The sequence below is a fragment of the Wenxinia marina DSM 24838 genome, from assembly GCF_000379485.1.
Classification (GTDB): domain Bacteria; phylum Pseudomonadota; class Alphaproteobacteria; order Rhodobacterales; family Rhodobacteraceae; genus Wenxinia; species Wenxinia marina.
Genome location: NZ_KB902310.1, coordinates 166,260 through 221,738, shown reverse-complemented (window position 1 = coordinate 221,738; position 55,479 = coordinate 166,260). Strand labels below are relative to the sequence as shown.

Genomic DNA, 55,479 nt, shown 5'->3' with positions numbered 1-55,479 from the left:
TTTCGAACAATTGCGCCCGCAGGTCGTCCCCCGCCTCCACGAGGTCGAGCGCCGTAAGCCCCGCCGCCACCACCGGCGGGGGCAGCGCGTTGGAGAACAGGTACGGCCGCGCCCTCTGGCGGAGCAGGTCCACCACCGCCTGCGGCCCGGCGATGTAGCCGCCGAGCGCGCCGCCGAGGGCCTTGCCGAGCGTCCCGGTCAGCAGGTCCGCCCTGACGCCGCAATGGGCGGGCGTGCCCGCGCCCTTCGGCCCCATGAAGCCCGTCGCATGGCAATCGTCCACCATGAGGAGCGCGTCGTAACGGTCCGCCAGCGCCCGGATTTCCGCCAGCTTGGCGAGGTAGCCGTCCATCGAGAACACGCCGTCGGTCGCGATCATCACGTGCCGGGCGCCGGCCTCCCGCGCTTCCTTCAGCCGCGCCTCCAGCTCGTCCATGTCCGAGTTGGCGTAGCGGTACCGCTGCGCCTTGCACAGGCGGATGCCGTCGATGATCGAGGCGTGGTTCAGCGCGTCCGAGACCACCGCATCCTCCGGTCCCAGCAGCGGCTCGAACAGAGCGCCGTTGGCGTCGAAGCAGGCGGCGAAGAGGATCGAATCCTCGTGGCCGAGGAAGGCCGCCAGCCGCCGCTCCAGCTGCCGGTGCAGACCTTGCGTGCCGCAGATGAACCGCACCGAGGCCATGCCGTAGCCGGCCTCGTCCATCGCCCGCTTGGCCGCCTCCACCAGCCGCGGATCGTCCGCGAGGCCGAGGTAGTTGTTGGCGCAGAGGTTGATCACCTCGCGTCCGTCCACCTGCACCCGCGGCCCCTGGGCGCCGCTGATCTCGCGCTCGGTCTTCCACAGGCCTTCGGCCCGGATCTCGTCCAGCCGGCCGGCGATGTCGTCGAGGAATCGGCTCATGGTGCCCCCTTTTCCGTCCCGTCCTAGCGCAACGCGGGCCCGGGGCCGAGGGGTCCTGACGGGACGTTTCCCTTCCCGCCCGCGCCGAGGCGCGTAGAGTCACTCCGCAAACGGGAGGCCTTCATGACCGACATCGTCATCCTCGGCGGCGCGCGCACCGCCATCGGCACCTTCGGCGGCAGCCTCGCCGGCACGCCGCCCTATGACCTCGGCACCGTCGCGGCCAAGGCGGCGATGGAGCGCGCGGGGGTGGAGCCGGGGCGGATCGGCACCGTCGTCTTCGGCCACGTCATCAACACCGAGCCGAAGGACATGTATGTCGGCCGCATCGCCGCGATGCAGGCGGGCATCCCGGACAGCGTGCCGGCGATGACCGTCAACCGTCTCTGCGGCTCGGGCGCGCAGGCCATCGTGTCGGCGGCGCAGGCGCTGATGCTCGGCGACGCCGACTTCGCGCTGGCGGGCGGGGCGGAGTGCATGTCGCGCTCGCCCTTCGTGGTCGACGGGCAGCGCTGGGGCGCCAAGATGGGCGACGTGCGCGTGCGCGACATGATGCTGGGCGCGCTGAACTGCCCGTTCGGCACCGGGCACATGGGCGTCACCGCCGAGAACGTGGCGGCCGAGCATGGCATTTCCCGCGAGGACCAGGACGCCTTCGCGCTGGCGAGCCAGCAGCGGGCGGCGCGCGCGATCGCCGAGGGGCGGTTCGACGACCAGATCGTCCCGGTGACGGTGCGGGTGAAGCGGGACGAGGTGCAGTTCGCGCGGGACGAGCATCCCAAGGAGACGTCGGCGGAGAAGCTGGCCGCGCTGAAGCCGGTCTTCCAGAAGGACGGCACAGTGACGGCGGGCAACGCCAGCGGGATCAACGACGGCGCGGCCGCCGTGGTGCTGGCGCGGGCCGATGTAGCCGAGGCAGCGGGGCTAACGCCCCGGGCGCGGATCGCCGGCTACGCGGTGGCGGGAGTCCGGCCGGAGGTGATGGGGATCGGGCCGATCCCGGCGGTCGAGAAGCTGCTGGAGAAGACGGGCTGGTCCGCCGGCGACTTCGACGTGATCGAATCGAACGAGGCCTTCGCGGCGCAGGCGCTGGCGGTCAGCCGGGCTCTGGGCCTCGACGGCGACAAGGTGAACCCCAACGGCGGCGCCATCGCCCTCGGCCATCCGGTCGGCGCGACGGGGGCGATCCTGACGGTGAAGGCGCTGTACGAGCTGGAGCGGATCGGCGGGCGGCGCGCGCTGGTGACGATGTGCATCGGCGGCGGCCAGGGGATCGCGCTGGCGCTGGAGCGGTAGGGCGAGGGGCAAGGTCCCAAGTGGGGCGGCCGGGCGCCTGATCCCGCGAGGCCCCGGCTCAGGGCCGGGGCGGGGTCTTCACACCGGCTGTGTCACGCACCGGGCATGAGCCGTCGCGCCCCGGGCTTGACCCGGGGCCCCGATCCGCCGGGCGCCCCGCGTGACCACGGGCGGCCGCCGGGCCAGTGACGTGGCTCCGGCGGTGGGTTTCACCCACCCTACTCGGCCGCCGTCGCCGTCTCCACGCCCCGCGCCTCGATCTCGGCGGCCTTCTTCTCGACCTGCTCGACGATGTGATCGACCATCGCCTCGTTGCTCATCCGGTGCGACTGCCGCCCCGCGAGATAGACCATGCCGTTGCCGGCCCCGCCGCCGGTGAAGCCGACGTCGGTCATCAGCGCCTCGCCGGGGCCGTTCACCACGCAGCCGATGATCGACAGCGACATCGGCGTCTTGATATGTTCCAGCCGCTTTTCAAGGACTTCCACCGTCTTGATGACGTCGAAGCCCTGCCGCGCGCAGGACGGGCACGAGATGATGTTCACGCCCCGGTGCCGCAGGCCGAGCCCCTTGAGGATCTCGTAGCCGACGCGCACCTCCTCCACCGGGTCGGCGGACAGGGACACCCGGATCGTGTCGCCGATCCCCATCCAGAGGAGGTTGCCGAGGCCGATCGCGCTCTTGATCGTGCCGGTCATCAGCCCGCCCGCCTCCGTGATGCCGAGGTGCAGCGGCGCGTCCGTCGCCTCGGCCAGCGCCTGATAGGCGGCGGCGGCGAGGAAGACGTCGGAGGCCTTGCAGCTGATCTTGTACTCGCGGAAGTCGTTGTCCTCGAGTAGCCGGATGTGGTCGAGCGCGCTCTCCACCATCGCGTCCGGGCACGGCTCGCCGTACTTCTCCAGCAGGTGCCGCTCCAGCGAGCCGGCGTTCACGCCGATGCGGATCGAGCAGCCGTGGTCCTTGGCCGCCTGCGTCACCTCGCGCACGCGCTTGGCGTCGCCGATGTTGCCGGGATTGATCCGCAGGCACGCGGCGCCGGCCTCGGCGGCCTCGATGCCGCGGCGGTAGTGGAAGTGGATGTCGGCGACGATGGGCACCGGGCTCTCGCGCACGATCTCGCGCAGCGCCTTCGAGGACGCCTCGTCGGGAACCGAGACGCGGACGATGTCGGCCCCCGCCTCGGCGGCGGCCTGAACCTGCGCCACGGTCGCGGCGACGTCGGTCGTCAGCGTGTTGGTCATCGTCTGGACCGAGATCGGGGCATCGCCGCCGACCGGGACCGAGCCGACCATGATGCGGCGGGACTTGCGCCGGTCGATGTTCCGCCAGGGGCGGACGGGATTGTGACTCATCGGGGCCTCCACGCGCCGCTACCTATGGCGGGCGCCGCCGCCCTTCAACGCGCCGGCGTCATTCCGACGCGGCGCCCTCCGCGTCCGGCACGGCCGGGGCGGCGATCTGCGCCTCGGCATAGCGGACGAACTCGGCCAAGTCGGTGTCGGCGGTGAGATCCGCGACCTGGTAGGCGCTCGTCAGCGTGTCGGCCGACAGGGCGAGGTCGGACGTGATCTGACCGCGCGGACCGGCGGGGCCGTAATGCTGGCCGTTCACCGCGAAGTAGAGCGCGCCGGACTCGCCCACGCGCAGGGTCGCCGGCTCTTCCGTGACGGGAATCTGCCAGGTCTCGCCGGCGTCCATGATCTTCTCGAACAGCGTCGTGCCCTCGGCCGACCGGACGCGGACCCAGGCCGGGCGGACGGCGACGATCTGCATCTCGGGCACCGGCGACGTCACCTGCGGCACCGGACCGATCCCCGGCGGCATCAGCCCCGCGCCCAACGCCGCCACCTGCTGCGGCGGCACCGCGCCGGAGCCGGTGGGAATCTCGACCTCCGCTTCCACGGGGCCGGCAGCCTCGTCGGCCGCGGCGAAGCGCTCGCCCTCGGCCGGGACAGCGCCGGGCAGGCGCGCGCCGTTGTCGACCTGCGGCAGCAGCGCGCCGACCGAGCGGGGCGACAGGCTGGCGATGGGCCCGTCCCGGGCGACCAGCACCGGCACATCCAGGGCCTGCGGCCGGTACAGCCGATCCAGCGCCTCGGGCGAGGGCAGGACGGTGTCCGGCACCTCGGCCACCACCGCCTCGGGGCGGGTCGCACCGGCGAGGGGATCGAGCTCGGCCACCACCGTCGGCGCCTGCTCCACGGGCGCGAAGCGGACCTTCTGCACCTCCTGCAGCACCGACCAGGCCCCCCAGCCGAGACCGCCGATCAGCGCAATCAGCACGGCGACCGACCCGAGGGCGCGCGGCTCCAGCCCTGCGAACAGGCTGTCGCCTGCGGGGATGAACGGGGTCGCGGACGAGGCGAAGATGTCGCGACCGGGCCCTTCGTCCGGGACCCGCTGCTCGGGGCGCGGCGTCCGGGCGGCCGACGCCGACGGCGACATGCCGTGGGCGGGGCGGAACCCGCTCTCGTTGCAGAAGGTGCCGAAGGCCTCGTCCGGATCCATGCCGAGGTAACGAGCATAGGAGCGAACGTATCCCGCGATGAAGCCGGGCGTGTCGAAGGCGGTGGGATCGCAGTTCTCGATCGCGGCGATGTAGGCGGCCTTGATCTTCAGCTCGCGCTGGACGTCGAGCAGGGACTTGCCGAGCGTCGCCCGCTCGCCCCGCATCACGTCGCCCAGCCGCAACTCGAACGCATCGAAGCCCTTGGCTTCGGCGTCGTTCTCCGCCGGCTGCTCGCGCTTGTAGACTCGCCCGATCATGCAGCTGTCCCGTTCGCCTGCCCCCGAGCAGGTTGTCCCGGATCGCTATCGCGTCCCCGACGATTCGTGAACCGGTGCCTGCCTTTTGTGGGGCTAGCATACACGAAAACCGGCTGCATTCGCAGAAAACCGGAATCGACCCGATCGGCGCGATTCAGCCCGCCAGCTCCTGCCGGTTGAGCGCGCATCTGCTCCACAATGCATCGAGAGCGTGCACCAGCGCGTCTATTTCGCGCGGACCGTGGACCGGAGACGGCGTGAAGCGCAGCCGTTCGGTGCCGCGGGGCACGGTCGGGAAGTTGATCGGCTGCACGTAGATGCCGTGCTGGTCGAGCAGCATGTCCGACAGCAGCTTGGTGTGCTTGGGGTCGCCGACGATCAGCGGCACGATGTGGCTGCCGTGGTCGATGATCGGCAGGCCGAGGCCGCGCAGGCGGGTCTTGAGTATCCTCGCCTGCGTCTGGTGCTGGTCGCGGATCTCCGGATGCGCCTTCAGCCACGCGACCGAGGTCGCGGCTCCGGCCGCCACGGCGGGCGGCAGCGACGTGGTGAAGATGAAGCCCGGCGCGTAGGAGCGGATGGCGTCGACCATCTTCGCGCTGGCCGCGATGTAGCCGCCATGCACGCCGATCGCCTTGCCGAGCGTGCCGTTGACGATGTCGATCCGGTGGGTCAGCCGGTCCCGCTCGGCCACGCCGCCGCCGCGGGGGCCGTACATGCCGACCGCGTGAACCTCGTCGAGGTAGGTCAGCGCGCCGAACTCCTCCGCCACGTCGCAGAGCGCGGCGATGGGGCCGAAGTCGCCGTCCATCGAATAGACCGACTCGAAGGCGATCAGCTTGGGCGCGGCCGGATCGTCCGCGGCCATCAGCTCGCGCAGATGCTCCACATCGTTGTGGCGGAAGATGCGCTTGGCGCCGCCGTTGCGGCGGATGCCCTCGATCATCGAGGCGTGGTTCAGCTCGTCGGAATAGATGATGAGGCCGGGGAACAGCCGCGGCAGCGTCGACAGGGTCGCATCGTTGGCGATGTAGGCGGACGTGAAGAGAAGCGCCGCCTCCTTGCCGTGAAGATCCGCCAGCTCGGACTCGAGCCGCTTGTGGTAGACCGTGGTGCCGCTGATGTTGCGCGTCCCGCCCGAGCCGGCGCCGACCGCGTCAATCGCCTCGTGCATCGCCGCCAGCACCGCCGGATGCTGGCCCATGCCGAGATAGTCGTTGCCGCACCACACCGTCACCGGCCGCTCGGTCCCGTCGGGACGGTGCCAGGTGGCGTGGGGGAACTGCCCCCTCTCGCGCGCGATGTCGATGAAGGTGCGATAGCGCCCCTCGTCGTGGAGGCGGCGGAGGGCGCCGTCGAGTGCCTTGTCGAAATCCACGGGTGACCTTTCCAACTTGCGGCAGGATCGCCGCCTTATAGCGCCGCCGAGCGGCGGATGACACTGCTACATTTTGTCTGCGCAGGTGCGGTTTTCCGTAGTGTTGAACCATTTGCCGACAAGGGTCGCCTTGATCTGGATCAGCAATCCCGCCCCGCCGCTGGACAGCGACCGCGGGCAAGGTCAGGGTCTGCCCGACACGCCAAGACAGGAGCCCGCCCATGTCCGACGATCCCCGCCTCGACCCCGTCCTCGCCCGCATCGACGCCGATCTCGGCGACGCGGTCGAGCGTCTGAAGTCGCTCCTGCGCATCCCCTCCATCTCGACCGATTCCGATTACGACGGCCATGTCGAGACCGCCGCCGACTGGCTGGTCGCCGACCTCGCCTCCATGGGATTCGAGGCTGCCAAGCGACCGACCACCGGCCACCCGATGGTCACCGGCCACGGCGGCGAGGGCGGCCGGCACCTGCTGTTCTACGGCCACTACGACGTGCAGCCGGTCGATCCGCTCAACCTCTGGCGGCGCGACCCGTTCGACCCCGAGGTGCAGGAGACCGAGGAGGGCAAGGTCATCCGCGGCCGCGGCGCGTCCGACGACAAGGGTCAGCTGATGACCTTCGTCGAGGCGTGCCGGGCGTGGAAGACCGTCCACGGGTCCCTGCCCTCGCGCCTCACGATCTTCTTCGAGGGCGAGGAGGAATCGGGCTCGCCCAGCCTGATCCCGTTCCTGCGGGAGAACGCGGACGAGCTGCGGGCCGACCTCGCCCTGATCTGCGACACCGGCCTCTTCGACCACGACACGCCGGCGATCACGACCATGCTGCGCGGCCTCCTCGGCGAGGAGATCACGATCACCGGGCCGGACAAGGACCTGCATTCCGGCATGTACGGCGGCGCGGCGATGAACCCGGTCCGGGTGCTGGCGAAGATACTCGCGAGCCTCCACGACGAGAGCGGCCGCATCACCGTCCCCGGCTTCTACGACGGCGTGCCCGAGATCTCGGACGAGATGCGCGCGCAGTGGGACGGCCTCGGCTTCAACGCCTCGGCCTTCCTCGGCGACGTCGGCCTGTCGGTGCCGGCGGGCGAGGAGGGCCGCTCGGTGCTGGAGATGATCTGGGCGCGCCCGACCTGCGAGTTCAACGGCATCACCGGCGGCTACACCGGCAAGGGCTTCAAGACCGTGCTGCCCTCGAAGGCCAGCGCCAAGGTCAGCTTCCGCCTCGTCGGCACGCAGGACCCGCTGAAGATCCGCGAGAGCTTCCGCGCGATGGTGCGCGAGATGGTCCCCGCCGACTGCTCGGTGGAGTTCCACGGCCACGGCGCCGGCCCGGCGAGCGTGATGGCGACGGACGACCCGGCCTTCGAGATCGCGCGGCAGGCGCTGTCGGACGAATGGCCGAAGGAAGCCGCCTTCATCGGCTCGGGCGGGTCGATCCCGGTCGCCGGCTACTTCAAGACCGAGCTGGGGATGGATTCGATGCTCATCGGCTTCGGCAAGGACGACGACCTGATCCATTCGCCGAACGAGAAGTACGATCTGCGCTCGTTCCACAAGGGCATCCGCAGCTGGGCCCGCATCCTCGCGGCGTTGAGCGCATGAGCGCGCGCGCCGCAGGGGCGGCCCTCATCCTCGCCAGCCTGTCGGCCTGCGCCGCGAATGCGGTGATCGAGACCGGGTTCGGGCCGGCCGTAGTGATGGAGGACCCCGAACTCGCGGTCTACACGCCCACCACCCTGCCCGACGGGTCGGACATCAGCCCCTCCCCCCTCATCGGCGCGCTGGTCGTGACCGAACCGGACGGCGCGTCCCTGCCCTACGAGGCGCAGGCGCGGGCCGAGGCGGCGCTCACCGCCTATTGCGGCGGCGTCATGCCGGACGGGCTGACCTATTACGGCATCGGCAATGGCGGGAGCAGCTGGATCGCCCTGCCCTGCGCCTGAAAGGAAAGGGGGCGGCCGCGCCGCCCCCTCCCGTCACGTCACGGACCGGCGCCGCCGGTTCACTCGGTGACGCGGACGTCCGACATGACGTCCGGCTCGCCCGAGATCGCGCCGTTGGCGGCAGCCTCGCCCATCTTGATCGAATCGAGCACGTCCAGCCCCTCGGTCACCTGGCCGACGACGGTGTACTGCCCGTCGAGGTGCGGCGCGTCCGCGAACATGATGAAGAACTGCGAATTGGCGCTGTTCGGGTCCGCGCTCCGGGCCATGCCGACCACGCCGCGGGTGAACGGGGTGTCCGAGAACTCCGCCGGCAGGTCCGGCAGGTCGGAGCCGCCCATGCCGGCGCGGCCGGTATCGCCGCCCGCGCGGCCGAACTCCACGTCGCCGGTCTGCGCCATGAAGCCGGGGATCACGCGGTGGAAGACGACGCCGTCGTAGGCGCCCTCTTCGGCCAGCGTGGTGATCCGCTCGACATGCTGGGGCGCCACGTCCTCGAACAGGTCGATGACGATGGTGCCGTTCGCCTCGCCGGCGACGTCGATCTCGAGGCCGGTGGCGAGGGCGGGGGACGCAAGGAGCGTCAGGGGAAGAACGTACTTAAGCATCGGCGGCCACCTTCACGCTGATCATCCTGTCCGGGTTCGCCGGCGGCTCGCCGCGGGTGATGGCGTCGACATGCTCCATCCCCTCGATGACGCGGCCGTAGACCGTGTATTGCCGGTTCAGGAAATGGTTGTCCTTGAAGTTGATGAAGAACTGGCTGTTGGCCGAGTTCGGGTTCTGCGACCGGGCGGCGCCGAGCGTGCCGCGGTCGTGGGGCACGCCCGAGAACTCCGCCGGCAGGTCCGGCAGGTCCGACCCGCCGGTGCCGGCGCGGCGCACGTTTCCGCCGTCCTTGCCATGCTCCACGTCGCCGGTCTGGGCCATGAAGCCGTCGATGACGCGGTGGAAGACGACGCCGTCGTAGGCACCGGCACGGGCCAGTTCCTTCATCCGCTCGCAATGTTTGGGCGCGACGTCAGGCAGAAGCTCAATCGTGACCGGGCCGTCCTTCAGCTCGATGACGATCGTGTTCTCCGGATCCTTGATCTCGGCCATGGGGCTCCTCCTCGGTAGCCTTTTCGGTTCGGGCGATAGCTAGGCGAGTGCGGCGGTCGCGGCAAGCGCGGTTGACGGGGGGGCGCCCCCGCGCCACCTATCCGCCAGACCCTGACCGGAGGAGCGCGAGATGCCCTGGAAATCCCTCGACGACATGGATCTGCGGGGCAAGCGGGTCCTGACCCGCGTCGACATCAACGTCCCCGTCGAGGACGGCCGCGTCACCGACACGACCCGGATCGACCGCATCGTGCCCACCGTGAAGGACATCCTCGAGGCCGGCGGCACGCCGGTCCTCCTCGCCCATTTCGGCCGGCCGAAGGGCGAGCCCGACCCGTCGATGAGCCTGCGCCAGATCGTCCCCGCGCTGCAGGAGGCGCTGGGGCACAAGGTGATCTTCGCCTCCGACTGCGTCGGCCCCGCCGCGCACGAGGTGGTGGACGGGCTGCACGAGGGCGAGGTCGCGCTGCTGGAGAACACGCGCTTCCACGCCGAGGAAGAGAAGAACGACCGCCACTTCGCCGAACAGCTGGCCCGCAACGGCGACGTCTACTGCAACGACGCCTTCTCGGCCGCGCACCGTGCCCACGCCTCGACCGAAGCGCTCGCCCACCTCCTGCCCGCCTGCGCCGGCCGGCTGATGGCCGAGGAACTCTCCGCCCTCGACGCGGCCCTCGGCACCCCGCGCCGCCCGGTCGTCGCGGTGGTCGGCGGCGCCAAGGTGTCGACCAAGCTGGACCTCCTCGCCAACCTCGTGACCCGGGTGGACACGCTGGTGATCGGCGGCGGCATGGCGAACACCTTCCTTGCGTCCCAGGGCTACGACGTCGGCAAGTCGCTGTGCGAGCACGACCTGACCGGCACCGCGAAGGAGATCGGCGAGAAGGCGGTGGAGGCGGGGTGCACCATCCTCCTCCCCCGCGACGTGGTGGTCGCCCGCGAGTTCAAGGCCGGCGCCGACAGCGAGGTGGTGAAGGTCGAGGACGTGCCGGCGGACGCGATGATCCTCGACGCCGGCCCCGACAGCGTCGCGCACATCTCGCAGGTGCTGGAGGAGGCGAAGACGCTGGTCTGGAACGGCCCGCTGGGCGCGTTCGAGATCGCGCCGTTCGACGCGGCCACCAATGCGGCCGCCCAGAAGGCGGCGGAGCTGACGCTGACCGCCGGCCTGACCTCGGTCGCCGGCGGCGGCGACACGGTGGCGGCGCTCAACAAGGCCGGCGTCGCGCCGGACTTCACCTACGTCTCGACCGCCGGCGGCGCGTTCCTGGAATGGATGGAGGGCAAGGATCTGCCCGGCGTCGCCGCGCTCGGCTGACGGCGCTAACAGGATTGCGGGGGGCGCCCCCCTCGCCCATAACCCTCGAAAATCACGGGAAAGGGAGGCTCCCCATGCCGAACGCGACGATGGCGCAGCAGATGCGCGAGGGCCGCGGCTTCATCGCCGCGCTGGACCAGTCCGGGGGCTCCACCCCCAAGGCGCTGGCGCAGTACGGCGTGGCCGAGGATGCCTGGTCGGACGAGGCCGGCATGTTCGACCTGATCCACCAGATGCGCAGCCGCATCGTCACCTCGCCCGAGTTCGACGGCGACCGGGTCATCGGCGCGATCCTGTTCGAGCAGACGATGGACCGCGAGTTCGAGGGAATGCCCGCGCCCCAGTACCTGTGGGAGCGAAAGCGGGTCGTGCCGTTCCTCAAGTGCGACAAGGGCCTGATGCCCGAGGTCGACGGCTGCCAGCTGATGAAGGACATGGACGATCTGGACAGTTTGCTGTCCCGCGCCGCGTCCAAGGGCGTGTTCGGCACGAAGATGCGCTCGGTCATCGGCGCCGCGAACGAGAAGGGCATCGCAGCGAACGTCGCGCAGCAGTTCGAGATCGGCCAGCGCATCCTCGGCCACGACCTCGTCCCGATCCTCGAGCCGGAGGTGACGATCACCATTTCCGACAAGGCCGAGGCCGAGGCGATGCTGCAGGACGAGATCCTGAAGCACCTGGAGAGCCAGGACCAGGAGGTCATGCTGAAGCTGTCGCTGCCCACGCAGGCGAACTTCTACCGCCCGCTGATCGAGCACCCCAAGGTGATGCGCGTGGTCGCCCTCTCCGGCGGGTACAGCCGGGACGAGGCGAACGCGCTGCTGGCGCAGAACGAGGGGATGATCGCCAGCTTCTCCCGCGGCCTCAGCGAGGGTCTGTCGGCGCAGCAGTCGGATGACGATTTCAATTCGATGCTCGGCGGCGCGATCCAGTCGATCTACGACGCCTCGGTCGCGCCGTAGGCGCTGAGATGACGGTCGCGCGGCAGGCGACTGCTGACGCGACCTGTCAGGGGAAAGCTGCTATCGGAGGGGCGTCCAGACCGGAGGCCCCGATGACAGACGTCCCCTTCTCCTGCCGCTGCGGCGCCGTCGGCGGCACGCTGACCGACGCCGGCCCGGCCCTCGCCCAGGGGACGCGCGTGACGTGCCACTGCGCCGACTGCCGCGGCGCCGCGCGTTGGCTGCAGCGCGACCGCGATCCCGACGTCGGCGTCGGCTACTGGCAGACCACGCCCGACCGGGTGCGGATCGAGCGTGGTGCCGACCGGCTCGCCTGCCTCTCGTGGCGCAACCCCAAGTTCCTGCGCTGGTACGCCGACTGCTGCGGCACGCCTCTCTTCAACACACCCGGCACGAAGGGCATGCCGTTCGCCAGCGCCTATATCGACGCGATCCCCGACCCGGCGCCGCTGGGGCCGGTGCGCGGCGTGGCGTTCGTGCCGACCCCGGGCGGCAAGCCGAAGACGACGGGAACTGCCGCGTTCCTGTGGGGCCTCGCGCGGCGCAGCCTGCCGGCACGGCTGTCGGGACGGTGGACGGCGAACCCGTTCTTCGACGCGGACGGCCGCCCGGTCGCCCGGCCCCGCCGCCTGACCGAGGCGGAGCGGCGGAGCCCACGCATGGCCTGACCGAAGGCGCAGTGTCCGATCCGGACATCGCCTCGAAAGCCCGACCGGCTTTCGTCCCGGTTTCCGGTGGAAACCGGTTACCCCAGCACCAGCGGCAGCCCCATCCATTCCCGGATCGCGCGCGTGACCGCGTCCGGCGTCTCCAGCGTCGGCAGGTGGCCGGCATCGTCGATCACCTCCAGGGTCGCCCCCGGCACCATCTCGGCCATGAAGCTGTGGCGCTTCACCGGCACGAGGGTGTCGTGCGCGCCACACAGGATCAGCGTCGGCCGGCCGAGGCGGTGCAGCACCGCCTGCTGGTCCTTGCGCCGCTGGAAGGCGCGCAGCTGGCGCACGTAGCCCGGCCCGCCGGTCCGCTTCGCCATCTCGCGCAGCGCGGCCATCACCGGCCCCCGGCCGGCGCCGGGCGCGAGCGCCGCCGCCGGCACCTCGGCCTCCAGCGCATCGGACAGGCGGCCGCTCCGCGCCGCGACGATGCGCGCCTCCAGCGCGGCCGACTCGTGCGGCGTCCCCGCCAGCGGCGTGGCGGCGATCAGCGCGATCCGCGCGATCCGCTCCGGCGCGCGGCGCGCCAGTTCCAGCGCGACGACGCCGCCGAAGCCGTGGCCGAGAAGGGCGATCCGCCCCGGCAGCACGCCGAGCAGGGACGAGGCGATCTCCTCCACCCGCTCGCCGCCGGCGGTGGGCGCGACGGTGACGGGAATGTCGCCCGACAGCGCCTCGACCTGCGGCCGGAACAGGCCGGCGTCGGCCAGGAAGCCGGGCAAGAGGACGAGCGGTTCGGTCTTCTGTCCCGCCATATGCTGCTCCTCGTCACGACGTGCGCGGCCTGCCCGCCCCGCCGCCCGTCGTCAATCGGCCGGCCCGCCGCCGGACGGCGGCTTGCCGCCGAGACCGCGGACCCACTCCGCCAGCCTGGCGACGAGTCCGTCGGTCTGGCCCGGGCTCATCGCGTCGCCGGCAACGACGTGGCCACGCGGATCGTCGCCCGGTCCCATCGTCAGCTCATCCGCCGTCGTCGGCCCGCCCCAGCGGTCGATCACGCGGCGCGTCGCGGCCGGATCCACCACCTCGTCATGGGCGGTGAAGGCGAAAAAGGCGGGCGTGCGGATCGCCTCGTACCGAAGGGCGCGGGCAGCGCGGACCGCCTGCGCCACCGGCACGACGGCTCGGCTGGGATAGTGCAGCGTCCAGTTCGCCGCGTGCGCCGGACTCGCCGCCTCGAAGCTGCGGTGCGGGCCGAGGATCCACGGCACCCACAGCCGCGCCAGCGGCGCCTCCAGCAGCCGCGGCTTCCACCCCCGCCCGATGGCGAAGTTCGGCGCCAGGAATACCGCCCCCGCAAGGTCCGCGCCCCGCCCCAGCGCGATGGCCAGCAGGGTGCCGCCGGTGGAGGTGCCGAGGGCCACCGTCCGCTCCCCGATCGTCGCGCCGATCTGCAGCGCCTCGCGCACGTCCGCGCGCCACTCCGGCAGGGTCGCGCGGCCCAGCGCGGGTCCGTCCTGCCCGTGGCCCGTCAGTCGCGGCAGGAAGAGGTTCGCGCCCAACTCCGCCGCCAGCCGCTCGGGCAGCGGCGACAGTTCCAGCGGGCCGGCGGAAAAGCCGTGGAGGTAGACCAGCGACAGGCGCGTCACCTGACCCGGCCGTCCGGCCCAGACGATCCGCGCCGCCTGCCCCGCGCGCAGCGCCGGCACCGCCGCCTCGCGCGTGGCGAGCCAGCCGTCCAGCGCGGCGGGATCGTCAGGCGGCGGCGCCCGCACGGGCCAGCACCTCCTCGACCGAGCGGACGATGAGCGCGAGGCAATCGTCGTCCGAGAACCGGTGATCGGCGCCCTTCACCACCGTCAGCCGCAGGTCCGGCCCCGTCGCATGCTCCATCAGCCGGTAGGCGGTCGTCAGGTCCACGTCCTCGTCCGCCGTGCCCTGCAGGAACCGCGCCGGCATCGGTAGGGACAGGGGCGTGCGCAGGACCATCGTGTTCCGCCCCTCCTCGATCAGCCGCCGCGTGATCGGATAGGGATCGCCGTAAGCCGACGGCACCAGCACCAGCCCCGCCTCGGCCAGCGCCGCCCGCTCGGCGTCGGAGAAGCCGGCCCAGTAACCGTCCTCGGTGAAGTCGGGCGCCGCCGCGATGGTGACGAGGCCCGCCACATCCGCCGCCCGGTCCCGGGCAAGCAGGAGGCTGATCCATCCGCCCATCGACGAGCCGACCAGCACCGCCGGCCCCGCGACGCTGTCCAGCACCGCCGCCGCGTCGTCGCGCCAGTCGCCGATGGAGCCGTCCTCGAACGCGCCCTCGCTGACGCCGTGGCCGGAATAGTCGAACCGCACGAAGGCGCGGCCCTGCGCGCGCGCCCACGCCTCCAGGTGCAGCGCCTTGGTGCCTTCCATGTCCGAGCGGAAACCGCCGAGGAAGATCACCGTCGGCCCCTGCCCATCCGTCCGGTTGAGGGCGATCCGCCGCCCCTGCGGCGTCGTCAACCAGTCGGTCATGCGCCCTCCTCCACCTCGTCCAGTCCCAGCGCCAGCGCCGCGCCCGCCCCACACATCACGGCGAAGACCCCGATGACAAGGGCCACGCCCCAGCTTGCCAGCGCCGCGGCCCCCGCCCCGGCGGCGAGGAGGCCGACGCCGACGGCGGTGTTGGCGACGGCGGTATAGGTCGCCCGGTCGCCCTCGCCCGCCCTGTCGACGAGATAGGTCGACCGCCCCTGCCGCACCCCGTGATAGGCGATCATCAGCACGAACAGCACCGCCGGCATCGCCCAGTAGCGCCCCGCCAGACCCGCGGCGTGCAGGCCCAGCGCCAGCGCCAGAGCGACCCCGCCCGCGACGCCCGACAGGATCAGCACCTTGCGCGACGACCGGTCCGACAGCCGCCCCCAGACGAACGACGACAACAGCGACGCCGCGGCGGACGCGAGGACGAGCGCGCCCAGCGCCTCGAGCGCGCCGTCGCCGGCCGTGGAGGCGAGGATGACGAGGTACGGCGGCGCCAGGGCAGTGCCGACCAGCAGTAGCCGGGCGAGGACGAACCGGCCAAGCTGCGGCCGCCGCCAGAGCAGCGCCAGCTGGCCGAGCGGCGTGTCGCCGCCGGTGCCAAGCCGGTCCTCCTCGTCGAGGCGGGCCATCACCACGGCCGCACTCACCCACGCCAGAGCGGCCAGCGCGATGGCCCCGAGGACCAGCCCCTCGCGGTTCGCGATCCCGGTCATCAGGGCCAGCGCGAACAGGATGACGGCGCCCGACGCCGCGGAACTCGCCGCGCCGGTGACGGCGCCCCGCCGCGTCTTGCCGACGGTCTTGCCGAGGAGATCCTTGTAGCTGACCGAGCAGACCGACCGAGCCACGGCCAGCAGCGCAAGCAGGCCCAGGATCGTCCAGCCCGCCGCCGCCCCCGCCATCGTCCAGCCGGCGAGGGCGATCCCCGCCGCCGCGGCCCCCTGCACGAAGGCGCCGCCGGCCCAGGCCCACTTGCGCCGCGCCATCCGGTGGACGGGCCGCGCGGCGAAGAGCTGCGGTAGCAGCGCCCCGGCCTCGCGGACGGGCACCAGCAGGCCGGTCACCCCGGCGCCCGCGCCCAGATGCGTCAGCAGCCACGACAGGACCAGCTTGGGGTCGATCAGCCCGTCCGCGACCTTGGAGGCGGACAGGGCCGCAAGATGGCGCAGGCCGTTCGCCGGCTCCGCCGCCTCCGCGTGATCCGTCAGATCGCTCCCTCCGGCCTGGCCGGCGAGGGTGGTGAAGAGACTTTCGTCGAACTCGTGGTCGAGGAAGGGGCGCGCGCTGGTCATGCCGCCAGACTTGGCCCACCCGGCCGTCAGGTCCAGCCGCTGCCGGTCGCCCGCTCTTGACCGCACGACCCGCCTGCGCCATCTCGGGCGCGACGACATACCCGCAACCGGGCGTTCCGTGGGCGCCGAACCGACGAGGAGCCAGGCCATGAGCCTCGACCAGTCCCAGATTTCCCTCAAGTTCCCCGATGGCAGCGAACGCGCCTACCCCGCCGGCGTGACCGCCGCCGAGGTGGCGGAGAGCATCGCCCCCTCCCTCGCCAAGCGCGCGATCAGCGCGCAGCTGGACGGCCGGCACTGGGACCTCGCCTGGCCGATCGAGGCGGACGGCGAGATCACGATCAACACGATGAAGGACGACGCCCCCGCGCTCGAACTCATCCGGCACGACCTCGCCCATATCATGGCCCGCGCGGTGCAGGAGCTGTGGCCGGACGTGAAGGTCACGATCGGCCCGGTGATCGAGCACGGCTGGTACTACGATTTCGACCGGGCGGAGCCGTTCACGCCCGAGGATCTCGGCGCCATCGAGGCGAAGATGAAGGAGATCATCAACGCCCGCGAGCCGGTCCGGACCGAGGTGTGGGACCGCGACCGCGCGATAGCGCACTACCGGGAGACCGGCGAGACCTACAAGGTCGAGCTGGTCGAGGCGATCCCCGACGACGGCCAGCCGATCCGCATGTACTGGCACGGGGACTGGCAGGATCTCTGCCGCGGCCCGCACCTGCAGAACACCGGCCAGGTCCCGGCGGATGCGTTCAAGCTGATGAACGTGGCCGGCGCCTACTGGCGGGGCGACAGCAAGCGACAGATGCTGCAGCGCATCTACGGCGTGGCGTTTCGGAACCGCGACGACCTGAAGGCGCATCTCCACATGCTGGAGGAGGCCGCGAAGCGCGACCACCGCAAGCTGGGCCGCGAGATGGACCTCTTCCACATGCAGGAGGAGGCGCCGGGCCAGGTGTTCTGGCACCCGAACGGCTGGACCATCTACACGACGCTGCAGGACTACATGCGCCGCAAGCAGCGCGCCGGCGGCTACCGCGAGATCAACACGCCTCAGGTGGTGGACCGCAAGCTGTGGGAAGCGTCGGGCCACTGGGACAAGTACCAGCACCACATGTTCATCGTCGAGGTGGACGAGAGCCGTGACGGCGAAGATGACGACGCCGCCGTGCGCGACAAGGCCGCGACGCGGGTGAACGCGCTGAAGCCGATGAACTGCCCCTGCCACGTGCAGGTCTACAACCAGGGCCTGAAATCCTACCGCGACCTGCCGCTGCGCCTCGCCGAGTTCGGCTCCTGCACCCGCTACGAGCCCTCGGGGGCGCTGCACGGCATCATGCGGGTGCGCGGCTTCACCCAGGACGATGCGCACATCTTCTGCACCGAGGATCAGATCGAGGCCGAGTGCGCCCGCTTCATCGAGTTCCTCGCCGACATCTACGCCGAACTCGGCTTCCCCACCTTCGAGATCAAGTTCGCGACCCGGCCGGAGAAGCGCGTCGGCACGGAGGAAAGCTGGGACTATGTCGAGAACGCGCTGGAGCAGGCGATCCGCAAGACGGGCCGCACCTACACGCTGGAACCCGGCGACGGCGCCTTCTACGGCCCCAAGCTCGACTTCTACCTGACCGACGCGATCGGCCGGGTCTGGCAGTGCGGCACCTTCCAGGTGGACCCCAACCTGCCGCAGCGGCTGGACGCGGAGTACGTGGGGCCGGACGGCGAGAAGCACCGGCCCTTCATGCTGCACCGCGCGACGCTGGGCTCGTTCGAGAGGTTCATCGGCATCCTGATCGAGGAGCATGCCGGCAAGCTGCCGTTCTGGCTGGCGCCGCGGCAGGTGGTGGTGGCGTCCATTGTGTCCGAGGCGGACGACTACGTGCACGAGGTGGTGGCCGCGCTGAAGGCGGCCGGCGTCCGGGCCGAGGCGGACACGCGGAACGAGAAGATCAACTACAAGGTCCGCGAGCACTCGGTCGGCAAGGTGCCGGTGATCCTCGCCGTCGGCGCCCGCGAAGTTGCGGAACGGACCGTGACCGTGCGGCGGCTGGGCGAGAAGGCGACGGAGGTGTCGGCGCTGGACGACGTGATCGGCGCGCTGGGGCGCGAGGCGACGCCACCGGACCTGGCGTAACCGCGGTCGGCGGCGGGTGTCTCCCACCCTGCGGGCAGGCGACCTGTCCGGGGCGGGGAGACCCGCCGCTGGGTCGGAACCCGCCGTCACTACCCACGACGACCCGGACGCCTTGCTGGGGTGGCAAGAACCACCCTCACGACCGCAGCACCCGCCCCCCGGTCACCGCCCCCGCGATCGTCGCGAGGCGGATCCCCGTCCGCACCACGGCGGAAATGCGGAGAATCGTCGGCAACGGCGCGGACACCTCGACCGTCGGCGCCTGGTCCGACACGGGGACCGGACGCGCTGATCCTCGATCAGCGGGTGCTCCGGATGCCGGCGCTCATGGTGCGGGTGGCGGGGCGCCGGGCCGCTGTCGCTGGACCGGCTGGTCTTCAAAAGTGCGCCCTGGGCTCGTCCGGCTTGCCCGCGGCGATGGCGAGGAGACCCGCCAGCGCGGCGAGCGCGATCGGGAACATCGTGCCCACGTTGAAGCCGAACGCCAGCATCATCAGCGCCGAAGACAGGAGCAACAGAACCCCGCCGATCAGTGCGTGCACCTTGGCCATCGCCCCGCCCGCGAGGGCAAGGATCGGTCCGCCGACCGACACCGCCTGCACGAATGCGGGGTTGGCGAAGTTCCACATCTCGGCCTCGGGGTTCGCAGCGACGAAGGTCGTCCAGCCGTAGGAGACGGTGCCGACGATCATGCCGATCAGGCCGGCGACGATGCCGAGGACGAGTGCGGCGTTGCGCATGGGACGGGGCCTTTCGTGCGGTGATGCCAGCCAGATAGGAAGCGCGAGCGGCCTAGCCAAGCGCCCGCGCGCGGGCGGCGGCGTCCCAGCCGACGGACCAGCGTCCGTCCACCTCGATCGCGGGCCGCTTGAGGAGGGTCGGATGGGCGGCGAGCAGGGCGGCGGGATCGGCAGTGCGCTCCGCCTCGGGGAGCGCGCGCCAGGTGGTGGAGCGGCGGTTCAGCGCGGCCTCGCCCACGTCCGTCAGGATCGCGGCGGCGAGGTCCGGCGTCAGGCCCTCGCGCACGTCGATCACCTCGGGCTCCACCCCCGCCTCCCGCAGCTCCGACAGGGCGCGGCGGCAGGTGTCGCAGTTGCTAAGGCCCAGGAAACGCATGATTCCCCCCTTCAGCGGCGACCCTAGCGCAGGCCGCGGACGGAGGAAACGGCCCCCGGCTTGGAACCTGCCGCTGGCGTTTTCCGTTTACGCCCCGAAGGTGAACGGACTGCTTCTGAGACAGCGCCGGACGACCTGCCCCCCTGCCCCGCACGGGGCGACGACATGGAGACGGCGCAAATGCCCAAGGGCACCGTGAAATGGTTCAATACCACGAAAGGTTACGGGTTCATCGCCCCCGAGACCGGCGGCAAGGACATCTTCGTCCACATCTCGGCGGTCGAGCAGGCCGGCCTGACCGGCCTCGCCGATAACGAGCAGGTGGAATACGACCTGATCGAGGGCCGCGACGGGCGGCAGATGGCGGGAAACCTGCGGAAGGAATGAGGCGCAGGCCGCGCCCTCCCCGCTGACCGGACATCGGGCGTGGCCGCATCGGCCACGCCCTTTTCATGCCGAGGATCAAGCGGCACCGACGAGACCCACGCCGGGATCTCCGGCCTCATCCCTGCGGGCCATTCACACCCATTCCCAGGGGCGGGTGTAGTCGCCGAGTACGCGCGCGACGGCTGCCTCGTCGACGGCCCCGGTGCGGCGCACCCTCGCGACGAGGCCGCGGGTGCGGTCCTCGTAGACATCGTCCACCTCGGCCGCGAGGCCGGCGTCGGACAGCGCCTTGCCGTAGACGCGGGAGATCGCGCGGCGCCGCAGGTCCGGCTTGAAGATCTTGCCGACCGCCGTCTTCGGCAGCTCGTCCAGGATCTCCAGGTACTTGGGATGCGCCGCCCGCTCATGGATGCGCTCCTGCGCGTAGGACATGAGCTCGGCCTCGGTGACGGTCGCGCCCGACACCAGCTCCACGTAGGCGCAGGGCAGCTCGCCAGCGTAGGAATCGGGCTGGCCGATCGCGCCGACGAAGGCGACGGCGTCGTGGCCGGCCAGCGCCTCCTCGATCTCGGCGGGGTCGATGTTGTGGCCCGAGCGGATGATGAGATCCTTCGCCCGGCCGGTGATCCAGACGTAACCGTCGGCGTCGATCTTCCCCAGATCGCCGGTGCGCAGGTACTTGGGATCGTTCGCCCCGCCCGGCTCGGCCCGGAACATGTCGGCGTTCTTCTTCGCCTCGGTGTAGGTATGCCCCGGCCAGACGCCGGGGTTGGAGACGCAGATCTCGCCCACCTCGTCCGCGGCGCAGGGCTCGCCCGTCTCGTGGTGGATGATCCGCACCTCGCAATGCGGGAACGGCACGCCGATGGAGCCGACCTTCTTCTCGCCCTCGGGCGGGTTGATCGAGACGAGGCAGGTCGCCTCCGTCAGGCCGTAGCCCTCGCAGATGGTCACGCCGGCCGCGCTCTCGAACCGCTTGTACAGCTCCAAGGGCAGCGGCGCCGAGCCGCAGAAGGCGAGCTTCAGCGACGAGATGTCGGCGTCGACGCGGCGCTGCATCAGCGCCGACATCGCCGTCGGCACGGTGATCATGAAGGTGACCTTGTGCCGCTCCACCAGCTTCCAGAAATTGTCGAACACCCCCTCGCCGCGATAGCCCTGCGGCGTCGGGAACACGATCTGGCAGCCCGAGCCGAGCGCGCAGCCCAGCGCGACGGTCGCCGCGAAGACGTGGAACAGCGGCAGTGGGCAGATCTCGACGTCGTCATGCTCGAACAGCAGCCGCTGGCCGAGCCAGGCATTGTAGACGATGCCCTTGAAGCGGTGCTGCGCGACCTTGGGAATGCCGGTGGTGCCGCCGGTGTGGAAGTAGGCCGCGACGCGGTCCTTCGTCGGCGCCTCGAAGGTCAGCCGCGTCGGCTGCGCGGCGATCGCCTTGCGGAACTGGTGCACCGTCACCCCGTCCGGCGCCTTCACCTTCGGCCGGATCAGCGGCACGATCAGCCGCTTCACCCCGGTCAGGTAGCGCAGGAGGTCCACCTCCACGATGTGCTTCACGTTCGGCGCCAGCCTCACCGCTTCGGCCGCCTTCTGGGCGACGTCGGTCTTGGGGAAGGCGCGCAGCGTCACCAGCACCTTGGCGCCGGTCTGCCGCAGGATGCCGGCGATGTGCTCGGGGTCGAGCAGCGGGTTGATCGGGTTCACGATGCCGGCGGTCTGCCCGCCGAGGTAGGTCAGCACCGTCTCGGTGCAGTTCGGCAGCAGGTAGGCGACGACGTCGGACTCGCCGATGCCGAGCGAGCGCAGGAAGTTCGCAGTCCGCGCCACCTCGCCCTTCAGCTCGGTCCAGCTGAGCGTCTCGTCCGGAGCCTTGGGGTCGGAAAACATCTGGTAGGTGACGGCGGGCCGTTCGGGATACTTCGCGGTCGTCCGCTCGATCAGGCCCCACGTCGTGGCCGGCCAGTCCCGGGCGTCCCACGCCGCTTCGTTCTCGATGGCGTCGCGATCGGCGACCGAGGCAAAGCCCATCTGCCGTCTCCTCCCCTTTGTCGTACAGCCGCCTCTCCCGGAGCGGCCTCTTGCGCCTGACTCTGCGGCGGTCGCGGCCCTCGGGGCAAGTGGTAACGCTGCGAAACGGGCCACCTGCCCTATTCGGCGGCGAGCCCTTCGGTGAACTGCAGCCGGGCGAGGCGGGCGTAGAGACCGCCCCCGGCCACCAGCTCGTCATGGGTGCCGGTGGCGACGATGCGGCCGGCCTCGAACACGAAGATGCGGTCGGCCTTCTTCACCGTCGCGAGGCGGTGGGCGACGATCAGGGTGGTCCGCCCCTCCGCCAGCCCGTCCACCGCCTGCTGCACCAGCCGCTCGCTCTCGGCGTCGAGGGCGGAGGTCGCCTCGTCCAGCAGCAGCACCGGCGCCGCGCGCAGGATGGCGCGGGCGATGGCGATGCGCTGCTTCTGCCCGCCGGACAGCATGACGCCGCGCTCGCCCACGTAGGTGTCGTAGCCCTCGGGCAGCTCCACCAGGAAGTCGTGCGCGGCGGCGGCGCGGGCGGCGGCCTCGACCTCGGCGTCGGTCGCGTCCGGGCGGCCGAAGCGGATGTTCTCGCGCGCGGTGTCGGCGAAGATCACCGGGTCCTGCGGCACCAGTGCCACCGAGCGGCGGAACTCCTCGCGTTCCAGATCGCGCAGGTCCACCCCGTCGAGCCGGACCGCGCCCGACTGCGGGTCGTAGAAGCGCAGGATCAGCTGGATGATCGTCGTCTTCCCGGCGCCGGAGGGGCCGACGAGGGCGACCGTCTCGCCCGGCGCGACCTTCAGCGACACGCCGTCGAGGGCCGAGACGTTGGGCCGCGAGGGATAGTGGAAGGTGACGTCGTCGAACTCGATCTCGCCCCGGCGGGGGACGGCCGGCGCGACCGGGGCGGCGGGGTCGAGAACGGTGTCCTCGGCGGTCAGCAGCTCCACCAGCCGCTCCGTCGCGCCGGCGGCGCGCTGCAGCTCTCCCCATATCTCGGTCAGGGCGCCGACCGCGCCCGCCACCATGACCGTGTAGATGAGGAACTGGACGAGCTCGCCCACCGTGATGGTGCCGTCGCGGACGTCGTTGGCGCCCATCCACAGGAACCCGACGACGCCCGAGAAGGCCATGAAGATCACGATCGCCGTCATGATGGCCCGGGTGCGGATGCGGCGGCGGGCCACGTCGAAGCTGCGCTCCGTGACCTCGGCGAAACCGGCCCGACTCTGCCCCTCGTGGGTGAAGGCCTGCACCGTCTGGGCCGCCAGCAACTGCTCGGACGCGCCGCCGGACGAGGCGGCGATCCAGTCCTGGTTCTCCTTCGACAGGCGCCGGACCGAGCGGCCCATCAGGACGATCGGCAGCAGGATCAGCGGGATCGGCCACAGGACCAGAAGCGCCATCTTGGCGCTGGTCCAGACCATCAGGGCGATGCCGCCGAAGAGGATCAGGACGTTGCGCAGCGCGACCGACACGGACGAGCCGATGACCGACAGGATCAGCGTCGTGTCGGTGGTGATCCGGCTGAGGACCTCTCCGGTCATGATCCGCTCGTAGAAGGCGGGGCTCATGCCGATCATGCGGTCGAAGACGGACTTGCGGATGTCGGCGACCACCCTCTCGCCGAGGCGGGTGACGAGGTAGTAGCGCAGCGCCGTGCCCACGGCGAGGAGCGCGACGATGCCGATGGCGGCGAGGAAGTAGCTGTCGAGAAGCTGCTCGGGCGCCTGCCCGAAATTGTCGACCACGCGGCGCACGGCGATCGGCATCACCAGCGAGATCATCGCCGTCGATACCAGGGCCACCAGCGCCAGCGACAGCCATCCGACATAGGGCCGCAGGAAGGGCCAGAGGGCCGCCAGCGCGCCGATGCGGCGCGATGCGGCCCGGTCCTCGACGGCCTGTCTCGGTGCGTCGGCCATGATCGCGTCCCTTCCCGGTCCCCGCCGGCTACCTAGACAGCGACGCGGGCCGCAGCAAGCGCGAGGGCGGGCGGGAGGGCTGGAGCGGGTGGCGGGAATCGAACCCGCGCGATCAGTTTGGAAGACTGACAGGCTACCATTACATCACACCCGCCGCGCCTAGGGTCGCTACGCCACCGGGGCGCGCGGGTCAAGCTGGACGGCGCCGCGACGACGCACGAAGGGGCCGGGACGGGCCGCAGCCGCCGCAAGGGCACGGGTTGCCATCCTGCCGCCGCCTAGTAGTCTCTCGCGCAGGTTCCGCCTCCGGCCTCGCCGGCAAGGACGGGACGCGACGACAATCCACAGGGAGACCATCATGACACCGATGCGACAGCTGGGGGCGGCCGCGATCGCGCTGACCCTCGGCGCGGGCGGCGCCGCGGCGCAGACCCTCGTCTACTGCTCGGAAGGCTCGCCCGAGGGCTTCGATCCGGCGCTTTATACCGCCGGCACCACCTTCGACGCCTCGAGCCACCCGATCTACAACCAGCTCGTCCAGTTCGTGACCGGCACGACCGAGACCGAGCCGGCGCTGGCCGAGAGCTACGAGGCCTCGGACGACGGCCTGACCTACACGTTCCACCTGCGCCCCGGCGTGCAGTGGCACTCCAACGACCTGTTCACGCCCACGCGCGAGTTCAACGCCGAGGACGTGATCTACTCGTTCGAGCGGCAGATGGAGGAAGGCTTCTCGGGCGAGTACTTCAACTCGATGTCGATGGGCGACCTGATCGAGTCGATCGAGGCCCCGGACGACATGACCGTCGTGTTCAACCTCACCCGGCCCGAGGCGCCCTTCATCGCCAACATGGCGATGGACTTCGCCTCGATCGTGTCGAAGGAGTACGCCGACGCGATGGAAGCGGCCGGCACGCCCGAGATGCTGAACCAGCGTCCGATCGGCACCGGCCCCTTCACCTTCGTCGACTACCAGACCGACGCGGTGATCCGCTACGCCGCGAACGAGAACTACTGGGAAGAAGGCCTGCCGAAGGTCGACAACCTGGTGTTCGCGATCACGCCCGACGCCTCCGTCCGCTACCAGCGGCTGCAGGCGGGCGAGTGCCACATCATGCCCTACCCCGCCCCGGCGGACGTGGCCGCGATGCAGGAAGATCCGAACATCGTGGTGATGGAGCAGGAAGGCCTCAACGTCGGCTACCTCGCCTACAACACCCAGCAGCCGCCGTTCGACAACCCGGACGTGCGCCGCGCGCTGAACATGGCGATCGACAAGGAAGCGATCCTCGACGTCGTGTTCCAGGGCTCGGGCGAGGTCGCGACGAACCCGATCCCGCCGACCATGTGGTCCTACAACGAAGAGATCGAGGATGATTCCTACGATCCCGAGGCGGCGCGCCAGATGCTCGCCGACGCGGGCGTCGAGGACCTGTCCATGAAGATCTGGGCGATGCCCGTGCAGCGGCCGTACAACCCGAACGCCCGCCGCATGGCCGAGCTGATCCAGGAAGACTTCGCCGAGATCGGCGTCGACGTCGAGATCGTGTCCTACGAGTGGGGCGAGTATCTCGAGCGGTCCTCCGCGCTCGACCGTGACGGCGCCGTGCTCCTCGGCTGGACCGGCGACAACGGCGATCCGGACAACTTCCTGGCCGTCCTCCTCGGCTGCGACGGCGTCGAGAACTCGAACCGCGCGCAGTGGTGCCATCAGCCCTTCGAGGACCTGATCCAGGAAGCCAAGGTCCTGACCGACCAGGAAGAGCGGGCCGAACTGTACCGCCAGGCGCAGGTCATCTTCAAGGAGCAGGCCCCGTGGGCGACCATCGCGCACTCGGTCGTGTTCATGCCGATGCGTCCTGAAGTCGAAGGCTACGTCGTCCACCCGCTGGGCGGCCACATCTTCACCGAGGTCTCGCTCGCCGAGTGAGCCGTTCGGGCGGGGCCGTTCGCGGCCCCGCCCCCTTCTCCCCCGAGGTTCCATGTCAGACCGTTTCGCACCCCTCCGGACGCTCTGCGCCGAGCTCGGGGTCGATGCCGTGGCGCTCGTCCCCGGCCCCAACTTCGCCCGCACCTTCGGCGCCGACTTCGGCACCAACGAACGCCCGCTCGTCGCGGTGATCCCGGCTGAGGGCCCGCCCGCCGCCGTGGTGCCGCAGCTGGAGCTGGGCTCGTGGGCGCTTCTCGATTTTCCCGGCGAGGTGTTCGACTGGCGCGACCAGTCCGGCTACGCCGATGCCTTCGCCGCGCTGGCCCGCGCCGTCCCCGTCTCCTCCCTCGCGGTCGAGGGGCAGGTGATGCGCGTCTTCGTCCACCACGCCCTCAAGGCCGCCTACGGCGATCTGCGCATCGTCGACGGCGAGACCGCCATCTCGGGCCTGCGCCTGTGCAAGACGGAGGACGAGATCGCGGCGATGGAGCGCGCGATCGCGATCACCGAGACGGCGCTGGCCGAGACGCTGGATGTGGTCCGCGCCGGCATGACCGAGAAGGAGGTCGAGAGCCGCCTGATCGCCGCGATGTTCGCCGCCGGCGCCGAGGATCTCGCCTTCTCGCCCATCGTGGTCGCCGCCGACAATTCCGCCCGCGCCCACGGCCACGCCCGCGCCGACTATGCGCTGCGGGCCGGCGATCCGCTGCTGATCGACTTCGGCGCCCGCTGGGGCGGCCTCTGCGCCGACATCACGCGGACATTCTTCGTCGGCCATGCGACGGACGAGGCGGCGGACGTCTACGAGGTGGTCCGCGCCGCCAACGCCCGCGGCCACGAGGTGACGCGCGCCGGCATCACCGCCCACGACGTAGACGACGCGGTCATGAGCGTGCTGGAGGCGTCGCCCTACGCCGACCGCATCGGCTCCAAGACCGGGCACGGGCTGGGGCGCGACGTGCACGAGGCGCCCTACATCATGCGCGGCAATTCGCAGGTCCTGCAGCCGGGGATGGTCTTCACCAACGAGCCGAGCCTGAAGAAGGAGGGCCTGTTCGGCATCCGGATCGAGGACGACCTGCTGGTGACCGAGGAAGGCTGTCGCTCGCTGACGACCTTCCCGCGCGAGCTGAGGGTGGTCGGATGAGCGCCGTGGCCGCCCTGCCCGCCTCGGCCCCTAGCCGCAAGCTCTGCGCCCCGGCCCTGAGCCGGGGCCTCGTTCGACCCGCGATGCCGTTCGAGGTCCCGGGTCATGCCCGGGACGGGTGGGAACTCGGGCGCCCGCGCAAGGATCCCGCCCCGGCCCTGAGCCGGGGCCTCGATCGGCCCGCGCGTCCGCGCGAGGTCCCGGGTCAGGCCCGGGACGGGTGGCCCCTGTCGGGAGCCGTCCGCTCATGATCCGCTACATCCTCTCCCGCCTGCTCACGTTCGTGCCGACCTTCGTCGGCGTCACGCTCATCTCCTTCGCGTTCATCCGCGTGCTGCCGGGCGATCCGATCATCGTCATGGCCGGCGAGCGCGGCCTCAGCGAGGAGCGCTACCAGGAATACGTCGTCCAGTTCGGCTTCGACCAGCCGATCTACGTGCAGTTCTGGGACTACCTCACCGGCGTCCTGCAGGGCGACCTCGGCACCTCGTTCGTCACCAACCGCGACGTCTGGACCGACTTCTTCACCCTGTTCCCCGCGACGCTGGAGCTGTCGCTCTGCGCCATCCTCTTCGCCATCCTCCTCGGCCTGCCCGCCGGCGTCATCGCGGCGGTCTACCGCGGCAAGTTCTTCGACCGGGCGCTGATGTCGACCGCGCTCGTCGGCTACTCGATGCCGATCTTCTGGTGGGCGCTGCTGCTGATCATCGTCTTCTCGGGCAACCTCGGCTGGACGCCGGTCTCGGGCCGGATCGGTCTGATGTACTTCTTCGACGACGTGACGGGGCTGATGCTGGTCGATTCGCTGCTGTCCGGGCAGGACGGCGCCTTCGGCAGCGCGGTGCAGCATCTGATCCTGCCGTCGATCGTCTTGGGAACCATCCCGCTCGCCGTCATCGCCCGGCAGACCCGCTCCGCGATGCTCGAGGTCCTCAGCGAGGACTACATCCGCACCGCCCGCGCCAAGGGACTGACCCCCGGCCGGGTGAACGGCATCCATGCGCTGCGCAACGCGCTGATCCCGGTGATCACGGTGATCGGCCTGTCGGTCGGCACCCTGCTGGCGGGCGCGATCCTGACCGAGACGATCTTCTCCTGGCCGGGCATCGGCAAGTGGATGGTCGACAGCATCTTCCGCCGCGACTACCCGGTCGTGCAGGGCGGCCTCCTCCTCATCGCCCTGATGGTGATGATCGTGAACCTGACGGTCGACATCCTGTACGGCCTGATCAACCCCAAGATCCGCAAGCGCTGATGTCCGACGCCTCCTCCGCCACCGCCCGCAGCACCATCGGCACGCGCCCCGGCCGTCTCGCCGAGTTCTGGCGCTATTTCCGCGAGAACCGGGGCGCCGTCATCGGCCTCTACGTCTTTGCCGTGTTCGTGTTCGTCGCCGTCTTCGCCAACCTCCTTGCCCCCTACGACCCGACCGAGCAGTTCCGCGCGCACACGCTGCAGCCCCCGGTCTGGCAGGAGGGCGGCACCTGGGCCTTCCCCCTCGGCACCGACGCGGTGGGCCGGGACATGCTGTCCCGGCTGCTGTACGGCGCGCGCTTCTCGTTCTTCGTCGGCATCGTCGTGGTGGTGGTCGCCGCCACGGGCGGCATCCTCCTCGGCCTGATCGCCGGGTTCGCGCCGCGCTGGCTCGACACCGTGATCATGCGGCTGATGGACATCATCCTCGCCTTCCCGTCGCTGCTGCTGGCGCTGGTGCTGGTGGCGATCCTGGGGCCGACCCTGCTGAACGCGATGATCGCGATCGCGCTGGTGCTGCAGCCGCACTACGTGCGCCTCACCCGCGCCTCGGTCCTGAACGAGCGGACGAAGGACTACGTCACCTCCGCCCGCGTCGTGGGCGCCGGCACCTTGCGGACGATGTTCGTCACCGTGCTGCCGAACTGCCTCGCGCCCATCATCGTGCAGGCGGCCCTGTCCTTCTCGACCGCCATCCTCGACGCCGCCGCCCTCGGCTTCCTCGGCATGGGGGCGCAGCCGCCGACGCCGGAATGGGGCACCATGCTCGCCGACGCACGCGAGTTCGTGCTGCGCGCCTGGTGGGTCGTCACCCTGCCCGGTCTCGCGATCCTGGTGACGGTCCTCTCGATCAACCTGATGGGCGACGGCCTGCGCGACGCCCTGGATCCGAAGCTGAAGCGGAGTTGACCGAAGGATTTTTCGTAACTACATGAAATGGACGTAGAGTACGACGAGGACAAGCGGCGGCGCATCCTGGCGGAGCGTGGTCTGGATGTGGCTCTCGCCGCTGAAATCTGGGAGGGACCGCATCTCGACTTCCCGGACATGCGGCAGGACTACCGCGAGAACCGGATCGTGACCGTCGGCTACATCGGAGCGCGTCTCGCCATCGTCGTGTGGACCGAGCGCGGGTCCCGGCGACGGGTCATAAGCATGAGGAAAGCCAATGAACGCGAGAAACGAAAGTATGCGCCGGACCTCGCAGGCCGAGACTGAGACCGTGTTCGAGGACGACGACATCCCTGACATCTCGACCCCGGAGTGGGAGGCGCATATCCGCAGGACCGGCGTACTGCAGGCCGGCACCCGCGGTCGCCCCCGCGCGCCCAATCCCAAGGTTCAGACTACGCTGCGTCTCGACCCCGACGTGGTGGAGCGGTTCAAGGCGGACGGGCCGGGATGGCAGACGCGGATGAACGACGCGCTGCGCAAGGCGGTGGGCCTGTGAGCCTGCTGCGCATCCGCAACCTGACCGTCGAGTTCGCCACCGGCGGCGGCCAGTTCCGCGCGGTCGACAGCGTGGACGTGGACGTGGGCGAGGGCGAGATCCTCGCCATCGTCGGCGAGAGCGGGTCGGGCAAGTCCGTCTCGATGCTCGCCACGATGGGCCTCCTGCCCTGGACCGCGACGATCACGGCCGACGAGATGAGCTTCGACGGGCAGGACCTTCGGCGCCTGTCGGGCCGCGCGCGCCGGCAGATCATCGGCCGCGACCTCGCCATGATCTTCCAGGAGCCGATGAGCAGCCTGAACCCCTGCTTCACCACCGGCTTCCAGATCCGCGAGGCGCTGCGCCAGCACACCGACCTCAATTCCCGACAGCGCCAGGACCGCGCGGTGGAGCTGCTGACGATGGTCGGCATCCCCGATGCAGAGCGGCGGCTGAAGGCGTTTCCGCACCAGCTGTCGGGGGGCATGAACCAGCGGGTGATGATCGCGATGGCGATCGCCTGCCGGCCGCGCCTGCTGATCGCGGACGAGCCGACGACGGCGCTCGACGTGACGATCCAGGCGCAGATCCTGGACCTGCTGACCGGGCTGCAGCGCGACACCGGGATGGGCCTGATCCTGATCACCCACGACATGGGCGTGGTGGCCGAGACGGCGGAGCGGGTGGCGGTGCAGTATGCCGGCCAGAAGGTCGAGGACCAGCCGGTCGCCGACCTCTTCGCCACGCCGCACCACCCCTACACCGCCGCCCTCCTCGCCGCGCTGCCCGAGCGGGCGACCGAGCGCCGGCTGGCGACCATCCCCGGCGTCGTCCCCGGTCAGCACGACCGGCCGCAGGGCTGCCTCTTCTCGCCCCGCTGCCAGTTCGCGGACGAGCGCTGCCGCACCGTGCCGCCGCCGGTCCAGCCGGCGGAGCTGGGGCGCGCGCGCTGCCACTATCCCCTGCACGCACCCGAGGTGGCGGCATGAGCGAGCCCGTCCTGATCGCCGAGGATCTCGGCCGCGACTACGAGGTCGGCGGCGGCCTCTTCGGCAAGCCCGGTCTCGTCCGGGCGGTCACCGACACGTCCTTCACCCTGTCCCCCGGCAAGACCCTCGCCGTCGTCGGCGAGAGCGGCTGCGGCAAGTCCACCCTCGCCCGCATGGTCACGCTCATCGAGGAACCGACCCGCGGGAAGCTGTCGATCGCCGGCATCCCCACGGTGCCGGAGAACTGGGACCGCCTGCGGACCGAGGTGCAGATCGTCTTCCAGGACCCCTACGGATCGCTCAACCTGCGCCAGCGGGTCGGGGCGATCCTGGAGGAACCGCTGAAGATCAACCGCCGCGACATGTCGGCGAAGGAGCGGCAGGAGAAGGGGCGCGAGATGATGCGCCTCGTCGGCCTCCGGCCCGAGCATTACGACCGCTACCCGCACATGTTCTCGGGCGGTCAGCGGCAGCGGATCGCGGTGGCCCGGGCGCTGATGCTCGAGCCGCGGCTGCTGGTACTGGACGAGCCGGTCTCGGCGCTGGACCTGTCGATCCAGAGCCAGATCCTGAACCTGCTGCTGGATTTGCAGGAGCGGCTGGGGCTGGCGTACCTGTTCATCAGCCACGACCTGTCCGTCGTGCGGCACATCGCGGACGACGTGGTGGTGATGTACCTTGGCCGCCCGGTGGAGACCGGACCGAAGGACGAGGTGTTCGAGCGGCCACGGCACCCCTACACGCGGGCGCTGCTCTCGGCCACGCCGCGGGCGGAGCCGGGCGCGGGTCGGCGGCGGATCGAGCTGAAGGGCGAGCTGCCTTCGCCGCTGAACGTGCCGCCGGGGTGCCCCTTCGCGCCGCGCTGCTGGAAGACGCAGGACGTGTGCCGCGAGGTCCGGCCGGCTCTGGAGGGGACGCCGCACCCGGCAGCGTGTCATTTCCCGGAGGACGAGGTGGTTGAGGCGGAGCGGGCGTAGGTGCGTGAAACCCGCTGCCCCGGCCCCGGCTTGGTTCATCGCATCCTTCGAGACCATGCCGGGGCGCTGAAGGACCTCTTCGCGCCCCGAGAGCGTATCGGTCGGCGAGTCCAGGAGGCTTGAAACGAGAGGGCAGCGGATGGCCGCGGTCAGCCGTGCGAGAGCCATCGCCCGGAGTGCTTTATCCCTCAACCACGCCGGACGCGGACGTCCCGGAAGACGTTGGCGAAGCGGCTGGCCGGGGGGCGGCCATCCGTTGCCCGGGCGGCTGGCGCCGCCGCCCGGGCGGGACGGGTTGTGGGGATCGGATCGAACGGTCCTAAAGACGGGGCGAAGTCACTTGGCCGCCTCACCCTCAGGCACCGGATTGAAGCACGCCGCAAGCTGCCCCGACCCCATTTCCATCAACGGCGGGTCCTCCGCCGCGCAGCGGTCCACCGCCCGCGGACATCGCGCGCGGAAGGCGCAGCCCGTCGGCGGATTCAGCGGATCGGGCAACTCGGTCTCCCGCCCTTCGGGTGCCTTGAGATCGCGGCCCACGACAGGCGCACTGTCGGCGAGCAACTTCGTGTAGGGGTGCCGGGGGGCGCGGAAGACGTCCTCGGCGCGCCCCACCTCCACGACCGCGCCGAAGTAGAGCACCGCGACCCGGTCGGACACCGCCTCGACCACGGCGAGGTCGTGGGAGATGAACAGGTACGTAAGCCCCAGCTCCGCCTTCAGCCGCGCCAGCAGGTTCAGCACCTGCGCCTGCACGCTGACGTCCAGCGCCGAGACCGGCTCGTCCAGGATCAGGATGCGCGCCTCCGCCGCGAGCGCCCGGGCGATGCCGATCCGCTGCGCCTGTCCGCCGGAGAACTCGTGCGGGTAACGGTCGAGGAACTCCTCCCGCAGGTTCACGGCGTCGAATATCTCGGCGATCCGCTCGCGACGCCGCGCCTTGGGCATGGAATGCAGGTGCTTCAGCGGAGCCTCCATCACCTGCCGGATCGTCTTGCGCGGGTTCAGGGACGAGATCGGGTCCTGGAAGACGTACTGGATTTTCCTGCCGAATTCGGACGGGTCGGCGTTGTCGAGCGCGGCGCCCTCGATCTCGATCGTGCCGTCGGTGGGCGACAGCAGGCCGACCAGCATCCGCGCCAGCGTGGACTTGCCGCAGCCGCTCTCGCCGACGATGCCGAGCGTCTCGCCCGTCTCCACCGTCAGCGTCACCGGCCGGACGGCATGGACCACCCCCCTCGGCGGGCCGAACATCCGCTTGCCGACGGGGAAGTCCTTGGTGAGGTTCTCCAGCTTCAGCGCAGCACTCATTGAGCGGCCTCCACTCTGTCTGCCGTGATCGGCTCGGCCTCCACCGGCGGGCCGGGGACCGCCTCGGGCGCGCCGGGCACCTCGGCCTCGGGGAACAGGCACCGCACGGCGCGTCCGCCCTGCCCCATCAGCGCCACGTCGTCCTGCCGGCAGACGTCCCGCGCCTTCGGGCAGCGGTCGGCGAAGTGGCAGCCGTCCGGCAGCCGGTCCACCGCCGGCGGCAGGCCCGGGATCGCGGCGAGCGCGCGCTTGCCCTCGCCCAGTTCGGGGACGCAGGCGATGAGGCGTTTCGTGTAGGGGTGCGCGGGCGAGCGGAGGATGTCGGAGGTGCTCCCCTCCTCCACGATGCGGCCGGCATACATGACGGCGACGCGGTCGCAGAGCTGGGCGACGACGCCGAAATCGTGGGTGATGAAGACGATGGCGAGGCCGCGCTCGCGCCGCAGGTCCGAGAGCAGCGACAGGATCTGCGCCTGAACGGTCACGTCCAGCGCGGTCGTCGGTTCGTCGGCGATGATGACCTCGGGGTCGTTCGCCAGCGCCATCGCGATGCCGACCCGCTGGCGCATGCCGCCCGACATCTCGTGCGGGTAGCTGTCGATGCGGCTCTCGGCGTTCGGGATGCGGACCTGTTTCAGCAGCTCCAGCGCCTTCGCCCGCGCCTCCTTGTCCGAGACGCGGTGGTGCACGCGGATCGCCTCCACCAGCTGGTCGCCGACGGTGAAGAGCGGGTGCAACGTGGCGAGCGGGTCCTGGAAGATGTAGGCGACGCGGTCGCCGCGCAGCGCGCGGAGCTGGCGATAGGGCATGCCGACCGTGTCCTCGCCTTCGACATAGACCGCGCCGCCGGTGATGACGCCGGGCGGCGAGGCGACGAGGCCCATGACGGAGAGCGCGGTGACCGACTTGCCGGAGCCGCTTTCGCCGATGATGCCGAGGCACTCGCCGGGCTTCACCGCGAGGGTGACGCCGCCGACCGCCTTGTAGGTGCGGCGCTTGAGGCGGAACTCGGTCGAGAGGTCGGTCATCTCGAGGATTCCTTCGTCGCGGAAGGCCGGCGCTGCGCCCCTGCGGTCCACGGTCGTCGCCGCGGCGGGCCGCGACAGCGCGCCGGAGCGCAAGCGCGGGTCCAGCGCGTCGCGGATGCCGTCGCCGAGGAGGTTGATGGACATGACGATGATCAGGATCATCAGGCCCGGCGGATAGCTGACATGCGGGTCGGTGATGAGCGAGTCCTTCGCCAGCCCCAGCATCGAGCCGAGGTCCGGGTCCGGCGGCTGCGAGCCGAGGCCGAGGAAGGACAGGCCCGCCGTCTCGAGGATCATCCAACCGACCGTGGTCGAGGCGGCAACGACGATCACCGGCACCACGTTCGGCAGGATCTCTGTCAGGATGATGCGGACATGCCCCATCCCGGCGAGCTTGGCCGCGTCCACGAACTCCTTGTGGGCGATGCCGACGGTCACGCCGCGGATGTTGCGGGCGAAGAACGGGATGTTCACCGCCGCCACCGCGATCAGCGCGTTCATCAGGCCGGGGCCGAGGGCGGCGACGATGGCGAGCGCCAGCAGGATGTAGGGAAACCCCATGATGAGGTCGATCAGCCGCATCAGGATGTTGTCCGTCCGCCCGCCGAAATAACCCGCGACGATGCCGATGGCGGCCCCCAGCACCGCGGCGATCACGGCGGAGGCGAAGCCGATCGCCAGCGACACCCGCGTCCCCCACAGGAGGCGCGAGAGGATGTCGCGGCCGAGATGGTCGGTGCCGAGGAGGTGCCCCTCCTCCCCGAACCAGGCGTTCTTGATCGACGGATCGGTGGCGTTCGGGGGGTACAGCGGCAGCCACGGCGTGACGAGGGCCAGAAGGATCACGAGGATCAGGACGATCCCGCCCCAGAGGGCGAGGCGGTTGCGGGCGATGAGCGCGAGGGTCGTCACGTCTTGATCCTCGGGTCCAGCATCGCCTGGATCACGTCGACGATGATGTTGAAGAGGACGTAGAGCGTTGCGACGAGGACCACGCCGCCCTGCACCAGCAGCAGGTCCCGCTGCAGGATCGCGTCGACGAGCATCCGGCCGACGCCCGGCCACTCGAACACCTTCTCGATGTAGACCGCGCCGGACAGCACGAACCCCGCCTGCAGGCCGAGGACCGGGACGATCGAGACCATCGCCGCCTTCAGCGCGTGGCGCCAGACGACGCCCCGCTCGTCCACGCCCTTGGCGCGGGCGGTGCGGATGTAGTCCTGCCGCAGCACCTCCAGCATGGCGGAGCGGGAGAGGCGCGCGATGACGCCGAGCGCCACGAGGGCCAGCGCCGTCGCCGGCAGGACCAGGTGGTGCGCCACGTCCCGGAACCCGCCGCCGCCGAGATAGGCGAGGCCCTGCATGCCGGAGGGCGGGAACCACCCCAGCGAGACCGAGAAGATCAGGATCAGCATCATGCCGAGGAAGAAGGACGGGATGGAGATGCCGAGGAGGACGGCGAAGGTGATCGCCTTGTCCGCCGTGCCGTACTGCCGCGCGGCCGAGACGACGCCGGCGGCGACGCCGAGGATCGAGCAGATGACGAAGGAGGCACCGGCGAGCAGGAGCGTGGCCTGGAACCGCTCCCACACCTCGTCGAGGACGGGGCGGTTCAGCGAGTAGGAGCGGCCGAAGTCGCCCTGCAGCAGGCTGGTAAGCCAGATGAAATACCGGACGGGCAGCGGCTGGTCGAGGCCGAGGTCGCGGTTGATGCGGGCGACGTTCTCGGGCGTGGCGTAGGCGCCGAGGATGGCGGTCGCGGGATCGCCCGGGATCATCGCCATGATGAGGAAGACGACGATGGTCAGGCCGAGGACCACCGGGACGGCGGAGACGAGGCGCTTGAGGATGTAGCTGCCCATCGGGCTCCCTCCGGGTGGGCCGGCGCGGCAGCGGGGCCGCCTCGGGCGATGTAGGGTGGGTGAAACCCACCATTCCGGACGTCGCGCGCGGTGGGTTTCACCCACCCTACAGGTGCCGCAGTCGGGCGGCGCGCCGAAAGCGCGCCGCCCGCCTCCGTCACTCCTTGGTCACGTCTTCCAGCAGCAGGTAGAAGCTCGGCTGCAGCTCGAAGTTGCCGACGCGGTCGTTCGCCACCGCGTTCTGCACCCAGTTGGCGACGAACACCCACGGCGCGTCCTCGACCACGATCTCCTGCATCTGCTTGTAAAGCTCGGCGCGCTCGTCCTGGTCGGTCGCCACGCGGGCGCGGTCCAGCAGGTCGTCCACCTCGGGGTTGGAATAGTAGCCCGAGTTGAAGCCGCCCTCTTCGGGGAACGCGGCGGTGCGCAGCGTGAGGAACGGCAGCGTGTCGGGGTCCGAGGTCATCCATGCCATCTCGGCCATGTCGGCCTTGCCCTCGAGGCCGGGATTCACCTCGCCGAGGAATGTGTTCCACTCGTAGGTCTCGATGGTGACGTCGAAACCGACCGCCTCCAGATCGGCCTGGATCGCGGTGCCCATGGCGATCGGGTCGAGCATGCCGGAGCCGCCCTCGGTGACGTAGAAGGTCACCTCGGGGTTCTCCATCCCGGCCTCGGCCAGAAGCTCGCGGGCGCGGTCGGGATCGTAGGGATAGGGCTCCAGCGCGTCGTTGTAGGCCCAGCCGAAGGCGGGCGGCGTCGGGCCGGCAGCGACCTGCGCGGTACCGTCGAGCACGTCCTCGACGAGGCTCTCCTTGTTGATCGCGTAGTTCGCGGCCTGGCGGACCTGCTGGTTCGCGAACGGCCCCTCGCGCATGTTGAGGATGAGGAACCAGACGTGCGGGCCTGCGGCCTCGTAGATCTCGTAGCCGTCGCCCTCGAACTCGGTCAGCGCGTTCGGCGGCACCTCGACCATGACGTCGATCCCGCCGGCCAGCATCTCGGCCACGCGGGTGTTGGCGTCGGTCAGCGGGCGGAAGACGACCGCCTGCAGCTCGGGCGCGCCGTTCCAGTAGTCGGCGTTGGCCTCGACCACGACGGCCTCGTTGGACTGCCACTCGACGAAGTGGAAGGGGCCGGTACCGACCGGATTCCGGCCGAAATCGGCGCCGTACTCCTCGACCGCGGCGGGCGAGACGATGGCGCCGGTGGGCGAGGCGAGGTTCGACATGAAGGGCGCGAAGGGCTCGGTCAGCGTGAACCGCACCGTCAGATCGTCCACCGCCTCGACGCTCTCGACCGAGGAGAAGAAGAAGGCGAGCGGGAACGGGCCGGTGTCGTAGTAGGGATGCGCCTCGTCCAGCATCCTCTGAAACGTGAAGACGACGGCGTCGGCGTTGAACGGCGTGCCGTCGTGGAAGGTGACGCCCTCACGCAGGTTGAAGGTGTATTCCAGCCCGTCGTCGCTGATCTCCCAGTCCGTCGCCAGCTTCGGCACGATGTTCAGCGTGCCGCTCTCGTAGCCGACGAGGCCGTCGTAGATGTTGACGAGGATGCGGAAGTCGTTCGCCGCGGTGACGGTCTGCGGGTCCAGCGACTTCGGCTCGGCGATCTGGCCGACGACGAGGACGCCCGGCGGCGTCTGCGCGGCGGCGGGACCGGCGAGCGCCAGCGTCGCGGCGGCGCCGGTGGCCAGAAGCGCCCGGCGGGTCCAGTTGAGAAGTGTCATGGGGTGCGGTCCTCTCCTGTTCGGCGAAGTGGGGCGGGCCACGTCTTGACGCGCGGTCCTTGCGTCAAGCGGACCAAATTATCATGATAAATGTCAAGCGCGATGACAGGCAGGAGAGCCCGTGACCTATTCGATCCTCGTCCGCGACGAAGAAACCGGCACCATCGGCGGTGCGGCGACCACCGGGTCGCTGTGCGTGGGCGGCTGGGTCCTGCGCGGCCGGCCCGATACAGGCATGAGCGCGAGCCAGGGCTCCGCGCCGTCCACGTTCTGGGGCGAGGAGGCGCTGGACCTGATGGCGGGCGGCACCCCGGCGGCCGAGGCGGTGCGACGGCTGACCTCCTCCGACCCCGGCCGGGCGCACCGGCAGATGACCGCGCTCGATTGCGGCGGCGGGACGGGTCATTTCACCGGGGCGGAGTCGATCGCCTCGGCCTGCGCGGCGGAGGCGCCGGGCGCGGTGGCGGCGGGGAACCTGCTGTCGAACGCCGACGTGCCGCAGGCGGTGCTGGACGGCTATGCCCGGGCGACGGGCGCGGTCTCGGCGCGGCTGCTGGCAGCATTGGTCGCCGGGCGCGAGGCGGGGGGCGACTCACGGGGGCTGCTGTCCGCGGCGCTGCTGGTGTTCGCGCCGCGGCGGCCGCCGCTGACGTTGCGGGTGGACCTGGCCGACGACCCGCTGGAGGCGCTGGAGCGGCTGCACAGTTGCGCGACGAGCGGGGATTACGCGGACTGGACGCGGGTGGTGCCGGTCATCGGCGATCCGCACCGCTGGCAGGCGCCGGACTGACCGGACGCCGTCACGGGGTTTGACCCGGACTTCGGCGATGTCCGTCACGATCTTCGCCGGAGATCGGTGCGTCAGCCCTCGATGAAGCGGCTGAGGACGCGGGCCTCCTGCCCCTCCATCAGCCGCTGCGCCGTCTCCATGTGCGCGGCCATGACGCGCCGCGCGGCGGGGCCGTCTCCCCGGGCGAGCGCCGCGATCAGCTCTATCTGGTAGGCGTGGCCCGTGCGGCGCAGCTCGGGGTTCGGCGGCGCGAACAGCTCGCGCGAGACGGTGATGTCGGACAGCACCTCGGCCATGAAGCCGACGACGAAGCCCAGCAGCTCGTTGCCCGCATGCTCGGCCAGCCGGGCGTGGAAGCGCAGCGAGGCGACGTGCTGCGCCCGCTCCTCGTCGAGGTCGGTCGCCGGCTCGGCGCAGGCGTCGGCCAGCGCACGCAGCTCGTCCAGCTGCGCGGGGGTCAGCCGGCCGGCGAGGTCCTCGGCCATCACCGGCTCCAGCGCACGGCGCATCTGGTAGATGTCGCCGATCGTCAGTCCGCGGAAGTAGAAGTAGTTCGCCAGCAGCGCCCGCGCCCGGCCCGTGGACACGCGGCCGACGAAGCTGCCGCCGCCGGGACCGGTGCGCGTCTCGATCAGACCCTGCGCCTCGAGGATGCGCATCGCCTCGCGGATCGTGCTCTTGGCCATGCCGAAGCGCGCCATCAGATCGGCCTCGCCCGGCAGGCGGTCGCCGGTCTTCAGGCCCTTCGAGACGACCCAGTCCTTGATCGCCTCCGCCACCTTCACGGGGCGCGAGCGCCGCGGCGGGCGGGAGGGGGTGGCGTCGTTCATCGCGGGTCACCCTAGTGCGGGCGGTCCGGCGTGGAAAGGTCGGCGGCCGGACGGGACGGATCCGCCGGACGATATGCACAGGGCGGAGCGGACCCGCCGCGCCGCCCTCCCCGCAGCCAGCTGCGGCGCATGTCTCTTCCACGAGGTCGCGGACCAACCCGCTGACGTTTCCAACGGGCGCCCGATGCCCTGCCCGCTTGACGCCCGGGCGGCCGCGGCCGACGGTCCGGTAGCGAACGAAGGAGCGCCGAAGTGAGCGACATCCCCCCGACCGACCCCGCGATCCGCGCCCGCGGCCTAATCAAGCGCTTCGGCGATCTCGCCGCGGTGGACGGGATCGACCTCGATGTGCCGCGGGGCGAGATCTTCGCGATCCTGGGCCCCAACGGCGCGGGCAAGACGACGCTGATCCGGATGCTGGCGACGCTGCTGACGCCGGACGGGGGCGAGGCGACGGTGCTTGGCCACGACCTGACGGCCGACCCTCAGGCGGTGCGCGGCGCCATCGCGCTGACCGGGCAGTTCGCGTCCCTGGACGAGGATCTGACGGGGCGCGAGAACCTCATCCTGCTGGCGCGGCTGTGGGGCTTTTCCCGCCGCGACGCGCGAGCGCGGGCCGAGGCGCTGCTTGCCGACTTCGACCTCGCCGACGCGGCGACCCGGCAGGTGAAGGCCTATTCGGGAGGCATGCGGCGGCGGCTGGACATCGCGGCCTCGCTGATCGTGACGCCGGGCGTGCTGTTCCTGGACGAGCCGACGACCGGCCTCGACCCGACCGCGCGGCAGAAGGTGTGGCGGCTGATCCGCCAGCTGGCCGGATCGGGCGTGACGATCCTCCTGACGACGCAGTACCTGGAGGAGGCGGACCAGCTGGCGCGGCGGATCGCGGTGGTGGACCACGGCCGCAAGATCGCCGAGGGCACCAGCCGCGAGCTGAAGGCGCAGGTCGGCGAGGGGTTCCTGTCTGTGACGCTGGCCGACGCGTCCCGGCTGGACGAGGCTGCCGACCTCCTCGCTGCGCAGCTCGGCGCGCGCCCGGGCCGGAATGCCGAGGACAGCCGGCTCACCGTCCGCGCCGGCTCCGCCGCCGAGGCGAACGCGGCGCTGGCTGCGCTGATCGCGGCGGGGATCGAGCCGTCCGACTTTTCCATGGGCGCGCCGAGCCTGGAGGAGGTGTTCTTCGCGCTGACCGGCGGGCCGGGCGCCGGGCGCGAGGCGACCGAGTGAGGGGCTGGGAGCCGCGCGCTCTGGCTGCGCGGGGCCCCGGCTCGGGGCCGGGGCGGGTGTCTTTGCTGGTCAGCCGCGATCCCCGGTCCTCGCCGGGTGCTTCCTCCGCACCCCTTTCCGCCCGTCCCGGGCCTGACCCGGGACCCCGATCGGCCTCGCGCCTTCATCGAACCCGCCGAACCTCTCCCCCACCGATGAGCCGCCCATGACCGACCCCGCCTTCGCCCGCACGACCCGCCCTGCCCCGCCCGGCCCGTTCGCCAACGCGCTGACCTTCGGCTGGCGCGCCGTTCTGAAGTTCAAGCACGTGCCCGAGCAGCTGTTCGACCTCGTCATGACGCCGATCATGTTCACGCTGCTCTTCACCTTCGTCTTCGGCGGCGCACTGGCGGGGTCCACGGGCGATTACCTGCAGTATTTCCTGCCCGGCATCCTGGTGCAGACCGTCATCTTCAACGCCGTCTATTCCGGCATGGGACTGTGCACCGACATCACCAAGGGGCTGTTCGACCGCTTCCGCAGCCTGCCGATCTGGTCGCTGGCGCCGTTCGCGGGGCTGATCGTCGGCGACGTGCTGCGGCACCTGATCGCGGGCGGGATCATCCTCGGGATCGGGCTGATCCTCGGCTACCGGCCGGAGGCGGGGGTGCCGGGGGTGCTGGCGGCGTTCGTCCTGCTGCTGGCCATCGGGTTCGGCTTCGGCTGGGTGTTCCTCGTCGTGGGCCTGCTGGTGCGGACGCCGACGACGGTGTTGACCCTCAGCTTCTCCGTCCTTTTCCCGGTCGTGTTCGCGTCCAACATCATGGTCCAGCCCGAGACGATGCCGGGATGGCTGGAGGCGTTCGTGCGGGCCAATCCGATCAGCTGGATGACGACGGCGATGCGGGGGCTGCTGAGCGGAACGGCGACGGCGGGCGAGGTGGTGGCGGCGCTCGCCGCGCCGGCGGCGCTGGCGCTGGTGCTGATGCCGGTGACGCTGCGGCTGTACCGGCGGAACGCCTGAGACGAAAGGAGCGGCCCCTGAGGGGACCGCTCCTGAAGGCAAGGCGCGAACGAATTTCGAGAAATTCGTTCTGGCGCAGAGGGAAATTCGTCGAATTTCCTTCGCGCGTGAGCTTACTCCGCCGCCGGGGCGTTCTCGATCGTGATCCGGCCGTCGGTGTAGGGCGTGTAGGGCCCGTTCGCCGCCAGGTACTCGGCCGTCACGTCGGCCAGATCGGGGCCGAAGTCGTAGGCGTTCTCGGCGTTCACGAACATCGAGTAGCCGTCTCCGCCGTTGCGGACGTAGTTGTTCGACACCGCTCCGTAGGTCGCCTCGGGATCCAGCGGCTCGCCACCGACCGTCACCTCGGTGATGCGGCTGCCCGGCTCCTGGCTGAGGTCGGCGGTGAAGGTCATGCCCGCGATCTGCGGGAAGCGGCCGGCGCCTTCCTCGACCTGGGACACGCCGTTCTCCAGCGCCTCCATCAGCTGCGCGCCGGTGATCTGGAAGGTGGACAGCGTATTCTGGAACGGCAGCACCGTCAGCACCTCGCCCATCGTCACCTCGCCCGCGTCGATCGACGCCCGAAGGCCGCCGGAGTTGGCGATGGCGACGTCGATGCCCTGGTCCGCCACGCGGTCGAGCATGGCGTCGGCGACGAGGTTGCCCATCGAGCATTCCATCGCGCGGCAGATGTCGCGGTTGCCCTCGATCGCCTCGGAGGTCTCGGCGACAACCTCGTTGCGGATCTCGTCCAGCGGCGCGGCGTATTCGGCGATCTGGTCCAGGACGCCCTGGTTCTCCTCGACGCTCGCGTCGATCAGCAGCGGCTGGCCGGACGCCTCGATGATGTTGCCGTCGTCGTCGAATGTGACGTCCAGCATGCCGAGGTACTTGCCGTAGGCGTAAGCCTGCACGATGGCGGTATCACCGACCATCGTCGGGTAGGCACCCTGCGCGCCCTCCATGTCGCCCAGGAGCGTGTTGGTGTGGCCGCCGACGATGACGTCGACGCCGGTCGTGTTCTCGGCGACCGTCTGGTCGAGGCCGTAGCCCGAGTGGCTGAGGACGACGATCTTGTTCACGCCGGCCTCGGTCAGCGCGTCGACCTCGGCCTGAACGGCGTCGGACGGATCGGTGAAGATCACGTTCGGCCCCGGCGAGGCGAGTTCGTCGGTGTCCTGCGGCGTCAGGCCGATCAGGCCGATCGTCTCGCCGCCGACCTCGATCGTCGTGGACTTCATGATCGCGTCCGCGAGCAGCGGCTCGCCGCTGACGTCGGCGTTCGACATCAGGATCGGGAACTCCACCGTGTCCACGAACTCGCGCAGGACCTCGGGGCCGTCGTCGAACTCGTGGTTGCCGACAGTCATCGCGTCGTAGCCGAGCTGGTTCATGAACTCGGCCGTCATCGAGCCCTTGTAGTAGGTGTAGAACAGCGTGCCCTGGAACTGGTCGCCGCCGTCCACGAGGATGGTGTTCTCGTTCTCGGCGCGGGCCTGCTCGATCGCGGTGACGAGGCGCGCGGTGCCACCGAAGCACTCGCCGGCGGCGTTGGTCTCGGCGTCGCAGGTCGAATCGAACGCGCTGATCGGCTCGAACCGGTCGTGGAAGTCGTTGGTGTGCAGGATCGTCATCGAGAAGTCGGCGAGCGCCGTGCCGGCCGGCAGCAGGAGCGCGGCGGACGAGAGCAGGAGGCGTTTCATGTGGATTTCCCCGTCGGTGTTGTTGTCTGCGGTCAACCTTGCGTCCACCGGTCCCCGGTGTCAAAGGCCGCGGTTCCGACGCCGTAACGTCAGCGGATGACGGGGAGGTGACGCTGCTTCTTGACGCGGCGTTCGCGCTGCGGTGGGTAGGCGCCATGCTGATCTACAAGATTTTCCGCGCCCCCGAGTGGGCAGAGCTGCAGGCGGCGGGATCCACCCCCGGCGCGCCGGTCGACGTCGCCGACGGCTACGTCCACTTCTCCACCGCCGCGCAGGTCGCCGAGACGGCGGCGAAGCATTTCGCCGGCGAGGACGGGCTGATGCTGCTGTCGGTGGAGGCGGACGCCCTCGGCGACGACCTCAAGTGGGAGCCGTCGCGCGGCGGGCAGCTGTTCCCGCACCTGTACCGCGAGCTGCGCCTGTCGGATGTCGCGGCGGCGCGGGCGATGCCGCTGGTGGACGGCGACCACCGCCTGCCCGACCTGTCGTGATAGAGAAGCTCGGCCTCGCCGTCCTGCACCGGATCGACCCCGAGACGGCGCACGGTCTGGCGCTGAAGGCGCTGCAGGCGGGCCTCGGCCCCCGCGGCGGGCCGGTGACGTCGCCGCGGCTGCGGACGAGCCTGGCGGGGCTCGACCTGCCGAACCCGGTCGGCCTGGCCGCCGGGTTCGACAAGAACGCCGAGGTGCTGGCGCCGCTGTCGCGCGCCGCGTTCGGCTTCCTCGAAGTGGGCGCGGTGACGCCGCGGGCGCAGACCGGCAACCCGCGGCCGCGGCTGTTCCGGCTCGCCGAGGACCGCGCCGCGATCAACCGCTTCGGCTTCAACAATGCCGGGATGGAGGCGGCGGCCGGGCGCCTGGCGCAGCGGCCGGAGGGGACCGTGCTCGGGTTGAACCTCGGCGCCAACAAGGACAGCCACGACCGCGCAGCGGACTTCGCGAAGGTGCTGACGCGCTGCGGCGCCCGGATCGACTTCGCGACCGTCAACGTCTCGTCCCCCAATACCGAGCATCTGCGCGACCTGCAGGGCCGCGAGGCGCTGGCCGCCTTGCTGGCCGGCGTGATGGAGGCGAACGCCGCCCTCGCCCGGCCGGTGCCGGTCCTGGTCAAGATCGCGCCCGACCTGAAGGAGGGCGAGCTCGCCCAGGTCGCCGAGGTGGCCGAGGCGGCGGGCCTGGCGGGGATCGTCGCGACGAACACCACGATCACGCGCGACGGATTGAAAAGTGCAAGACGGGAGGAGACAGGCGGCCTCTCCGGCTCTCCCCTGTTCGAAAGGTCCACCCGCGTTCTGGCGCGCCTGTCGACGTTGACCCGCCTGCGGCTGATCGGCGTGGGCGGCGTCGCCTCGGCCGAGGACGCCTACGCCAAGATCCGCGCGGGGGCGAGCGCGGTGCAGCTGTACACCGCACTCGTCTACGGCGGACTGGCGCTGGCGCGGGAGGTGGCCGAGGGGCTGGACGCCCTGCTGGCGCGGGACGGCTTCGCCTCGGTCGCCGACGCGGTCGGGACCGACCGCGACCGCTGGCTCACCAGATAGCGACCGTGGGGTAGACGCTGTCGTCCTTCAGCCATTCCAGCGTCTCGGAGACCGGGATGAAGGCGAGGAAGACCAACGCGTCGAAGAAGTTGCCGTAGAGCGGGCGGAGCGTCACCTCGATCCGCTCGGGCGTGCGGAACAGCCGCAGGTTCGGCAGGATCATCGGCACCTCGGCGGCATACTCCTCGTAGGCGGCACCGAAGCTGCGGCGCAGGTACTCCTCCTCCAGCCGGGCGGTGATCGCGAGGATGCCGCCCACGGTCGCGGTCAGCGCCAGCGCCAGCAGCACCGACCCGCTCATCAGGCCAAGGCCCGCAACGCCCAGCGTCGAGAAGAAGTAGAGCGGGTGCCGCGCCATCGAGTACGGCCCCTCGCGCACGACCCGCCGGTTCTTGGCGCCGCCGGAATAGAGGATCGACCAGAAGCGCCCGAGCACCGCGAAGATGACGCAGTAGATGCCCACCTGCTCCATCGTCTCGACGAGCGGCGACTCGAGATCCCAGACGGGTCGGGTGAAGACGAGGATCGGCAGCAGGAGAACGAACACGGCGCGCAGGACGCCGATCCGGGCCTTCTGGTTCACGGGGCGAGCGGCAGGCTTGGTCATGACCCACTCCTGCCGGAAGCTTCCCCCCCGGGCAAGGCTCGCATGGTCAGGCGGCGGCCGGCGGGATGGCCTCCGCCTCGGCCTCGAGCGAGGGGTAGCGCAGGCCGAGGGTCACGCCGCGGGCGACGAAGGAGATCAGCAGCGCCAGCCACAGGCCGTGATTGCCGAGGGCCGGGACCAGCGTCAGCGCCGCGATCAGGTAGACGACGAACGACACCGCCATCATGTTGCGCATGTCCCGGGTGCGGGTGGCGCCGATGAAGATGCCGTCCAGCATCCAGGCCGCGATTCCGGCGACGGGCGCGGCGACCATGTACGGCAGGTAGTGGCGCGCCCCCTCTCGCACGTCCGGCGCGGTCGTCATCACGTCGATGATCGCCCCGCCGCCCAGCGCGAAGGCGAGGCTGAGCCCGGCGCAGATCGCCAGCCCCCAGCCCGACGTCAGCAGGGCGCCGCGGCGCAGCCCCGGCCGGTCGCGGCGGCCCATCGCCTGCCCCACCAGCGTCTCGGCCGCGAAGGCGAAGCCGTCGAGCGCGTAGGCCGTGATGTGCAGGAACTGCAGCAGGATCTGGTTCGCCGCCAGCTGCACGTCGCCGAAGTCCGATCCCCAGAACAGGAACGACACGAAGACCGCCTCCAGCAGCAGCGAGCGCAGGAGGATGTCGACGTTGACCACCGTCATCCGCCTCAGGCGGGCGGGGTCGAACACCCGCGCCCGGTCGCGCCAGTCGGTCCCGGCGAAGGCGTCGCGGCAGTACCACAGGCCGAGGGCGAGGCCGGACCATTCGGCGATGAAGGTGGCCGTCGCCACCCCGCCGACGCCCCAGCCGAGGCCGAGCACGAAGAGGAGGTCGAGCACGATGTTGGTGCCGTTCATCAGCAGCTGGATGGCGAAGACGGCGCGCGTCCGCTCCTGCGCGATCAGCCAGCCGGTGATGCCGTAGATCGCGATAGCGGCCGGCGCCGACCAGACGCGGATCGCCATGTACTGGCGCGCGAGGCCCTCGACTTCGGCGCTCGCCGGCGAGAGGCGGAAGGCCGCCCAGAACAGCGGCAGCTGCAGGGCGATGATCGCCACGCCCGCCGCCGCGCCGATCAGCAGGGCCCGGGACAGCAGCGCCGCGACCTCGGGGCCGTTCCCCTCGCCCGCCGCCCGCGCCGTCAGGCCGGTCGTGCCCATCCTGAGGAAGCCGAAGACCCAGTAGAGCGCGGTCAGGATAATCGCCCCGATGCCGACCGCCCCGATCGGCGCCGCTTCGCCCAGCTGGCCGACGACGCCGGTATCCACCGCGCCGAGGATCGGCACGGTCGCGTTCGACAGCACGATCGGGATCGCGACGTTCAGCACCCTGCGGTGGGTCAGCGCCGCGGCCACGCGCTCAGCCCTCGCGCGGGGGCATCAGGAAATGTCCCGTCGCCTGCGCGAACAGGCGCGCGCGGTTGTCCTGCCAGGCCTCCACATGGACCGACGCGTAGCGCCGGCCCGACCGGTTCACCCGCGCCCGCGCGTAGGCGTCCCGCGGCAGGCCGGAGCGCAGGTAGTCCACGGTGATGTCGATGGTCTTGGGCAGGCGCGGCGGCGGGGCGTCGCCGTATTCCGGCAGGCGCCCGCCCTCCATGTCGTCCCAAAGGACCGCCCAGGCGAGTTCCAGGATCGCCGTCGTCTCGAGGAAGGCCGCCGTCACCCCGCCGTGCAGCGCCGGCAGGCCGGGATTGCCGATGAGCTTGTCGTCGAACGGCAGCACGGCGGTCAACTCGTCGCCGCGGCGGTCGACGGTGATGCCGAGAAAGGCGGCGTAGGGAATGGAACCGACCAGACCGGCGAGCGCCCGGTCGCGGCGGCCCTTGACCACCTGCACCGGCTCGGGCCGTTGCCGCGGGCTCATCGGCCGCGCTCCACGGTGAAGGCGCCGGTGGCGGAGGCGACGGGCCGCCCCTCCTCGCCGTCGGTGGCGGTGGCGCGGACGAACGCGACCGAGCGGGTCATGTGGTAGCACACCGCCTCGGCCCGGATCGCGCGGCCGGGGGTGGCGGAGCGCATGTAGTCGATGCGCAGATCCAGCGTCGCCGTGCCGGCGGGCGTCTGCGCGTGCGCCATCACCGCCGCCCCGCCGCACGTGTCCATCAGCGCCGAGACGGCGCCGCCGTGGATCACCCCGGTCTCGGGATCGCCGATCAGGCGCGCGTCGTAGGGCATCTCCATCACCGCGCGGCCCTCGGTCAGGTCCACCAGGGTCATGCCCAGCGCCCGTGCGTGCGGCAGCGCGCCGATGAAGGCGCGGCCGAAGGCCAGTCGCCGCTCCGCGATGTCGTCGTCCTCGGCCATCGTCCTCTCCGCCCGCGTGCGGTCCAACTTGCCGCTTGGGGGCGCGGGGGCAAGGCGTATCTCGTCGACCTTGCAGGGACCGCCGCGCGATCCGGTTGTCCGGCCCGCCCTTGGCGACTAGATTCCCGGCGGACGTGGGGAGGGCCGAAGTGACCGAGCGACTGTCGTTCAAGGAGATGTGCGCCCGGTTCGACGTGACCCCGCGGACCCTGCGCTACTACGAATACATCGAGCTGCTGTCGCCCGAGCGCGATGGTCGCGCCCGCTGGTACGGCCCGACCGAGATCGCGCGCATGACGCTGATCCTGCGCGGCCGCAAGTTCGGCTTCGCGCTCGAGGACATCCGCCAGTGGCTGCTGATCTACGACAACGAGGGGACCGAGGCGCAGATGCGGCGCTGGGTCTCTCTCGCCGACGAACAGCTGGTCCGTCTCGCCGAGGAGAAGGCGCAGCTCGAGGATACGATCGAAGAGCTGAAGCGGCTGCGCGACCAGACGGCGAACGGGCTGTCCTGACCGGCTGATTCGGCTGCGCCCGCCAGGAACACCGGCTCATGTGCGAAGACGCACCGATGACGCGGCCCCGGAATTTGACCATCAGGTCGAAAAATTTCGCGCTCGGGTTGCGAAAGTTTCGTGACCTTTCGTCAACGAATTTTTGACGCCGCGTTTCGTTTACGTACACGTCACTTCGTCTTGTAAGATGCCGTCAGTGGGCGCACCTCACGCCGCGGAACACTCCCCCACATCCGCAACGTGAGATGAGCTCGTGATGACCGACACCGAAAAGACCATGACCATCCGCGAAATGTGCGACAGCTTCGACGTCACCCCCCGCACGCTTCGCTTCTACGAATCCAAGGAGCTGCTCTTCCCGATCCGCGAGGGCACCCGCCGGCTGTTCACCCGGCGCGACCGTGCGCGGCTCAAGCTGATCCTGCGCGGCAAGCGCTTCGGCTTCAGCCTCGAGGAGATCCGGCAGCTTCTGGACCTGTATCACATGGGCGACGCGCAGAAGACGCAGCTCGAGCGGACCTACGAAGTGGCCCGCACGCACCTGGCCGAGATGGAAGGCCAGCGCGATGAGCTGACCCAGGCGATCGACGAGCTGAAAGGCCAGATCGACTGGTGCGCCGCCGAACTCGAGAAGCGCCGCACCGGCGCCGCCGCCTGACGAGGGCGGCGATCGGTCCCGGCCTCAGGCCGGGACCGCCGGGGCGGCATGGCTTGACCTCGGGGCCCCCGGGCCCCGGCACGACGAAGGAAAGACGATGCCGAGCTATACCGCCCCCACCCGCGACCTGCAGTTCGTCCTGCACGACCTGCTGAAGATCTCCGACAGCGACATCCCCGGATACGCCGACCTCGACCGCGATTTCACCGCCGCCATCATCGAGGAGGCGGGCCGACTGTCGTCAGAGGTGCTGGCGCCGCTGAACGCCGTCGGCGACCGCGAGGGCTGCCGGCTGGAGAACGGGGTGGTGCGCACGCCCACCGGCTTCCGCGAGGCGTTCGACCAGCTGCGCGAGGGCGGCTGGACCGCCCTCGACTGCGCCGAGGAATATGGCGGCCAGGGCCTGCCGGCGATCATGCGCACCGCGACCAACGAGGCGTTCGTCTCGGCCAACATGGCGCTGAACATGTACCAGGGCCTGACCCACGGCGCCTACCTCGCCATCCTGCATCACGGCACCGAGGCGCAGAAGGCCGAGTGGCTGCCCAAGCTCGTCTCGTGCGAGTGGACCGGCACGATGAACCTGACCGAGCCGCACTGCGGCACCGACCTCGGCCTGATGCGGACGAAGGCCGAGCCGCAGGAGGACGGGAGCTACCGGATCACCGGGCAGAAGATCTTCATCTCCGCCGGCGAGCACGACATGGCGGACAACATCGTTCACCTGGTGCTGGCGAAGATCCCGGGCGGGCCGGACGGCATCAAGGGCGTCTCCCTCTTCATCGTGCCGAAGTTCCTGCCGAACGAGGACGGATCGCTGGGCGACCGCAACGAGGTCTCCTGCGGCAAGCTCGAAGAGAAGATGGGCATCCACGGCAACGCCACCTGCGTGATGAACTACGACGGCGCGACCGGCTGGCTGCTCGGCGAGGCGCACAAGGGCATGCGGGCGATGTTCACGATGATGAACGACGCCCGGCTCGGCGTCGGCCTGCAGGGCCTCGCGCAGGCCGAGGTGGCCTACCAGAACGCGCTCGCCTACGCCCGCGACCGGCTGCAGGGCCGCGACATCACCGGCCCCGCGAACCCCGAGGGGCCGGCCGACCCGATCATCGTGCACCCCGACGTCCGCCGCAGCCTGATGGAGCAGAAGAGCTTCGTCGAGGGCGCTCGCGCCTTCGGCCTGTGGTCGACGATGCTGCTCGACCGGGCCGAGACGATGCACGACGCGGACGCGGAGGGCCTGATCTCGCTGCTGACGCCGGTCATCAAGGGCTTCTTCACCGACCGCGGCTACGAGATCTCGACGCTGGCGCAGCAGGTCTACGGCGGCCACGGCTACATCGAGGAATGGGGCATGTCGCAGTACGTCCGCGACGCCCGCATCGCGATGATCTACGAGGGCGCGAACGGCATCCAGGCGCTCGACCTCGTCGGCCGCAAGCTGGCGGCGCAGGGCGGCAAGCCGGCGATGGCGTTCTTCGAGCTGGTGAAGACCTTCATCAAGGAGAACGAGGGGGATGCCGAGCTGAAGGCTGGCTACCTCGATCCTCTCAAGGCGGCGTCCAAGGACCTGCAGGCGGCGATGATGTACTTCATGGCCGAGGGGACCAAGAACCCGCAGAACGCGCTGGCCGGGTCCTACGACTTCATGACCATGATGGGCCATGTCTGCCTCGGCCTGATGTGGGCGATGATGGCCAGGGCCGCGAAGGACGCGCTGGCCGCCGGCGCCTCGGACGAGGACTTCTACCGCGCCAAGCTGGCGACGGGCCGGTTCTACATGGCCCGCCAGCTGCCGGCGACGGGAATGCACCTCGCCCGGATCACCTCGGGCGCCGAGCCGGTGATGGCGCTGGAGGCCGCGAACTTTTGACGACGATGGGTCGCAAGCCCATCCTGCGGGGGCGGCGCCCTGCCGCCCCTGACGGAGGAGACAGATGCCCAAGCGCCTGCGCCTGACGCGCCGCATGCCGATCGCGATGACCGAGGACGCCTACCGCCGCCTGAAGAGGTTCGCCCAGGAGGCCGGCCTCGACGAGGGCGAGGCGCTGTCGTTCCTGTTCGAGAACTTCGACAGCGTCATCGACGAGGACACGTTCGGCCACCGGCTGCGCCTGTTCAACGCCGAGCTGGAGGCGCGCAAGAAGTAGCGACGCGCCCGGCGGGGACGGTGGAGGGGGGCTGTCTGCCCCCCGCGGCTGCGCCGCCCCCCCGAGAGGTATTTGCAGCAAGATAGGGGACAGGGGCGGCGCGCCCTGCCCCGAGCGTGGGAGAGAGATCGAGATGACCGCGAAACTCTACTGCTTCGGCGAGAGCGGTAACGCCTACAAGGCGGCGCTGACGATGACGCTGGCCGGTTACGACTGGGAGCCGGTGCATCTCGACTTCTTCCGCGGGGCGGCCCGCACGGACGAGTTCCGCGCGATCAACGAGATGGGCGAGGCGCCGGTGCTGGTGGACGGCGAGACGACGCTGACGCAGTCCTGCGTGATCCAGCTGCACGTGGCGGAGCGGACGGGGAGGTTCCTCGACGGCGACCGCAACGAAATCCTGCGCTGGCTGTTCTGGGACGCGCAGAAGGGATCGGGCCAGCAGGGGAGCCTGCGGTTCCTGATGAACTTCCTGCCCGAGGACAAGCGCCCGGCGGAGGCGATCGGCTGGCTGTCGGGCCGGGTGCAGGCCGCGCTCGGCACGCTGGAGCGGCATCTGGACGGCCGGGAGTGGATGGTGGGCGACGCCCCCACGCTCGCCGACTTCGCCTGCTGCGGCTACCTCTACTACCCCGAGCCGTTCGGCTTCGACCGCGCGGCGGCGCCCGCGACGTCCGCCTGGCTCGACCGGATCGCCGCCCTGCCGGGCTGGCAGCACCCCTACGACATGATGCAGCGCGCCTTTCCGGGCGCCTGAGAAAGGACCGACATGACCGACGCCTACATCTACGACGCCGTCCGCACCCCGCGCGGCAAGGGCCGGCCCGACGGCAGCCTGCACGAGGTCACCGCCGTCCGGCTGTCGGCGCAGGTGCTGGACGCGCTGAAGGACCGGAGCGGGCTGGAGGGGCATGCCGTCGAGGACGTGATCTGGGGCAATGCCACGCAGGTCGGCGAGCAGGGCGGGTGCCTGGCGCGGTCCGCCGTGCTGGGGTCGAAGCTCGACCAGTCGATCCCCGGCCTGTCGATCAACCGCTTCTGCGCCAGCGGCATGGAAGCGGTGAACCTCGCCGCCAACCAGATCAAAGGCGGCGCCGGCGAGGCCTACATTGCCGGCGGGGTCGAGATGATGAGCCGGGTGCCCATGGGCAGCGACGGCGCCGCCATCGCGGTCGATCCGTCGCTGGCGATGGAGACCTACTTCGTGCCCCAGGGCATCGCCGCCGACATCATCGCGACCGAGTACGGATTCACCCGCGACGACGCCGACGCCTTCGCGGTGGAGAGCCAGAGGCGCGCCGCCGCCGCCTGGGCGGCGGAGCGGTTCGCGCGGTCGGTGATTCCGGTGAAGGACCGCAACGGGATCGAGATCCTCGGCCGCGACGAATACCTGCGCCCCGACACGGACATGCAGAAGCTCGGCGCGCTGAACGCCTCGTTCCAGCAGATGGGCGAGGTGATGCCGGGCTTCGACAAGGTCGCGATGATGAAGTACCCGCACCTGGCGAAGATCGAGCACGTCCACCATGCCGGCAACTCGTCCGGCATCGTGGACGGGGCGGCCGGCGTCCTCGTCGGCTCGAAGGCGTTCGGCGAGAAGTGGGGCCTGACTCCCCGCGCCCGCATCCGCGCGACCGCCAAGATCGGCACCGATCCGACGATCATGCTGACCGGCCCCGTCCCGGTGACCGAGAAGATCCTCGGCGAGGCGGGCATGGGGATCGGCGACATCGACCTCTTCGAGGTGAACGAGGCCTTCGCGTCGGTCGTGCTGCGGTTCCTGCAGCGGTTCGAGGTGGACCCCGAGCGCGTGAACCCCAACGGGGGCGCCATCGCGATGGGCCACCCCCTGGGCGCGACCGGCGCGATCATCCTCGGCACCCTGCTGGACGAGATGGAGCGCACGGACCGCGAAACCGGCCTCGCCACGCTCTGCGTCGCGTCCGGGATGGGCGCGGCCACGGTGATCGAGCGGGTGTGAGCGAAATGAGCTCTGTCCGGGACCAGCTCTTCCTCGATGTGCAGGGTTTCCTGACGGAGATCATGCATGTCGTCGACCGCCGCGACCGGGCGGGCTATCTCGACCTGATCGCCCTGCCCTACGTCATCATCACCGCCACGGACACGCGCATCTTCATCGATGAGGACGACATGGCCGATCACTTCACCCTCTTCCTCGCCGGGCTCGACACGCTCGGCTTCGAGGGGGTGAGGCACAGCCTGATCCGGGCCGATGCGCTCGGCCGCGACCTCGTCTCGGGGATCTACGAGACCCAGCTTCTGGGGGGGACGCGCGTCGTGGCGGCGCCCTACCGCTCCACCATCACCATCCGCCGCCAGACGGACCGTTGGCGCGCGGTCGCCAACGCGCACACGATCGGCCACGCCGACTGGATCGACCGGCTCGGCGCCGACGACGCCCTGCACAAGAAATGAGAGGGACCGAGATGTCCGAGTTCACCATGGAAACCGACGCCGACGGCGTCGCCGTCATCACCTGGGACGTGCCCGGGCGGTCGATGAACGTGATGTCGATGGCCGGCTGGGACGAGCTCGAGGCCATCGTCGATGAGGTGCTGGCGGACGAGGCCGTGAAGGGAATCGTGCTGACGTCCGGCAAGGACAGCTTCGCCGGCGGCATGGATCTGGGCGTCATCGCGAAGATGAAGGAAGCGGGCGCCGAGGGGCTGCTGAACGGCATCCTGCGGATCCACGGCCTGATGCGCCGGATCGAGCGGGCGGGCATGGACCCCAAGACCCTGAAGGGCGGCAAGCCGATCGCGGCCGCCCTGCCCGGCACCGCGCTCGGCATCGGACTGGAGCTGCCGCTCTGCTGCCACCGCATCTTCGCCGCCGACAATCCCAAGGCGAAGATCGGCCTGCCGGAGATCAAGGTCGGCATCTTCCCCGGCGCCGGCGGCACCACGCGCCTGTCGCGCAAGCTGGGCGCGATGGCGGCCTCGCCGCTGCTGCTGGAGGGCAAGCTGAACGATCCGGCGAAGGCGAAGGCCGCGGGCGTGATCGACGAGGTGGTGCCAGCGGGCGAGCTGATGGAGCGGGCGAAGGCGTGGGTGCTGTCCGCGACGGACGCGGACATCGTGAAGCCGTGGGACCAGAAGGGCTACAAGTTCCCGGGCGGCGCGCCCTATCACCCGTCCGGCTTCATGACCTTCGTCGGCGCCTCGGCGATGGTGAACGGGCAGACGCAAGGGGTCTACCCGGCGGCCAAGGCGCTGCTGTCTGCGGTCTACGAAGGCGCGCTGGTGCCGTTCGACACGGCGCTGAAGATCGAGGCGCGCTGGTTCACCTCCGTCCTGATGAACCCGTCCTCCGAGGCGATGATCCGCTCGCTCTTCCTCAACAAGGAGGCGCTGGAGAAGGGCGCCAACCGTCCGGAGGCCCCGGATCAGAAAGTGGCAAGAGTCGGCGTCCTCGGCGCCGGCATGATGGGCGCCGGGATCGCATATGTGTCAGCCAACGCCGGGGTCGAGGTGGTGCTGATCGACCGCGACCAGGCGGCGGCGGACAAGGGGCGGGCGCATTCAGAGGCGCTGCTGGACAAGGGCGTCGCCCGCAAGAAGGTGACGCCCCAGAAGAAGGCCGAGGTGCTCGGCCGGATCACCGCGACCTCCGATCTGGACGCGCTGAAGGGCTGCGACCTGATCGTCGAGGCGGTGTTCGAGGATCCGAAGGTCAAGGCCGAGATGACCCGGAAGGTCGAGGCCGTCGTCGGCGCGGACGCGATCTTCGCCACCAACACCTCCACCCTGCCGATCACCGAGCTGGCGAAGGCCAGCCAGCGGCCCGAGCAGTTCATCGGCATCCACTTCTTCAGCCCGGTCGACAAGATGCTGCTGGTCGAGATCATCAAGGGCGCGAAGACCGGCGACCGCGCGGTCGCCAAGGCGCTCGATTTCGTGCGGCAGATCCGCAAGACGCCGATCGTGGTGAACGACGCCCGCTTCTTCTACGCCAACCGCTGCATCATCCCCTACATCAACGAGGGCATCCGCATGGTGGCCGAGGGGGTGGAGCCGGCGCTGATCGAGAACGCGGCGCGGCTGGTCGGCATGCCTCTCGGACCGCTGCAGCTGGTGGACGAGACGTCGATCGACCTCGGCGTGAAGATCGCCAGGGCCACCAAGGCGGCGATGGGCGACGCCTATCCCGACGACGCGGTCGACGAGGTGCTGTTCTGGATGGCGGACGAGGGGCGGCTGGGGCGCAAGTCGAACTCCGGCTTCTATGCCTATGACGAGAAAGGCAAACGCACCGGGATCTGGGAGGGCCTCGCCGCCCGCTATCCGGTCTCGGACGACCAGCCGGACGTCACCGAGGTGCAGCACCGCCTGCTCTTCGCGCAGGTGCTGGAGGCGGTGCGCGCGTTCGAGGACGGCGTCCTCACCGACATCCGCGAGGGCGATGTCGGCGCGATCCTCGGCTGGGGCTTCGCGCCGTGGTCGGGCGGGCCGTTCTCGTGGCTGGACCTCCTCGGCGCGGGCCGTGCGGTGGAGATCTGCGAGGCGCTGGAGGCGGAGCACGGGGCTCGGTTCGAGGCGCCGGCGCTGCTGCGCCGGATGGCCGCGTCGGGCGCGACCTTCTACGGCGAGTACGGGGACGGCCGCGCGGCGGCCGCCTGAGAAATGCGGTCGGGGCGGCCGGGGAGCATCAGGCCCGGGCGACCCCGACCGCTGCCCCCGGCCCATCAGGGCAATGGCCGGAGATCGAGGGGTCCATCATCGCGAGAAACTCGCGCGCCTCGGCGAG

Annotated in this window: 54 protein-coding genes and 1 tRNA gene (2 of these 55 running past the window's edge); 29 read left to right on the top strand and 26 right to left on the bottom strand. The window is 70.5% G+C overall.

The features are described from left to right. Positions 1–901, bottom strand: the 5' portion of a protein-coding gene (locus tag A37W_RS0115805) for a glycine C-acetyltransferase (RefSeq protein WP_018304012.1). 281 nt of this gene lie to the left of the window's left edge; the window shows 901 of its 1,182 coding nt (coding positions 1–901); it begins with the start codon at positions 899–901; its stop codon lies beyond the left edge, outside the window. Between the two features lie 123 nt (positions 902–1,024). Here A37W_RS0115805 and A37W_RS0115800 point away from each other — a divergent pair, with 123 nt between their 5' ends. After that, entirely contained in the window at positions 1,025–2,197 is a 1,173-nt protein-coding gene (locus tag A37W_RS0115800; RefSeq protein ID WP_018304011.1) for an acetyl-CoA C-acyltransferase family protein, read from the top strand. Between the two features lie 218 nt (positions 2,198–2,415). Here A37W_RS0115800 and ispG read toward each other — a convergent pair whose 3' ends face one another. The 3 genes from ispG to hemA all read right to left on the bottom strand — a co-directional run bounded on the left by ispG (position 2,416) and on the right by hemA (position 6,341). Further along, positions 2,416–3,549 (bottom strand): flavodoxin-dependent (E)-4-hydroxy-3-methylbut-2-enyl-diphosphate synthase, encoded by a 1,134-nt coding sequence (gene ispG / locus A37W_RS0115795; protein WP_018304010.1) that lies wholly within the window; start codon positions 3,547–3,549, stop codon positions 2,416–2,418. A gap of 58 nt (positions 3,550–3,607) precedes the next feature. After that, entirely contained in the window at positions 3,608–4,963 is a 1,356-nt protein-coding gene (locus A37W_RS0115790) for a helix-turn-helix domain-containing protein (protein ID WP_018304009.1), read from the bottom strand. A 154-nt stretch (positions 4,964–5,117) separates the two neighbouring features. Next, positions 5,118–6,341, bottom strand: coding sequence for a 5-aminolevulinate synthase (hemA, locus tag A37W_RS0115785; RefSeq protein WP_018304008.1), 1,224 nt, complete (start codon positions 6,339–6,341; stop codon positions 5,118–5,120). 221 nt (positions 6,342–6,562) lie between these two features. Between hemA and A37W_RS0115780 the strand changes: the two genes are divergently transcribed. Next, a complete protein-coding gene (locus tag A37W_RS0115780) occupies positions 6,563–7,948 on the top strand; it encodes a M20/M25/M40 family metallo-hydrolase (RefSeq protein WP_018304007.1) in 1,386 nt (461 codons plus the stop codon). After that, positions 7,945–8,289: a hypothetical protein gene (locus A37W_RS0115775; protein WP_018304006.1), complete on the top strand. Its 345-nt coding sequence runs from the start codon at positions 7,945–7,947 to the stop codon at positions 8,287–8,289. The genes A37W_RS0115780 and A37W_RS0115775 overlap by 4 nt, the downstream gene beginning before the upstream one ends. A 59-nt stretch (positions 8,290–8,348) precedes the next feature. Here A37W_RS0115775 and A37W_RS0115770 read toward each other — a convergent pair whose 3' ends face one another. Both A37W_RS0115770 and A37W_RS0115765 read right to left on the bottom strand, forming a co-directional pair. Beyond that, positions 8,349–8,897 carry a peptidylprolyl isomerase gene (locus tag A37W_RS0115770; RefSeq protein WP_018304005.1) on the bottom strand — a complete coding sequence of 183 codons (549 nt, stop codon included), beginning with the start codon at positions 8,895–8,897 and terminating at the stop codon, positions 8,349–8,351. Further along, positions 8,890–9,390 carry a peptidylprolyl isomerase gene (locus tag A37W_RS0115765; protein WP_018304004.1) on the bottom strand — a complete coding sequence of 167 codons (501 nt, stop codon included), beginning with the start codon at positions 9,388–9,390 and terminating at the stop codon, positions 8,890–8,892. Before A37W_RS0115765 ends, A37W_RS0115770 begins: the two co-directional genes overlap by 8 nt. Before the next feature lie 130 nt (positions 9,391–9,520). Here A37W_RS0115765 and A37W_RS0115760 point away from each other — a divergent pair, with 130 nt between their 5' ends. The 3 genes from A37W_RS0115760 to A37W_RS0115750 all read left to right on the top strand — a co-directional run bounded on the left by A37W_RS0115760 (position 9,521) and on the right by A37W_RS0115750 (position 12,338). Next, positions 9,521–10,708, top strand: a complete 1,188-nt coding sequence (locus A37W_RS0115760) for a phosphoglycerate kinase (protein ID WP_018304003.1) — start codon at positions 9,521–9,523, stop codon at positions 10,706–10,708. Between the two features lie 74 nt (positions 10,709–10,782). Beyond that, positions 10,783–11,670 carry a fructose bisphosphate aldolase gene (locus A37W_RS0115755; RefSeq protein WP_018304002.1) on the top strand — a complete coding sequence of 296 codons (888 nt, stop codon included), beginning with the start codon at positions 10,783–10,785 and terminating at the stop codon, positions 11,668–11,670. 92 nt (positions 11,671–11,762) lie between these two features. After that, the gene (locus tag A37W_RS0115750) at positions 11,763–12,338 is read left to right on the top strand and encodes a DUF6151 family protein (RefSeq protein ID WP_018304001.1); all 576 of its coding nucleotides are present in this window, start codon (positions 11,763–11,765) and stop codon (positions 12,336–12,338) included. 77 nt (positions 12,339–12,415) lie between these two features. Here the strand turns inward: A37W_RS0115750 and A37W_RS0115745 are convergent, their stop codons facing one another. The 4 genes from A37W_RS0115745 to A37W_RS0115730 are packed head-to-tail and all read right to left on the bottom strand — an operon-like array spanning position 12,416 to position 16,132. After that, the gene (locus A37W_RS0115745; RefSeq protein WP_018304000.1) at positions 12,416–13,138 is read right to left on the bottom strand and encodes an alpha/beta fold hydrolase; all 723 of its coding nucleotides are present in this window, start codon (positions 13,136–13,138) and stop codon (positions 12,416–12,418) included. A gap of 51 nt (positions 13,139–13,189) precedes the next feature. Further along, positions 13,190–14,098, bottom strand: coding sequence for an alpha/beta hydrolase (locus A37W_RS22210; protein WP_018303999.1), 909 nt, complete (start codon positions 14,096–14,098; stop codon positions 13,190–13,192). Beyond that, positions 14,079–14,831, bottom strand: coding sequence for an alpha/beta hydrolase (locus A37W_RS0115735; RefSeq protein ID WP_018303998.1), 753 nt, complete (start codon positions 14,829–14,831; stop codon positions 14,079–14,081). Before A37W_RS0115735 ends, A37W_RS22210 begins: the two co-directional genes overlap by 20 nt. Next, a complete protein-coding gene (locus A37W_RS0115730) occupies positions 14,828–16,132 on the bottom strand; it encodes an MFS transporter (protein WP_018303997.1) in 1,305 nt (434 codons plus the stop codon). Before A37W_RS0115730 ends, A37W_RS0115735 begins: the two co-directional genes overlap by 4 nt. Positions 16,133–16,280: 148 nt before the next feature. Here A37W_RS0115730 and thrS point away from each other — a divergent pair, with 148 nt between their 5' ends. Then, on the top strand, positions 16,281–18,275 hold the full coding sequence (thrS, locus tag A37W_RS0115725) for a threonine--tRNA ligase (protein WP_018303996.1): 1,995 nt from the start codon (positions 16,281–16,283) through the stop codon (positions 18,273–18,275). Positions 18,276–18,652: 377 nt separating this feature from the next. Here thrS and A37W_RS0115715 read toward each other — a convergent pair whose 3' ends face one another. Both A37W_RS0115715 and A37W_RS0115710 read right to left on the bottom strand, forming a co-directional pair. Further along, positions 18,653–19,015, bottom strand: coding sequence for a hypothetical protein (locus A37W_RS0115715; protein WP_018303994.1), 363 nt, complete (start codon positions 19,013–19,015; stop codon positions 18,653–18,655). A 52-nt stretch (positions 19,016–19,067) separates the two neighbouring features. Continuing rightward, positions 19,068–19,391, bottom strand: coding sequence for an arsenate reductase family protein (locus A37W_RS0115710; protein WP_018303993.1), 324 nt, complete (start codon positions 19,389–19,391; stop codon positions 19,068–19,070). 180 nt (positions 19,392–19,571) lie between these two features. On the opposite strand from A37W_RS0115710, the gene A37W_RS0115705 reads away from it, so the two are divergent. Then, positions 19,572–19,778 carry a cold-shock protein gene (locus A37W_RS0115705; protein WP_026198549.1) on the top strand — a complete coding sequence of 69 codons (207 nt, stop codon included), beginning with the start codon at positions 19,572–19,574 and terminating at the stop codon, positions 19,776–19,778. Positions 19,779–19,910: 132 nt separating this feature from the next. Here the strand turns inward: A37W_RS0115705 and A37W_RS0115700 are convergent, their stop codons facing one another. The 3 genes from A37W_RS0115700 to A37W_RS0115690 form a co-directional block, all read right to left on the bottom strand. Then, positions 19,911–21,806: an acyl-CoA synthetase gene (locus A37W_RS0115700; RefSeq protein ID WP_018303991.1), complete on the bottom strand. Its 1,896-nt coding sequence runs from the start codon at positions 21,804–21,806 to the stop codon at positions 19,911–19,913. Between the two features lie 119 nt (positions 21,807–21,925). Further along, positions 21,926–23,719, bottom strand: coding sequence for an ABC transporter transmembrane domain-containing protein (locus tag A37W_RS0115695; RefSeq protein WP_018303990.1), 1,794 nt, complete (start codon positions 23,717–23,719; stop codon positions 21,926–21,928). 80 nt (positions 23,720–23,799) lie between these two features. Beyond that, positions 23,800–23,873: transfer RNA gene (locus A37W_RS0115690), tRNA-Gly, on the bottom strand. 204 nt (positions 23,874–24,077) lie between these two features. Here A37W_RS0115690 and A37W_RS0115685 point away from each other — a divergent pair. The 8 genes from A37W_RS0115685 (at position 24,078) to A37W_RS0115650 (ending at position 31,448) form a co-directional block, all read left to right on the top strand. Next, positions 24,078–25,649: an ABC transporter substrate-binding protein gene (locus tag A37W_RS0115685; protein WP_018303989.1), complete on the top strand. Its 1,572-nt coding sequence runs from the start codon at positions 24,078–24,080 to the stop codon at positions 25,647–25,649. A gap of 52 nt (positions 25,650–25,701) precedes the next feature. Next, entirely contained in the window at positions 25,702–26,796 is a 1,095-nt protein-coding gene (locus tag A37W_RS0115680) for a M24 family metallopeptidase (RefSeq protein WP_018303988.1), read from the top strand. Positions 26,797–27,043: 247 nt separating this feature from the next. Next, the gene (locus A37W_RS0115675) at positions 27,044–28,051 is read left to right on the top strand and encodes an ABC transporter permease subunit (protein WP_018303987.1); all 1,008 of its coding nucleotides are present in this window, start codon (positions 27,044–27,046) and stop codon (positions 28,049–28,051) included. Then, positions 28,051–28,959, top strand: coding sequence for an ABC transporter permease subunit (locus A37W_RS0115670; RefSeq protein WP_018303986.1), 909 nt, complete (start codon positions 28,051–28,053; stop codon positions 28,957–28,959). Before A37W_RS0115675 ends, A37W_RS0115670 begins: the two co-directional genes overlap by 1 nt. A 27-nt stretch (positions 28,960–28,986) precedes the next feature. Beyond that, positions 28,987–29,268, top strand: coding sequence for a BrnT family toxin (locus tag A37W_RS0115665; RefSeq protein WP_018303985.1), 282 nt, complete (start codon positions 28,987–28,989; stop codon positions 29,266–29,268). After that, positions 29,240–29,500 (top strand): BrnA antitoxin family protein, encoded by a 261-nt coding sequence (locus A37W_RS0115660; RefSeq protein ID WP_018303984.1) that lies wholly within the window; start codon positions 29,240–29,242, stop codon positions 29,498–29,500. The genes A37W_RS0115665 and A37W_RS0115660 overlap by 29 nt, the downstream gene beginning before the upstream one ends. Beyond that, on the top strand, positions 29,497–30,471 hold the full coding sequence (locus A37W_RS0115655) for an ABC transporter ATP-binding protein (protein WP_018303983.1): 975 nt from the start codon (positions 29,497–29,499) through the stop codon (positions 30,469–30,471). The genes A37W_RS0115660 and A37W_RS0115655 overlap by 4 nt, the downstream gene beginning before the upstream one ends. Next, positions 30,468–31,448: an ABC transporter ATP-binding protein gene (locus A37W_RS0115650; RefSeq protein ID WP_018303982.1), complete on the top strand. Its 981-nt coding sequence runs from the start codon at positions 30,468–30,470 to the stop codon at positions 31,446–31,448. The genes A37W_RS0115655 and A37W_RS0115650 overlap by 4 nt, the downstream gene beginning before the upstream one ends. 336 nt (positions 31,449–31,784) lie before the next feature. Here the strand turns inward: A37W_RS0115650 and A37W_RS0115645 are convergent, their stop codons facing one another. From A37W_RS0115645 to A37W_RS0115630, 4 genes are all read right to left on the bottom strand, one after another. After that, complete coding sequence (locus A37W_RS0115645) at positions 31,785–32,759, bottom strand: ABC transporter ATP-binding protein (RefSeq protein WP_018303981.1); 975 nt, start codon at positions 32,757–32,759, stop codon at positions 31,785–31,787. Next, on the bottom strand, positions 32,756–34,699 hold the full coding sequence (locus A37W_RS0115640; protein ID WP_018303980.1) for a dipeptide/oligopeptide/nickel ABC transporter permease/ATP-binding protein: 1,944 nt from the start codon (positions 34,697–34,699) through the stop codon (positions 32,756–32,758). Before A37W_RS0115640 ends, A37W_RS0115645 begins: the two co-directional genes overlap by 4 nt. Continuing rightward, complete coding sequence (locus A37W_RS0115635; protein ID WP_018303979.1) at positions 34,696–35,649, bottom strand: ABC transporter permease; 954 nt, start codon at positions 35,647–35,649, stop codon at positions 34,696–34,698. The genes A37W_RS0115640 and A37W_RS0115635 overlap by 4 nt, the downstream gene beginning before the upstream one ends. A 157-nt stretch (positions 35,650–35,806) precedes the next feature. After that, entirely contained in the window at positions 35,807–37,378 is a 1,572-nt protein-coding gene (locus A37W_RS0115630) for an ABC transporter substrate-binding protein (RefSeq protein WP_018303978.1), read from the bottom strand. A gap of 121 nt (positions 37,379–37,499) precedes the next feature. Here A37W_RS0115630 and A37W_RS0115625 point away from each other — a divergent pair, with 121 nt between their 5' ends. Continuing rightward, complete coding sequence (locus A37W_RS0115625; RefSeq protein ID WP_018303977.1) at positions 37,500–38,168, top strand: DUF1028 domain-containing protein; 669 nt, start codon at positions 37,500–37,502, stop codon at positions 38,166–38,168. A gap of 71 nt (positions 38,169–38,239) precedes the next feature. Here the strand turns inward: A37W_RS0115625 and A37W_RS0115620 are convergent, their stop codons facing one another. After that, a complete protein-coding gene (locus A37W_RS0115620; RefSeq protein ID WP_018303976.1) occupies positions 38,240–38,998 on the bottom strand; it encodes a FadR/GntR family transcriptional regulator in 759 nt (252 codons plus the stop codon). 252 nt (positions 38,999–39,250) lie between these two features. On the opposite strand from A37W_RS0115620, the gene A37W_RS0115615 reads away from it, so the two are divergent. After that, a complete protein-coding gene (locus A37W_RS0115615) occupies positions 39,251–40,225 on the top strand; it encodes a daunorubicin resistance protein DrrA family ABC transporter ATP-binding protein (protein WP_018303975.1) in 975 nt (324 codons plus the stop codon). A 205-nt stretch (positions 40,226–40,430) separates the two neighbouring features. Then, positions 40,431–41,228: an ABC transporter permease gene (locus A37W_RS0115610; RefSeq protein ID WP_018303974.1), complete on the top strand. Its 798-nt coding sequence runs from the start codon at positions 40,431–40,433 to the stop codon at positions 41,226–41,228. 113 nt (positions 41,229–41,341) lie between these two features. On the opposite strand, the gene A37W_RS0115605 is transcribed toward A37W_RS0115610, so the two are convergent. Then, positions 41,342–42,913: a bifunctional metallophosphatase/5'-nucleotidase gene (locus A37W_RS0115605; protein WP_040754175.1), complete on the bottom strand. Its 1,572-nt coding sequence runs from the start codon at positions 42,911–42,913 to the stop codon at positions 41,342–41,344. Between the two features lie 155 nt (positions 42,914–43,068). Between A37W_RS0115605 and A37W_RS0115600 the strand changes: the two genes are divergently transcribed. Together A37W_RS0115600 and A37W_RS0115595 are read left to right on the top strand one after the other, a co-directional pair. Next, entirely contained in the window at positions 43,069–43,404 is a 336-nt protein-coding gene (locus A37W_RS0115600; RefSeq protein WP_026198547.1) for a DUF952 domain-containing protein, read from the top strand. Continuing rightward, positions 43,401–44,453 carry a quinone-dependent dihydroorotate dehydrogenase gene (locus A37W_RS0115595; protein WP_018303971.1) on the top strand — a complete coding sequence of 351 codons (1,053 nt, stop codon included), beginning with the start codon at positions 43,401–43,403 and terminating at the stop codon, positions 44,451–44,453. The genes A37W_RS0115600 and A37W_RS0115595 overlap by 4 nt, the downstream gene beginning before the upstream one ends. On the opposite strand, the gene A37W_RS0115590 is transcribed toward A37W_RS0115595, so the two are convergent. Genes A37W_RS0115590 through A37W_RS0115575 form a run of 4 tightly spaced genes read right to left on the bottom strand, consistent with a single transcriptional unit; the run spans position 44,443 to position 47,386 of the window. Next, positions 44,443–45,060: a methyltransferase family protein gene (locus A37W_RS0115590; RefSeq protein ID WP_018303970.1), complete on the bottom strand. Its 618-nt coding sequence runs from the start codon at positions 45,058–45,060 to the stop codon at positions 44,443–44,445. The two genes, A37W_RS0115595 and A37W_RS0115590, sit on opposite strands and share 11 nt — an antisense overlap. 46 nt (positions 45,061–45,106) lie before the next feature. After that, entirely contained in the window at positions 45,107–46,435 is a 1,329-nt protein-coding gene (locus A37W_RS0115585; protein ID WP_018303969.1) for an MATE family efflux transporter, read from the bottom strand. A 4-nt stretch (positions 46,436–46,439) separates the two neighbouring features. After that, positions 46,440–46,946 carry a PaaI family thioesterase gene (locus A37W_RS0115580; RefSeq protein WP_018303968.1) on the bottom strand — a complete coding sequence of 169 codons (507 nt, stop codon included), beginning with the start codon at positions 46,944–46,946 and terminating at the stop codon, positions 46,440–46,442. Then, positions 46,943–47,386 carry a PaaI family thioesterase gene (locus A37W_RS0115575; RefSeq protein ID WP_018303967.1) on the bottom strand — a complete coding sequence of 148 codons (444 nt, stop codon included), beginning with the start codon at positions 47,384–47,386 and terminating at the stop codon, positions 46,943–46,945. The genes A37W_RS0115580 and A37W_RS0115575 overlap by 4 nt, the downstream gene beginning before the upstream one ends. A gap of 149 nt (positions 47,387–47,535) precedes the next feature. Between A37W_RS0115575 and A37W_RS0115570 the strand changes: the two genes are divergently transcribed. The 8 genes from A37W_RS0115570 to A37W_RS0115535 all read left to right on the top strand — a co-directional run bounded on the left by A37W_RS0115570 (position 47,536) and on the right by A37W_RS0115535 (position 55,352). Further along, positions 47,536–47,901 (top strand): MerR family transcriptional regulator, encoded by a 366-nt coding sequence (locus A37W_RS0115570; RefSeq protein WP_018303966.1) that lies wholly within the window; start codon positions 47,536–47,538, stop codon positions 47,899–47,901. Positions 47,902–48,157: 256 nt separating this feature from the next. Beyond that, on the top strand, positions 48,158–48,559 hold the full coding sequence (locus A37W_RS0115565) for a MerR family transcriptional regulator (protein ID WP_018303965.1): 402 nt from the start codon (positions 48,158–48,160) through the stop codon (positions 48,557–48,559). Positions 48,560–48,656: 97 nt separating this feature from the next. Beyond that, positions 48,657–50,435, top strand: coding sequence for an acyl-CoA dehydrogenase C-terminal domain-containing protein (locus A37W_RS0115560; RefSeq protein WP_018303964.1), 1,779 nt, complete (start codon positions 48,657–48,659; stop codon positions 50,433–50,435). 64 nt (positions 50,436–50,499) lie between these two features. Next, entirely contained in the window at positions 50,500–50,712 is a 213-nt protein-coding gene (locus A37W_RS0115555; protein ID WP_018303963.1) for a hypothetical protein, read from the top strand. 133 nt (positions 50,713–50,845) lie between these two features. Beyond that, entirely contained in the window at positions 50,846–51,469 is a 624-nt protein-coding gene (locus A37W_RS0115550) for a glutathione S-transferase family protein (protein ID WP_018303962.1), read from the top strand. Between the two features lie 12 nt (positions 51,470–51,481). After that, on the top strand, positions 51,482–52,693 hold the full coding sequence (locus A37W_RS0115545; RefSeq protein ID WP_018303961.1) for an acetyl-CoA C-acetyltransferase: 1,212 nt from the start codon (positions 51,482–51,484) through the stop codon (positions 52,691–52,693). 5 nt (positions 52,694–52,698) lie between these two features. Further along, positions 52,699–53,148, top strand: a complete 450-nt coding sequence (locus A37W_RS0115540; RefSeq protein ID WP_018303960.1) for a hypothetical protein — start codon at positions 52,699–52,701, stop codon at positions 53,146–53,148. 11 nt (positions 53,149–53,159) lie between these two features. Then, on the top strand, positions 53,160–55,352 hold the full coding sequence (locus tag A37W_RS0115535) for a 3-hydroxyacyl-CoA dehydrogenase NAD-binding domain-containing protein (protein WP_018303959.1): 2,193 nt from the start codon (positions 53,160–53,162) through the stop codon (positions 55,350–55,352). 28 nt (positions 55,353–55,380) lie between these two features. Here A37W_RS0115535 and A37W_RS22205 read toward each other — a convergent pair whose 3' ends face one another. Beyond that, positions 55,381–55,479 carry the end of a Hint domain-containing protein gene (locus A37W_RS22205; protein ID WP_018303958.1) on the bottom strand. It continues 561 nt past the right edge of the window, so the window shows 99 of its 660 coding nt (coding positions 562–660); its start codon lies beyond the right edge, outside the window; the stop codon is at positions 55,381–55,383.

Bases quoted from the DNA above. Each gene is read 5' to 3' on its own strand.
- A37W_RS0115770 (WP_018304005.1), bottom strand. From the start codon at position 8,897: ATGCTTAAGTACGTTCTTCCCCTGACGCTCCTTGCGTCCCCCGCCCTC.
- A37W_RS0115580 (WP_018303968.1), bottom strand. From the start codon at position 46,946: ATGAGCCCGCGGCAACGGCCCGAGCCGGTGCAGGTGGTCAAGGGCCGC.
- A37W_RS0115775 (WP_018304006.1), top strand. From the start codon at position 7,945: ATGAGCGCGCGCGCCGCAGGGGCGGCCCTCATCCTCGCCAGCCTGTCG.
- A37W_RS0115590 (WP_018303970.1), bottom strand. From the start codon at position 45,060: ATGACCAAGCCTGCCGCTCGCCCCGTGAACCAGAAGGCCCGGATCGGC.
- A37W_RS0115730 (WP_018303997.1), bottom strand. From the start codon at position 16,132: ATGACCAGCGCGCGCCCCTTCCTCGACCACGAGTTCGACGAAAGTCTC.
- A37W_RS0115630 (WP_018303978.1), bottom strand. From the start codon at position 37,378: ATGACACTTCTCAACTGGACCCGCCGGGCGCTTCTGGCCACCGGCGCC.
- A37W_RS0115620 (WP_018303976.1), bottom strand. From the start codon at position 38,998: ATGAACGACGCCACCCCCTCCCGCCCGCCGCGGCGCTCGCGCCCCGTG.
- A37W_RS0115650 (WP_018303982.1), top strand. From the start codon at position 30,468: ATGAGCGAGCCCGTCCTGATCGCCGAGGATCTCGGCCGCGACTACGAG.
- A37W_RS0115765 (WP_018304004.1), bottom strand. From the start codon at position 9,390: ATGGCCGAGATCAAGGATCCGGAGAACACGATCGTCATCGAGCTGAAG.
- A37W_RS0115660 (WP_018303984.1), top strand. From the start codon at position 29,240: ATGCGCCGGACCTCGCAGGCCGAGACTGAGACCGTGTTCGAGGACGAC.
- thrS (WP_018303996.1), top strand. From the start codon at position 16,281: ATGAGCCTCGACCAGTCCCAGATTTCCCTCAAGTTCCCCGATGGCAGC.
- A37W_RS0115760 (WP_018304003.1), top strand. From the start codon at position 9,521: ATGCCCTGGAAATCCCTCGACGACATGGATCTGCGGGGCAAGCGGGTC.
- A37W_RS0115780 (WP_018304007.1), top strand. From the start codon at position 6,563: ATGTCCGACGATCCCCGCCTCGACCCCGTCCTCGCCCGCATCGACGCC.
- A37W_RS0115635 (WP_018303979.1), bottom strand. From the start codon at position 35,649: ATGGGCAGCTACATCCTCAAGCGCCTCGTCTCCGCCGTCCCGGTGGTC.
- A37W_RS0115610 (WP_018303974.1), top strand. From the start codon at position 40,431: ATGACCGACCCCGCCTTCGCCCGCACGACCCGCCCTGCCCCGCCCGGC.
- A37W_RS0115715 (WP_018303994.1), bottom strand. From the start codon at position 19,015: ATGCGCAACGCCGCACTCGTCCTCGGCATCGTCGCCGGCCTGATCGGC.
- A37W_RS0115565 (WP_018303965.1), top strand. From the start codon at position 48,158: ATGACCGACACCGAAAAGACCATGACCATCCGCGAAATGTGCGACAGC.
- A37W_RS0115790 (WP_018304009.1), bottom strand. From the start codon at position 4,963: ATGATCGGGCGAGTCTACAAGCGCGAGCAGCCGGCGGAGAACGACGCC.
- A37W_RS0115545 (WP_018303961.1), top strand. From the start codon at position 51,482: ATGACCGACGCCTACATCTACGACGCCGTCCGCACCCCGCGCGGCAAG.
- A37W_RS0115555 (WP_018303963.1), top strand. From the start codon at position 50,500: ATGCCCAAGCGCCTGCGCCTGACGCGCCGCATGCCGATCGCGATGACC.
- A37W_RS0115735 (WP_018303998.1), bottom strand. From the start codon at position 14,831: ATGACCGACTGGTTGACGACGCCGCAGGGGCGGCGGATCGCCCTCAAC.
- A37W_RS0115695 (WP_018303990.1), bottom strand. From the start codon at position 23,719: ATGGCCGACGCACCGAGACAGGCCGTCGAGGACCGGGCCGCATCGCGC.
- A37W_RS0115750 (WP_018304001.1), top strand. From the start codon at position 11,763: ATGACAGACGTCCCCTTCTCCTGCCGCTGCGGCGCCGTCGGCGGCACG.
- A37W_RS0115670 (WP_018303986.1), top strand. From the start codon at position 28,051: ATGTCCGACGCCTCCTCCGCCACCGCCCGCAGCACCATCGGCACGCGC.
- A37W_RS0115645 (WP_018303981.1), bottom strand. From the start codon at position 32,759: ATGAGTGCTGCGCTGAAGCTGGAGAACCTCACCAAGGACTTCCCCGTC.
- A37W_RS0115575 (WP_018303967.1), bottom strand. From the start codon at position 47,386: ATGGCCGAGGACGACGACATCGCGGAGCGGCGACTGGCCTTCGGCCGC.
- A37W_RS0115600 (WP_026198547.1), top strand. From the start codon at position 43,069: ATGCTGATCTACAAGATTTTCCGCGCCCCCGAGTGGGCAGAGCTGCAG.
- A37W_RS0115540 (WP_018303960.1), top strand. From the start codon at position 52,699: ATGAGCTCTGTCCGGGACCAGCTCTTCCTCGATGTGCAGGGTTTCCTG.
- A37W_RS0115755 (WP_018304002.1), top strand. From the start codon at position 10,783: ATGCCGAACGCGACGATGGCGCAGCAGATGCGCGAGGGCCGCGGCTTC.
- A37W_RS0115665 (WP_018303985.1), top strand. From the start codon at position 28,987: ATGGACGTAGAGTACGACGAGGACAAGCGGCGGCGCATCCTGGCGGAG.
- A37W_RS0115605 (WP_040754175.1), bottom strand. From the start codon at position 42,913: ATGAAACGCCTCCTGCTCTCGTCCGCCGCGCTCCTGCTGCCGGCCGGC.
- A37W_RS0115800 (WP_018304011.1), top strand. From the start codon at position 1,025: ATGACCGACATCGTCATCCTCGGCGGCGCGCGCACCGCCATCGGCACC.
- A37W_RS0115680 (WP_018303988.1), top strand. From the start codon at position 25,702: ATGTCAGACCGTTTCGCACCCCTCCGGACGCTCTGCGCCGAGCTCGGG.
- A37W_RS0115560 (WP_018303964.1), top strand. From the start codon at position 48,657: ATGCCGAGCTATACCGCCCCCACCCGCGACCTGCAGTTCGTCCTGCAC.
- A37W_RS0115675 (WP_018303987.1), top strand. From the start codon at position 27,044: ATGATCCGCTACATCCTCTCCCGCCTGCTCACGTTCGTGCCGACCTTC.
- A37W_RS0115745 (WP_018304000.1), bottom strand. From the start codon at position 13,138: ATGGCGGGACAGAAGACCGAACCGCTCGTCCTCTTGCCCGGCTTCCTG.
- A37W_RS0115710 (WP_018303993.1), bottom strand. From the start codon at position 19,391: ATGCGTTTCCTGGGCCTTAGCAACTGCGACACCTGCCGCCGCGCCCTG.
- A37W_RS0115700 (WP_018303991.1), bottom strand. From the start codon at position 21,806: ATGGGCTTTGCCTCGGTCGCCGATCGCGACGCCATCGAGAACGAAGCG.
- A37W_RS0115550 (WP_018303962.1), top strand. From the start codon at position 50,846: ATGACCGCGAAACTCTACTGCTTCGGCGAGAGCGGTAACGCCTACAAG.
- A37W_RS0115705 (WP_026198549.1), top strand. From the start codon at position 19,572: ATGCCCAAGGGCACCGTGAAATGGTTCAATACCACGAAAGGTTACGGG.
- A37W_RS0115535 (WP_018303959.1), top strand. From the start codon at position 53,160: ATGTCCGAGTTCACCATGGAAACCGACGCCGACGGCGTCGCCGTCATC.
- ispG (WP_018304010.1), bottom strand. From the start codon at position 3,549: ATGAGTCACAATCCCGTCCGCCCCTGGCGGAACATCGACCGGCGCAAG.
- A37W_RS0115685 (WP_018303989.1), top strand. From the start codon at position 24,078: ATGACACCGATGCGACAGCTGGGGGCGGCCGCGATCGCGCTGACCCTC.